This window comes from aff. Roholtiella sp. LEGE 12411, from assembly GCF_015206995.1.
Taxonomy (GTDB): domain Bacteria; phylum Cyanobacteriota; class Cyanobacteriia; order Cyanobacteriales; family Nostocaceae; genus Komarekiella.
In genome coordinates this window covers 1-57,671 of record NZ_JADEXR010000001.1, presented here as the reverse complement: position 1 = coordinate 57,671, position 57,671 = coordinate 1, and the positions used below count along the sequence as shown (strand labels likewise).

At 39.7% G+C, this 57,671-nt stretch carries 42 protein-coding genes; 19 read left to right on the top strand and 23 right to left on the bottom strand.

Annotation, left to right across the window (positions count from 1 at the left end):
- Positions 1–538 precede the first annotated feature (538 nt).
- The 4 genes from IQ246_RS00210 (at position 539) to IQ246_RS00195 (ending at position 6,332) form a co-directional block, all read left to right on the top strand.
- On the top strand, positions 539–1,897 hold the full coding sequence (locus IQ246_RS00210; protein ID WP_193998980.1) for a cytochrome P450: 1,359 nt from the start codon (positions 539–541) through the stop codon (positions 1,895–1,897).
- 115 nt (positions 1,898–2,012) lie between these two features.
- A complete protein-coding gene (locus IQ246_RS00205; protein WP_193998978.1) occupies positions 2,013–2,750 on the top strand; it encodes a DUF2993 domain-containing protein in 738 nt (245 codons plus the stop codon).
- A gap of 95 nt (positions 2,751–2,845) precedes the next feature.
- Positions 2,846–4,570 (top strand): beta-carotene ketolase CrtO, encoded by a 1,725-nt coding sequence (gene crtO, locus IQ246_RS00200; protein WP_339379180.1) that lies wholly within the window; start codon positions 2,846–2,848, stop codon positions 4,568–4,570.
- A 658-nt stretch (positions 4,571–5,228) separates the two neighbouring features.
- The gene (locus tag IQ246_RS00195) at positions 5,229–6,332 is read left to right on the top strand and encodes a saccharopine dehydrogenase family protein (protein WP_193998974.1); all 1,104 of its coding nucleotides are present in this window, start codon (positions 5,229–5,231) and stop codon (positions 6,330–6,332) included.
- Between the two features lie 288 nt (positions 6,333–6,620).
- Here the strand turns inward: IQ246_RS00195 and IQ246_RS00190 are convergent, their stop codons facing one another.
- Positions 6,621–7,802, bottom strand: a complete 1,182-nt coding sequence (locus tag IQ246_RS00190) for an MFS transporter (protein ID WP_193998972.1) — start codon at positions 7,800–7,802, stop codon at positions 6,621–6,623.
- A gap of 163 nt (positions 7,803–7,965) precedes the next feature.
- Positions 7,966–10,497 (bottom strand): TonB-dependent siderophore receptor, encoded by a 2,532-nt coding sequence (locus IQ246_RS00185; protein ID WP_193998970.1) that lies wholly within the window; start codon positions 10,495–10,497, stop codon positions 7,966–7,968.
- 994 nt (positions 10,498–11,491) lie between these two features.
- Here IQ246_RS00185 and IQ246_RS00180 point away from each other — a divergent pair.
- The 7 genes from IQ246_RS00180 to IQ246_RS00150 all read left to right on the top strand — a co-directional run bounded on the left by IQ246_RS00180 (position 11,492) and on the right by IQ246_RS00150 (position 28,529).
- Positions 11,492–13,069 carry a long-chain-fatty-acid--CoA ligase gene (locus IQ246_RS00180; protein WP_193998968.1) on the top strand — a complete coding sequence of 526 codons (1,578 nt, stop codon included), beginning with the start codon at positions 11,492–11,494 and terminating at the stop codon, positions 13,067–13,069.
- A 92-nt stretch (positions 13,070–13,161) separates the two neighbouring features.
- Entirely contained in the window at positions 13,162–14,418 is a 1,257-nt protein-coding gene (locus tag IQ246_RS00175) for an MFS transporter (protein ID WP_193998966.1), read from the top strand.
- Positions 14,419–14,544: 126 nt separating this feature from the next.
- Positions 14,545–15,423 (top strand): TauD/TfdA family dioxygenase, encoded by an 879-nt coding sequence (locus IQ246_RS00170; protein WP_193998964.1) that lies wholly within the window; start codon positions 14,545–14,547, stop codon positions 15,421–15,423.
- A 90-nt stretch (positions 15,424–15,513) separates the two neighbouring features.
- Positions 15,514–16,071 carry an FcoT family thioesterase gene (locus IQ246_RS00165; protein WP_193998962.1) on the top strand — a complete coding sequence of 186 codons (558 nt, stop codon included), beginning with the start codon at positions 15,514–15,516 and terminating at the stop codon, positions 16,069–16,071.
- A 437-nt stretch (positions 16,072–16,508) separates the two neighbouring features.
- Positions 16,509–16,802 (top strand): acyl carrier protein, encoded by a 294-nt coding sequence (locus IQ246_RS00160; RefSeq protein ID WP_193998960.1) that lies wholly within the window; start codon positions 16,509–16,511, stop codon positions 16,800–16,802.
- Complete coding sequence (locus tag IQ246_RS00155) at positions 16,799–24,148, top strand: non-ribosomal peptide synthetase (protein ID WP_193998958.1); 7,350 nt, start codon at positions 16,799–16,801, stop codon at positions 24,146–24,148. Before IQ246_RS00160 ends, IQ246_RS00155 begins: the two co-directional genes overlap by 4 nt.
- A 223-nt stretch (positions 24,149–24,371) precedes the next feature.
- Positions 24,372–28,529 carry a non-ribosomal peptide synthetase gene (locus IQ246_RS00150; protein ID WP_193998956.1) on the top strand — a complete coding sequence of 1,386 codons (4,158 nt, stop codon included), beginning with the start codon at positions 24,372–24,374 and terminating at the stop codon, positions 28,527–28,529.
- Between the two features lie 89 nt (positions 28,530–28,618).
- Here IQ246_RS00150 and IQ246_RS00145 read toward each other — a convergent pair whose 3' ends face one another.
- Complete coding sequence (locus tag IQ246_RS00145; RefSeq protein WP_193999187.1) at positions 28,619–29,917, bottom strand: sodium:proton antiporter; 1,299 nt, start codon at positions 29,915–29,917, stop codon at positions 28,619–28,621.
- Positions 29,918–30,066: 149 nt separating this feature from the next.
- Between IQ246_RS00145 and IQ246_RS00140 the strand changes: the two genes are divergently transcribed.
- Positions 30,067–31,434 carry a cytochrome P450 gene (locus tag IQ246_RS00140; protein ID WP_193998954.1) on the top strand — a complete coding sequence of 456 codons (1,368 nt, stop codon included), beginning with the start codon at positions 30,067–30,069 and terminating at the stop codon, positions 31,432–31,434.
- 122 nt (positions 31,435–31,556) lie between these two features.
- Here IQ246_RS00140 and IQ246_RS00135 read toward each other — a convergent pair whose 3' ends face one another.
- Complete coding sequence (locus IQ246_RS00135) at positions 31,557–31,991, bottom strand: DUF3122 domain-containing protein (RefSeq protein WP_370588444.1); 435 nt, start codon at positions 31,989–31,991, stop codon at positions 31,557–31,559.
- 354 nt (positions 31,992–32,345) lie between these two features.
- Here IQ246_RS00135 and IQ246_RS00130 point away from each other — a divergent pair, with 354 nt between their 5' ends.
- The gene (locus IQ246_RS00130; protein WP_193998950.1) at positions 32,346–32,657 is read left to right on the top strand and encodes a threonine dehydratase; all 312 of its coding nucleotides are present in this window, start codon (positions 32,346–32,348) and stop codon (positions 32,655–32,657) included.
- A 36-nt stretch (positions 32,658–32,693) separates the two neighbouring features.
- On the opposite strand, the gene IQ246_RS00125 is transcribed toward IQ246_RS00130, so the two are convergent.
- From IQ246_RS00125 to IQ246_RS00115, 3 genes are all read right to left on the bottom strand, one after another.
- The gene (locus IQ246_RS00125) at positions 32,694–32,858 is read right to left on the bottom strand and encodes a hypothetical protein (protein ID WP_193998948.1); all 165 of its coding nucleotides are present in this window, start codon (positions 32,856–32,858) and stop codon (positions 32,694–32,696) included.
- 187 nt (positions 32,859–33,045) lie between these two features.
- Positions 33,046–33,672 (bottom strand): methylated-DNA--[protein]-cysteine S-methyltransferase, encoded by a 627-nt coding sequence (locus tag IQ246_RS00120; RefSeq protein ID WP_244141885.1) that lies wholly within the window; start codon positions 33,670–33,672, stop codon positions 33,046–33,048.
- A 40-nt stretch (positions 33,673–33,712) separates the two neighbouring features.
- Entirely contained in the window at positions 33,713–33,859 is a 147-nt protein-coding gene (locus IQ246_RS00115) for a hypothetical protein (protein ID WP_193998946.1), read from the bottom strand.
- A gap of 298 nt (positions 33,860–34,157) precedes the next feature.
- Between IQ246_RS00115 and IQ246_RS00110 the strand changes: the two genes are divergently transcribed.
- The 5 genes from IQ246_RS00110 (at position 34,158) to IQ246_RS00090 (ending at position 43,025) form a co-directional block, all read left to right on the top strand.
- On the top strand, positions 34,158–34,742 hold the full coding sequence (locus tag IQ246_RS00110; RefSeq protein WP_193998944.1) for a hypothetical protein: 585 nt from the start codon (positions 34,158–34,160) through the stop codon (positions 34,740–34,742).
- Positions 34,743–36,292: 1,550 nt separating this feature from the next.
- Positions 36,293–36,895, top strand: a complete 603-nt coding sequence (locus IQ246_RS00105; RefSeq protein WP_193998942.1) for a helix-turn-helix domain-containing protein — start codon at positions 36,293–36,295, stop codon at positions 36,893–36,895.
- Between the two features lie 21 nt (positions 36,896–36,916).
- Positions 36,917–40,021: a peptidase domain-containing ABC transporter gene (locus tag IQ246_RS00100; protein WP_193998940.1), complete on the top strand. Its 3,105-nt coding sequence runs from the start codon at positions 36,917–36,919 to the stop codon at positions 40,019–40,021.
- Between the two features lie 372 nt (positions 40,022–40,393).
- The gene (locus IQ246_RS00095; protein ID WP_193998938.1) at positions 40,394–41,953 is read left to right on the top strand and encodes an HlyD family efflux transporter periplasmic adaptor subunit; all 1,560 of its coding nucleotides are present in this window, start codon (positions 40,394–40,396) and stop codon (positions 41,951–41,953) included.
- A 289-nt stretch (positions 41,954–42,242) separates the two neighbouring features.
- On the top strand, positions 42,243–43,025 hold the full coding sequence (locus IQ246_RS00090) for a peptidylprolyl isomerase (protein ID WP_193999183.1): 783 nt from the start codon (positions 42,243–42,245) through the stop codon (positions 43,023–43,025).
- A gap of 264 nt (positions 43,026–43,289) precedes the next feature.
- On the opposite strand, the gene IQ246_RS00085 is transcribed toward IQ246_RS00090, so the two are convergent.
- The 16 genes from IQ246_RS00085 to IQ246_RS00010 all read right to left on the bottom strand — a co-directional run bounded on the left by IQ246_RS00085 (position 43,290) and on the right by IQ246_RS00010 (position 56,868).
- Positions 43,290–43,721, bottom strand: coding sequence for a hypothetical protein (locus IQ246_RS00085; protein WP_193998936.1), 432 nt, complete (start codon positions 43,719–43,721; stop codon positions 43,290–43,292).
- 141 nt (positions 43,722–43,862) lie between these two features.
- Positions 43,863–44,903, bottom strand: coding sequence for a WD40 repeat domain-containing protein (locus tag IQ246_RS00080; RefSeq protein WP_193998934.1), 1,041 nt, complete (start codon positions 44,901–44,903; stop codon positions 43,863–43,865).
- 104 nt (positions 44,904–45,007) lie between these two features.
- Positions 45,008–45,511: a ferric reductase-like transmembrane domain-containing protein gene (locus tag IQ246_RS00075; protein ID WP_193998932.1), complete on the bottom strand. Its 504-nt coding sequence runs from the start codon at positions 45,509–45,511 to the stop codon at positions 45,008–45,010.
- Positions 45,512–45,770: 259 nt separating this feature from the next.
- A complete protein-coding gene (locus tag IQ246_RS00070) occupies positions 45,771–45,932 on the bottom strand; it encodes a hypothetical protein (RefSeq protein WP_193998924.1) in 162 nt (53 codons plus the stop codon).
- 293 nt (positions 45,933–46,225) lie between these two features.
- A complete protein-coding gene (locus IQ246_RS00065; protein ID WP_193998922.1) occupies positions 46,226–46,930 on the bottom strand; it encodes an iron-containing redox enzyme family protein in 705 nt (234 codons plus the stop codon).
- A gap of 891 nt (positions 46,931–47,821) precedes the next feature.
- Positions 47,822–47,959, bottom strand: coding sequence for a hypothetical protein (locus IQ246_RS00060; RefSeq protein WP_193998920.1), 138 nt, complete (start codon positions 47,957–47,959; stop codon positions 47,822–47,824).
- A gap of 165 nt (positions 47,960–48,124) precedes the next feature.
- Positions 48,125–49,228 (bottom strand): T3SS effector HopA1 family protein, encoded by a 1,104-nt coding sequence (locus tag IQ246_RS00055; protein ID WP_193998918.1) that lies wholly within the window; start codon positions 49,226–49,228, stop codon positions 48,125–48,127.
- A gap of 103 nt (positions 49,229–49,331) precedes the next feature.
- A complete protein-coding gene (locus IQ246_RS00050) occupies positions 49,332–50,510 on the bottom strand; it encodes a phosphotransferase family protein (protein ID WP_193998916.1) in 1,179 nt (392 codons plus the stop codon).
- A gap of 192 nt (positions 50,511–50,702) precedes the next feature.
- Positions 50,703–50,909, bottom strand: coding sequence for a hypothetical protein (locus IQ246_RS00045; RefSeq protein WP_193998906.1), 207 nt, complete (start codon positions 50,907–50,909; stop codon positions 50,703–50,705).
- Positions 50,910–51,177: 268 nt separating this feature from the next.
- A complete protein-coding gene (locus IQ246_RS00040) occupies positions 51,178–51,414 on the bottom strand; it encodes a hypothetical protein (RefSeq protein WP_193998904.1) in 237 nt (78 codons plus the stop codon).
- A 168-nt stretch (positions 51,415–51,582) separates the two neighbouring features.
- The gene (locus IQ246_RS00035) at positions 51,583–51,804 is read right to left on the bottom strand and encodes a hypothetical protein (protein ID WP_193998902.1); all 222 of its coding nucleotides are present in this window, start codon (positions 51,802–51,804) and stop codon (positions 51,583–51,585) included.
- A 134-nt stretch (positions 51,805–51,938) separates the two neighbouring features.
- Positions 51,939–52,169 (bottom strand): hypothetical protein, encoded by a 231-nt coding sequence (locus tag IQ246_RS00030; RefSeq protein WP_193998900.1) that lies wholly within the window; start codon positions 52,167–52,169, stop codon positions 51,939–51,941.
- A 162-nt stretch (positions 52,170–52,331) separates the two neighbouring features.
- The gene (locus tag IQ246_RS00025; RefSeq protein ID WP_193998898.1) at positions 52,332–52,568 is read right to left on the bottom strand and encodes a hypothetical protein; all 237 of its coding nucleotides are present in this window, start codon (positions 52,566–52,568) and stop codon (positions 52,332–52,334) included.
- A 604-nt stretch (positions 52,569–53,172) separates the two neighbouring features.
- Positions 53,173–53,448 (bottom strand): hypothetical protein, encoded by a 276-nt coding sequence (locus tag IQ246_RS00020; RefSeq protein ID WP_193998896.1) that lies wholly within the window; start codon positions 53,446–53,448, stop codon positions 53,173–53,175.
- 274 nt (positions 53,449–53,722) lie between these two features.
- A complete protein-coding gene (locus IQ246_RS00015; RefSeq protein WP_244141884.1) occupies positions 53,723–55,240 on the bottom strand; it encodes a pitrilysin family protein in 1,518 nt (505 codons plus the stop codon).
- A gap of 38 nt (positions 55,241–55,278) precedes the next feature.
- Entirely contained in the window at positions 55,279–56,868 is a 1,590-nt protein-coding gene (locus IQ246_RS00010; protein WP_193998894.1) for a pitrilysin family protein, read from the bottom strand.
- Between the two features lie 159 nt (positions 56,869–57,027).
- Between IQ246_RS00010 and IQ246_RS00005 the strand changes: the two genes are divergently transcribed.
- On the top strand, positions 57,028–57,642 hold the full coding sequence (locus IQ246_RS00005; protein ID WP_193998892.1) for a TetR/AcrR family transcriptional regulator: 615 nt from the start codon (positions 57,028–57,030) through the stop codon (positions 57,640–57,642).
- Positions 57,643–57,671 lie beyond the last annotated feature (29 nt).

Genomic DNA, 57,671 nt, shown 5'->3' with positions numbered 1-57,671 from the left:
ATTACCCTGCGAATGATGATGCAAGCTGTGTTTAGGTTAGATGAAGGGCCACGCGCCGAAAAACTACAGCATTTTTTGGCTGATCTCCTGGAAAAGGGAAATTCTCGGTTGATTGTCGCTTTGCTTTATTTTGAGCAATGCTCACTCTAGGATTTATTCAGTCGCCCTCTTCATCGGTAAAATTATTTTCATAAATCACCTTAATAAGAGAATAGGAGCTAATGAAAGATATCTCCTTTGATAGAATACATTAGTACTACTAAGTTGCGATCGCCATGTGCCAGTTGCGTAAGTCCTGTTATTGTCTAATCATTTGAAAAGCGCCTAATAATACACAATGAGAGTGCAATATAAAATAACCAAAAGATAGAATTTCAGTCGATCCCTACTCAAAATGTTTTCGGGAAGCTTTGGGCAAAATCTCTCTGAAGATTAATGCAAAAGTTGATAAAAAAATTTATAAAATAAAATTTAATAGTAATTAATTTGATCACCTCCTATAAATAAAAACTTAAATCTTAAAAGTATTAAATTAATAATGACCATATCTAACGAGCTACGCACACCAGCATTACTACAAACGCTACAATTAATTACTCAACCTACAAAATTTCTAGAAAATTGTGCCGCCAAGTATGGGAATACTTTCACAGTGCGGGTAATGGGATTTAATTCACCGCCAGTAGTATTTTTTAGCCATCCTCAAGCAATTAGTGATTGTTTTGCCGTGCCTGCACAAAAGTTAGATTTTCAGAAGGCAACCCATGTATTTAAACCCTTATTTGGTGAAAATTCAATTGTCCTAAAACAAACGCGATCGCATTATCGTCAGCGTCAGTTATTGTTACCAGCTTTTCATGGCGATCGCATCAAATCTTATGGGCAATCAATTGGTCAAATTACTGAAAAAGCTACCAAAGATTGGACATTAGGTACAGCGGTTTCTATACATAAATTAATGTCCGATATCACTTTACAAATTATCTTGGCAGTAGTATTTGGTGTTAGTCCTGGTGTGCGTTACCAACAATTAAAAACACAGCTGAGTTCTTTGTTAGAAGACGTAACTAAGCCTTGGTATTCTAGCTTGTTTTTCTTCCCCATATTACAACAAGATTTCGGCGCATGGAGTCCTTGGGGAAGTTTCTTAAGAAGGCGACAGCAAATAGATAAACTTATCTATGCAGAAATTCATGAAAGACGTTGGCAAAATGATGCTGAACGTACAGATATTCTTAGTCTGCTGATGTCGGCGCGCGATGAGAATGGACAGCAGATGACAGATGAGGAATTACGCGATCAATTAGTTTCATTACTGCTGTTAGGCTATGAAACAACAGCAGGTGTATTAGCCTGGGTCTTTTATTTGATTCACTCCCACCCAGAAGTTCAAAATCAGCTAATGCAAGAATTAAACACTTTAGATAATCCAACAAATCCAGAAGCAATCACACAACTACCCTACCTCACTGCCGTCTGTCAAGAAACACTGCGAATTTACCCCATTGCTTTAATTTGCACACCGCGAATGGTAAGAGAAGCCGTAGAAATAATGGGTAATAAATTCACGTCAGGAACGATTTTAGTTCCGTGCATCTATTTAGCACATCGCCGAGCCGAAACTTACCCACAACCAGAACAGTTTAGACCAGAAAGGTTTCTAAATCAGAAATTTTCACCCTATGAATATTTACCTTTTGGGGGTGGTTATCGTGGTTGTATTGGCGCAGTATTTTCTATGTATGAAATGAAACTAGTCTTAGCTACAATCTTATCGCGGTTTCAACTCGCTCTTACTGATAATCGTCCAGTACATCCAATACGTCGTGGTATTACTATTGTCCCGCGTGGAGGTGTGCAAATGCTTGTTATTCAAAATGCAAAAATAAAAAGGTGAAATACTTTTTGTTGATTTCTTTTATCCTCCTATTTAGATATATCGTCTTATAGATACGCTTCTGAGATCCAGCATTTACAGTAAACAGTAATAGGATTTAGGAGATTATAAATTCATGCCTGACGAGCAACGATTAGAGGAGCAATTTCTATCGCAGGAAGCTGAAAGAGTGGTATCCAACCAACTGGATAAAGTAGAAGAAATTGACATAGATGTACAAACTGATTTGTTAAAAATATTCCAAGGACAGGCGGATGGAGTTTCGGTTAGTGGTCAAGGATTGATCATAAAAGAAGATATCCGCGTACAGGAAATTAAACTGCAAACAGATAGTATTGCCATCAATCCGTTAAGTGCCCTTTTTGGTCAAATAGAACTAAATCAACCAGTAAACACTACTGCTCGTGTTGTACTGATAGAGGCAGATATTAACCGTGCTCTAACCTCGGACTTGATTCGTAGCAAAGCCAAAAATTTGGAGTTGAAAGTAGATGGCGAAATTGTGGGTTTTTCTCTACAAGAAATTCAGATATTTTTACCTGGTAATGGCAAAATAGAATTCAGCGCAAAGGTGCTGTTAAAAGAAATGGGCAATACTCGCCCGTTAGGTTTTACGGGAATCATTCGCCCACGCACTCATTCACAGCCTTTAATGCTAGAGGGTTTTCACTGTACTCAAGGTGAGGGTATTTCAATAGAGCTAGGTGTGGCAATTATGCAGAAAATCAAAGAACTCGTAAACCTACCATCTTTAAAATGGGAAGATGTGGTATTTATGATCAAAGATTTAGAAGTAGAAAAAGGAATTTTGACACTTATGATAGAAACTCAAATGAAGCAAATACCTTCATAATCAACCGTCGTATATCCTTGGTGGTAGAAGCAATCCTAAATATTAATTTTTGTACCTAATGAGTGATGTAAACTTCTTAATAACTGCCTAACATTATAAAACTAGCGCATTCTAAAATAACAATTATGCAAGAGTATGACGTTGTAATTATTGGTGCAGGACACAATGGTCTAGTTTGTGCTGCTTATTTGCTCAAAGCAGGTTATAGCGTTCTGCTGCTGGAAAAGCGTTCTGTTCCAGGTGGTGCGGCGACAACTGAAGAATGTTTACCGCAAGAAGCTCCTGGATTTAAATTTAACTTGTGCGCTATTGATCATGAATTCATTCACTTAGGGCCAGTTGTTGAAGAACTAGAACTAGAAAAATACGGCTTGGAATATTTAGAATGTGATCCAGTTGTTTTCTGTCCTCATCCTGATGGCAAGTATTTTTTAGGTCACAAGTCGTTGGAAAAGACTTGTGCAGAAATCGCCCGTTATAATGAGCGCGATGCCAAAAAATATGCAGAATATACAGATTATTGGCAACGGGCATTAGGTGCAATGATTCCTATGTTTAATGCACCGCCAAAATCAGTTATAGATATTATTGGTAACTATGACATTACAAAACTGAAAGATTTATTTTCAGTAATTGGTTCTCCAAATAAAACCCTTGACTTTATTCGCAACATGTTAACCAGTGCTGAAGATTTGGTTAACGAGTGGTTTGATGAGGAATTTCTCAAAGCACCTTTGGCAAGACTTGCATCAGAACTTGGTGCGCCACCATCGCAAAAAACCCTGGCTATTGGTGCAATAATGATGGCAATGCGTCATAACCCTGGTATGGCTCGACCTCGTGGCGGTACTGGCGCACTGGTGCAAGCTTTGGTGAATTTAGTTAAAAGTAAAGGTGGGGTTATTTTAACAGACCAGCACGTTGACAAAATCCTGATTGACGATAAAAAAGCAGTTGGTGTACGGGTGGCTGGTGGTAAAGAATATCGTGCTAAACATGGGGTGATTTCTAATATTGACGCCCAGCGGTTGTTTTTACAAATGACTGATAAGAGCGATATCGATGCAGTCGCTCCAGAGTTAAGGGAAAGATTAGAACGTCGCATCGTTAATAATAACGAAACTATCCTCAAGATAGATTTAGCTTTAGATGAACCGCTGCGCTTTCCATATCACGCGCACAAAGATGAATATCTCATTGGCTCTATCTTAATTGCAGATTCCGTGAGTCACGTAGAACAGGCTCATAGTAAATGTACCTTGGGAGAGATTCCCGATTCTGACCCCTCGATGTATGTGGTGATGCCTAGCGCCCTTGATCCCACATTAGCACCGCCAGGTAAGCACACTCTGTGGATTGAGTTTTTCGCCCCCTATCAAATTGCAGGTGCAGAGGGTACTGGTTTAAAAGGTACTGGATGGACAGATGAGTTAAAAAACAAAGTTGCAGACAGAGTGATTGATAAGTTGGCAACCTATGCACCCAATGTCAAAGATGCGACTATTGCGCGTCGTGTGGAAAGTCCTGCGGAATTGGGAGAAAGGTTAGGTGCGTACAAAGGCAATTACTATCACATTGACATGACACTAGATCAAATGGTGTTTTTCCGTCCCTTGCCAGAAATAGCAAACTACAAAACCCCAATTGATAACCTGTTTTTAACTGGTGCAGGGACGCATCCGGGTGGTTCTATCTCTGGAATGCCAGGGCGCAACTGTGCTCGTGTGTTTTTGCAGGCTAAGCATCCAATTAGCCAGACTTTGAAGGATGCAAGGGATTCTATAAAGTCAACGGTAGAGTCAGTGTTTGGCATTAGTTGAGCAAGATATAGTAATCCGATTTGATTCGTGAACTGACTTGTAGAAACAGGAAATGGGGGATAGGGGATAGGGAATGGGAAAAAAGGGAGTTAGAGGTGTACGCAGTTCTTTCAAAAATCAAATAGGAATCCTATATATGCGTAAATGCGTACATTAGTTGGATGTTGGAGATAATATCTCGGAGTTCCAAATTTTAAGCTAAAAGTTTCGAGTTCAGAGCTAAAAATTTCAAGTTCTGAACTCGAAGTTGTGAGTTTTGCTCTTGAAGTTCCAAGTTTTGAGCTATAAATTCCAAGTTTTGAGCTATAAATTTCGAGTTCCAAACTCAAAGTTGTGAGTTTTGCTCTTGGAGTTCCGAGTTTTGAGAGCGATCGCTAGGTGATCGATGAAAGTTGAGGAGTAAGAAACTTCCAAGAAATAAATTATCCTAATAAATGTAGACGCGGAGCAGCTTGCCGTAGGCTACCACAGAGAGACAGAGGACACAGAGGAATGAGAGTTTGAGAGCTTTTTGGCGTTAAGTGGTTGAGTATTTTTTATTTAGAAGTCCCTAATTTATCAAGTCCTCCTTTCTGAGTAGGGAAAGTCATACTTGTAATAGGTGACAGACTGAACCGAAAACTGATGAAATGATAGTGGTGTTTCCTATGCCGGTGTAATGACACGCGTTTTAATTTTAGGAGGACGGGGGCGGATTGGTAGCAGTGTTGCCGAGGATTTAGCCACCCACACGCAGGCACAGATTACAATCACTGGGCGTTCCCCAGAGACAGGAAAGGCCGTTAACTTGACTTCGGCAGGGCAAGTACAGTTTTTGATGTTGGATTTAGCAGAAGTTGATAAGCTAAAAGAGGCGATCGCAAACTCTGATTTAGTTATTCACTGTGCTGGCCCATTTCACTACCGAGATACTAATGTTCTCGAAATCTGTATTGCCCAAGGCGTTAACTATGTAGATGTCAGCGATCATCGTTCCTATACCAGTAAGGCTTTGAATTACAAAGAACAAGCGGCTGCTGCTGGTGTAACGGCGATAATTAACACTGGGATTTTTCCCGGTATTTCTAATAGCATGGTACGTCAGGGTATCGAGCAATTTGATGAAGCAGAAAAGATTCATCTAAGTTATTTAGTTTCTGGTTCTGGTGGTGCTGGTGTCACGGTGATGCGAACAACTTTTCTGGGGTTGCAGCATCCTTTTGATGCTTGGATAGATGGTAAATGGCAAGAAATACAGCCTTATAGTGAACGTGAAGCTGTTAACTTTCTACCTCCTTATGGACGCACGGGAGTTTACTGGTTTGATATGCCAGAAACTTTCACATTACCCCACGCTTTCCCATCAGTTCAAACTGTAATTACTAAGTTTGGCTCGGTTCCCGATTTTTACAATCACATGACTTGGATCACTGCTCATGTGTTTCCCAAGTGGCTAATGCAAAAGCGTAGTACTATTGAATTTCTGTCCCATGTTAGTCATTTGATGACTGATGTTACCAATAACTTTACTGGTATTGGGGTAGCAGTTCGTTCAGAAGTGACAGGACAAAAAAATGGTAAAACGGCCATATTCTGTTCAGATTTAGTACACGAAAATACGGCAATGGCTTCTGGTTGTGGCACAGGTAGTATTGCCCAATTACTGTTAGAAGGCAAAGTTAATAAACCAGGTGTTTTTGCTGTGGAAGAAGCACTACCAACAAGTTTATTTAAAAATACAATGCAAAGCCGAAAAATTAAGATTCATCACAGTTGGTTATAGCTAAAAATTAATATACCCTGCGGTAGAAGGAAGAACTGTACTTAAACATTTAGGATGCCTTTGAGCCTTGGATATTGAATCTATTTATACATTATCAAGGCTTATAAAATAAAATTAGGATGTTTTTCCATTTAGGAAAAACAAGCGATATTCACTTATTCCGAGAAACACGAGTTAAATTTGATTCCGAACAAAAATTTATTGGGGATCAAGCTTATATGGGAGAGTTAGGGTTTTTAACCAATCCGATGTAGCGAGAGAGCTGTATACCTTGTGAATGTGTTGCTTCTATGCCCGCAAGTTGGTTATTAGTAATACGCTCAATAAACTCAAGGCTGCACTAATGATAAACATAAACGTATATCCCGTAGAACTGGCGATCGCACCACTCAGAACTGAAGCAGCAATTCCGCCAAGGTATACTACTGATACTTGAAGTGTATAATCAGTGGCGGCTGTTGCTGGTTCGCATTTATCCATCATGGCACTTAGTAATGCAGTATATGCCATACTTTGGGCTGCATTGACTGTGATACTAACAGCATACAGCACAGGTAAACTACTGATACCAATTGCAGGTATGATATACAAAAGCGTCACCATGCTTGCAGCAAAACCAAATAGAGTTAAAGAACGTAATCTTCCCAAGTGGGTAATCAAAACTCCTGCAATCAAAGCACTAACAATCCGGGCGCTATAACTGACAATACCCAACATTAAGCCAATATCTGAGAGCGACAAGCCTCTATCAACAAAAAGTGGACGAAGCATTGTAGCTGACATCATTTCACATCCCATATATAGCAATATTACTAAAAGCCACGGTAATGCTTTGGGACGCGAGAGAAAGTTGATAAAAGGTTGAAAATAAGATTTAAAAAAGTTCGATTTCTGAGATTTATTACTAACTGGTTCTTTATACAATATTACTGGAATCAAAGTCAGTAAAATTACTACTGACATGATTATCAAGCTATACCGCCAGCCAATTCTATCTAGTAGAATCAGCACTCCACCCCCACCAATAATAGCGCCAAAAACATTTCCCCCAGCTTGAATAGCGTTTCCTAATCCTCTTTCTCGCGGTTCGAGTAAATTTACTGCTAACGCATCAGTTGCAATGTCTTGGCTGGAGGAGAATAAAAAAGCGAGAAACATACAAAAAACTAAGATATTGAAATTCTCTTGAATATCAATAAATGCACATCCAAATGTTACAAGTGCTAACAAAATTTGAAAACAGATAATCCAACCGCGATAATGTCCTAACTTTGGCAAACGGTAGCGGTCAATAAAAGGCGACCACAGAAATTTTAACGCTGAAGGAAGAATAAGAAAACTTAACAACCCGATAGCATCCAGCGACATATTTTGTTGTCGCATAAAAACAGGTACGGTTTGAATAAAAAAGGTGGTCGGAATGAATTGAGTAGTATAAAGTGCGGCGAGTAAAATTAATTTAGCAAGCATAGCAATATGCAAAGGATAAAAAATCAAAAATAGCGATAGGAAAGATAATTTTTCCCAAATTCCGTGGGTTTAAGTCCCCCAGTTCTATAACCAGTAAGTTTTGTGTTGGGGTTAAATCCCCATTACGAATTACGAATTATTTTCCATCGCTACAACAATTAAATTAGAAATTAACTTTAACTTGCACGCCATAGGTCACGGGATCGCCAAATCCTGCGGTTCCATCCGGTACTGGGAATAAGAATCCAGAGGTGATGTAGCGAGTATCAAACAAGTTATTTGCATATAAATAAATGCCATATTTCTCAGCTTCGTAACCGATGCGGGCATTAACTAAGGCATAAGGTTCTTGCTTAATTTGGTTCGCATCATCAAAATAAGTAATCCCATAACCACGCAATTCTGCACGAGCAAATAAGCCTCCCGGACTGCGATATTGAGCAGCTAAATTATAGGTAAATTGTGGGGAAAGGGGAACTTGATTATTGCTTAAGTTTACACCTGTATCGGAATTTAGGTAGTTTTTGTATATACTATCTACGTAACCAACTGATGCAGTTAAATCGAATCCTTTAGCTGGTTTTGCTTTCAGTTCAAATTCGACTCCAGTGGCTTTCAGGTCAACGTTGTTAACTCTACCAAAAAAACCAGTCTCATCATATTGCAAAACTTGATAGTTATTTACATCGTTGTGAAAGATTGATAGGTTAGCAATTAAACGATTATCCAGCCAAGAAGATTTCAAACCGACTTCATAACTCCAGGTTTTTTCTTCCCCAAATCGTAGTTCTGCTTCGCTATTGGCGCGGTAGTTCAATCCACCCGGTCTATAACCTTTGGCAATAGTTACGTATCCCATTAAATTAGGATTGAATTGATATTTCAAACCGAAGCGGGGAATCAATTCATTGTTGCTGACTTTTTCATTGTTAAATGCCGGACGCAGTGGAGTTAGCGTTCCGTCAGGGTTTACTGACTCATAAGTACTATCTGAAGATGCATCACTAGATTCGTAACGTAAACCAGCAAATACAGTTAATGGTTCTATAAGCTGATAATCTACTTGTCCAAATAACGCGTATGTTTGACGATAATCGTCTCCAGTACGTCTAAATCTTCCAAATCCAGGAAAGTCGGTTTGAGCATCATCAACGTTAAAATCACGAGATTCGTAGTAACCACCTAATAACCATTGAAAACGCTTTGCCGTTTCCGGAGATTGGAAACGTAATTCCTGCGTCAATAATGTGGAGTCAATACCATCAATAATTTGTACCGCTCCTGTGCTTCCCGGAACAACGTTTTCTTGACGGGTAAAACGACGTGCGGTGATAGATGTGGCTCGGAAACCCTCACCGTTGTAACCGATTTTTAAAGCTTGGGTATTTGTATCTAGCTTATTGTATCCTTCAGTTTGTAAATTAACCTGGAATGGGTCAGGAGGATTTAACTTGTTGTAGGTTGGATTACCATCATCTGTAAAGCTGTTATAGCTATTAAAAGATACTGTCCAGTCGGGTGTAGGTGTCCACAAAAGTTGCGCTCTTGCAGCTAGGCGCGATCGCTCGCCTATTTCATTACCTGTGGCTAGGTTCCTAATAAATCCATCCTGTCCTCTGTAGGCTCCCGCAATTCGCAGTGATAGTTTATCGTCAACCAAAGCATCGTTGAGAGAGAATTGGAATTGGCGGCTGTTATATCTACCGTAACTTGCACTAATTCGTGTTTCTGGTTCTGGCGTTGCTTGTCTAGAAATGATATTGACGACCCCACCAGAACTATTTCGGCCGTATAACGTACTTTGAGGGCCTCTTAGCACTTCTATTTGTTCTAGATCGAGTAAAGCCAAGTCTAGAAAGCCGTTATAGTCAATTGGAATATCATCAATGTAAAAGGCTACGCTATCCTGAGCAGTAAGGAAATTTTGATTGTTCAAACCCCGCAAACTGTAATTACTAAACTCTGTACCACCCGAAGATGTGGGAAGAAAGTTAAAGTTGGGCGTTTGATTGGCAATATCAATCAAAGAATTGATTTTACCATCTTCTATTTCCTGACGAGGTATTACCGTTACACTAATGGGTACATTCTGTGCATTTTCCGGTCGTTTTTGTGCGGTAACGACTAGTTCAATATCTGGTTCATTAGGTTTTTGGCTATCGGTTGATGGTTGAGTTTCAGATGTTGTTGGTGTCACCCCTAAAACTAAACCTTCATCACTGTCAAATAGTTCGACTTTTGGAGCTTGTGTTGTCCCCACTACAGTAACCTGGATACTATTTGCATCTTTATTTACCGCCAATACTTCCGTAATTCCCGCAACTGGCTTTTCTTGACGGAAGGTATTACCACTTGCTAAGCGCAGTTGTGTATTGGGAATATTTGCAATAAAGCTATTACCTTCTATTTTAGTTGTGGCTTGCAGCTTGTCAGATGCAGATGTTTCTAAAACAACTTCCAACCCACTAGCCGTCTGATTCAACTTTATCCCTGTTACTAGAATAGTAGACTGCTCTTGTTGAGCTAGCCACTCCTTAACACTTGTGTGAGGAAGCTTAATATCTGAAAGTTGGAGAATTAGATGATCTTCTTTTGTTACAGCTAAAGCTTGTTGATTTATAAATATGGTAAGTATGATATTTAGTCCTAAATTTCCTAATACATACAGTAGATACCGTAGATGCAGTTTCCTCATTTAATCCTCACACCAAAAAGAAATCTCAAATTGTCAACAAAAAGTAATAAAAATAAAGCTATTAGTAGCAAATCAACTAAAGCGTCTATGTGCTAAATTGTTTGGCTTTGTGGTAAAGGTGTCAAATGACAAACCGTCAAACTTCTAAATCGCGTTCTAGCTTAAAAATTACTTAATTGATTAATTATTCTTATAACCAAAATCAGTTGATTGATGTACTTTCAAAACTCTTAATAAACAAGCATTTGAGATTAGTTTGACTTGTTGTCAAATACCAAAATAATTCTATAGTAAAATAAAAATATATAAAATTAATTATCAATAAATACGCCAATAATAAGTAGTAGCATCTAATACTATAGTTTGTTTTGCACGCATCAAATATTGAAAACAGATTATAAACAACGCACTAATCTCTAAAACTTTTGCTGGACAAGGATATTGATGAAAAAATAAGCTAAATTTTAAACCACCTAAACCCTTGCTAATAAGGGATTATTCTACTTTAGATGCCTTGGACTTGATACTTAGTGAGAGTATATTTTAAAACTTGTAATTAATTTAAATAAAAAATTAAAATAATCAAAGCTAATATATAGTATTTTATACTCCTGATGATAAGCAGATATTGGCTTGACAATACCTAAAACCTGTATTAGATTAAGCGTATAAGATTTTAAAAATGAAATAAAAGCGCTAAAATTATTAGACAGTTTTAGTGTTCTAGTTTGGTAATTTTAGTAGAGAAATAGATAGAAAATAGTTGATATTATGCACAGTAAAGTAGCTTTAAAGTTAAGAGTGTGTATAAAATAATTAATTCAGTAAAATGAAGTTGAAAGCGCAGATTTCATTGTAATCGATTTGCGAAACTTAGTTGAGTATCTGATACAAAAAAGAAAATTATTTTTACTTTATACTGCTGTTAATAGTAAATTCACATAGCTTGTTAAGACTGCACAAAACAACTTGAGCAATTTTTTGAGAAATGTCGATGATGTATAACAGTGAAATAACAACGTTGGCAGATTTACCGCGTGTGCAAGCACGTCAAATTCCAGACGCTAGGGCATTGATATTCAAGGATAAGTCACTTACCTATATACAATTAGATCAAAGAAGTAATCAGGTCGCAAATTCACTATTAGCCCAAGGAATTAAACCAGGTGCGCGAGTAGCATTTTTAGCTAAAGATTCACTTAAAACTTATGAAATTTTATTTGCTTGTTGCAAAATAAAATTTGTTTTTGTACCGATTAATTGGCGTTTAGCTGCTGCTGAAATCAGTTATATCCTTAGGGATGCTAATGTTGAAATTCTTTTTGTTGGGGCGGAATTTTATCAGTTAGTAGAATCGATTAGAAATGAGATTGATGGTGTTAAAACCATTATTGCCTTAGAAGAAATTGACGGCAATTGCCTGAGTTACGATATTTGGTCTCAGGAACATAGTCATGATCCACCAAATGTTGCGGTTGAAGCCAATGATGTAGCTGTACAAATGTATACTAGTGGCACTACTGGAAGACCTAAAGGTGTCCAACTAGGACATTACAGTTTTTTTGCGATCGCCAAAGAATTTGCTCAACGAGGCGAAACCTGGATAAATTGGAACGAAACTGACAAAAGTTTGCTTACCTTATCTTTATTCCATATCGGGAGTCTCTGGTGGGCTATTCGTGGTTTAGCATCAGGAGCAGAAAATATTGTCTTAGAAAATTTTATCGGCGTTGAGGTTCTTGAAGCGATTGAAAAGTACCGCATCACCAAGACATTTATGGTTCCAGCAATGATTCAAGTTCTGTTGAACGAACCATTATGCCAAAAAACAGATTTTTCATCACTAGAATACATTATTTATGGGGGTTCCCCCATAGCTGAATCATCACTCAAAAGTGCGATCGCCACATTTGGTTGTAATTTTGTGCAGATATATGGAATGACGGAAACTGGCAATTGTGCTGTCTCTTTACCTGCACCAGCTCATACATCTACAAATAAAAACATACTTAAAGCTGCGGGTAAACCCTTTCCTGGTGTATCGGTAGCCATCATCAACAGTGAAGGGAAAGAACTATCTTGCGCTCAAGTGGGTGAAGTTTGTATCAAATCTCCTGCAAATATGATTGGTTATTGGAAATTACCTGAAGCTACAGCAAAAACCTTAATAGATGGCTGGATTCATACTGGTGATGCTGGTTATTTTGACGAAGAAGGTTACATTTACATTTGCGATCGCTTTAAAGACATGATTGTTTATGGTGGTGAAAATGTCTATCCAGCAGAAATTGAAAATATCTTATATGAACATCCAGCAATTAGGGAAGTAGCAGTCATTGGTGTTCCAGATGAAGATTTTGGAGAAGCAATCAAAGCGATCGTGGTTTTAAAAACAGGAATGAAAGCAACCGCACTAGATATTATTAATTTTGTTCGGGGTAAAATTGCTGATTTTAAGTTACCTAGAAGCGTTGAGTTTACTGAATCTTTGCCAAGAACGCCTAGTGGGAAATTGCAAAAGGCCAAGATTCGGGAGAAATATTGGCAAGGGTATGAACGTCGTGTGAATTAAAGGGAGCATCCCAAATGTTCGGGTTTATTTTTAAACGCAGAGTCACGCTGAGGTTTACGCACAGGAGCGCAAAGCAGAGGAAGAAATGACCAATGATCAATTCTAAAGTTCCTCTTTGGAAACCGCTAACTGTACGCAACTTCTTACTTCTGTACATTGGTGAGACTGTTTCGCTTCTAGGAGATCAATTTTATATCGTTGCATTGCCTTGGTTAACAATACAGTTAACTAACTCTGGTATCACGCTAGGTACTGTGTTAATGAGTGCAGCGATTCCCCGTGCTGTTTTGATGCTGTTTGGTGGTGTGGTGAGCGATCGCTTTTCACCACGATTAGTGATGTTGGTTTCCAATGCTTTACGTGGGTTACTAGTCGTTTTATTTGCAACCATCGTTGCGTTGAAAATGACTCAACTATGGCATATTTACTTTTTTGCTGCGAGCTTCGGCATATTTGATGGCTTTTTTATACCTGCATCTAAATCAATTATCCCCAGTCTGGTATCAAAAGAACAGTTAATAGCAAGTAATACTTTAAGCCAAGGAACTTCCCAACTGATTTTGCTGATTGGGCCGGCTTTAGCTGGTTTGCTCATTGCAACTGCTGGTATTGAGGTAGCATTTGTCATTGATGGGATAACTTTCGCTATCACAACTATCACGCTTTTGCTGATGAAGGGAACAACAGCAAAAGCAACAGTATTGCATGGGGAATTAAATCAAAATTCTGCTTCAACTAAAAAAACTATGAATTTGATTGCTGGTATGCGTGAGGGATTTTACTACGCATGGGACAATCAGCCTCTGAGAATCTTTTTGCTGGTAATGGTAATCCTAAATTTTCTATTTATTGGGCCATTACAAGTTGGGATGACTTCACTAGCTCATAGTCGCTTCCCAGGTGGTGTAGTAGCTTTAGGAATATTGCAATCAGCTTGGGGTGGTGGTGGGTTAATTGGGACACTCACACCTCAATTTGTCAAAAATCTTCCCAACATCGGAGTTTTATTGTTAACTATTGCGAGTGTTCAAGGCTTTGGTTTATTTTTACTTGGCTTTATTGGCAATATAGCACTAGCTAGTATAACAATTGCAGTGCTGGGATTTTGCAGTTGTATTTTCACTGTGGTAGGAATTACTTGGATTCAGAAACAAACTCAACCTGAAATGTTAGGAAGAGTTATGAGTTTAGGAATGTTTTCTGCTTTTGGTGTTGCTCCTGTTTCCTTTGCTTTAGCTGGTTTCTTAGTTAATTTAAATCTGACAATTATGTTTACTGTTGCGGGTAGCATCATGCTAATTACAAGTCTTTCTTTGGCAGCAAATCCATCAGTACGTAAGATTAGTTAACTATGCTACCAACAACATATTATTTTAAGTTCGTAGTGAGGACTTCAGTCCTCAAGAAAGGACTAAAGTCCTTACTACGAACTTAATTTCAATAATTTTACGTTACTTGTAGCGAGTGAGAAAAATATGAAAGTTCAATATCAAGACAATCAGCGAATGGGAGTCGTCGTTTATGATTTTAATCATAAAATTGCTTCAGATCAAAATATTGAGGATCTTAAGCAACTGATATATGAATACAAAATTGTGGTAATCAAGGATCAAGATTTATCACCTCATGAATATTGCGGTTTTGGGTATCGTCTTGGGGAGGTAGAAAAATACTATCAGCCGATGTATCACCATCCAGAAAGGGAAGATATTTTTGTTTCCTCCAATGTTTCTGAGAATGGTCAGCAAGTTGGAGTTCCGAAGACTGGGAAATTTTGGCACGCCGATTATGCGTTTATGCCGAGGCCATTTGCATTTTCAATGGTATATCCTCAGATCCTTCCTACTAAGGAGCGTGGCACTTACTTTATTAATATGTCCAAAGTATATCAAAGTTTACCAGATGACCTGAAATCCGTTGCCAATGAGTCGAGTTGTTATCACAGTGTCAGACGTTTTTTTAAAATTCGTCCTGAAGATGTTTATCGTCCGATTTCGGAAATATTAGACGAAATTGAACGAGTCACTCCTCCCGCAAAGCATCCAACGACCTTTATTCATCCCATTACAGGAGAAACCGTCCTCTACATTACCGAGGGGTTTACTTATCGCATAGATGATTCAGAGGGAAAACCGCAAGATATAAATGTTCTCCAAAGGTTGTTGACTCATTCCGGTCAGTTAGACAAAAGTTTTAAATATCCATTAATCGAACACCATGAATTTGAATTAGGAGATGTGCGGATTTGGGATAATCGCTCTCTAGTTCATTGCGCTCACTATGCTGCAAATTCGGAACCAGCGGTCACATTTCGATTGACCTTACACGATAGCTATCCATTTTATCAGTTATAGAGCAATTGTATTCTCACTGTGTTTAAAACATCTCAACAAAAAGTAAAAAATCATTTGCCTTATTCAGTCATTTAATCAGGACAAAATATCATGTTGAAGTTTCAGGATTCAAGCCAAAAAAGCGTCAACCAAAATAGTATCCACATCAATAATGATGATATCTTATTGGCACAAGTACTCAAGCCTTATAAAGCTCATTGTCAGTATCTTAAATCTGCTGAAATAACTAAAGAGGGCGATCCTCAGCATGGGGGACGTGTAATCGGACGATGTGAATTCTCGATTCCAGAATCATGTTATATCGATGATACTGGTCATTTTAATTCAGTGGAGTTCAATATTTGCTACAACCAAATGATGTATTATGTCATAGCTAAATCCGTGAAAGAAAGACTGATGGCATCATTTCAGTCGTGGACTATGGCAGATTATTGGAATAAACAGCTACCGGATGTCTATATTGTGAATTTTGAAAGTTCCTTTCGACGTGCTATGCGGTCTTCTAAATTTTGGGGTGAGATTGAGTTTACTAATATTCGGATCAAATCTGGGATGATGTATATAGTTACTAAATGTCGTTATTGGGATGAGCAAGATGGTAATTGCAGTGGTAATGTGAAATTAGTTATTGTAAATTCTCCGGTATAGGTTAACTCGAATTAATCTATTTTGTGCCTTTGATGATAATGGTGGTTGGTCTGAAGATGAAGTTACGATCGCCACATTGAATATAGCACAATACACTTGGGTTAAGCATTTCATCTTTCTCTTCTCTCTGTGTTATCTGCGCCTCTGTGGTTTGTAAAAAAAAGAGTTTCAGCCCTTTTGTGAACTGTATTGAATATTGCAGTCCTAAATGAATCGTGAAAAATATAGATAAGGAAACGAACCGCAATCGCGTAGCGTCTCCCCCTGGGAGAAGGACGCATTCGCGCAGCGTCTCGTTAGAGAAGGACGCAAAGGTAAGAAAGAAGAAAGAAGAAAGAAGAAAGAGATATGTTATTTTCACAAATGATTTAGGATTGCTATAGCAAATAGAATCACGATATTAATACCATTTTCTCAAACATTTCTGCTTAAATAGTATGTCTACAATAGCCTTTTTTACAACTTATATTCAAGACGAAATAGCTAAAGTAATTGGGATCAACACATCTCAATTAGATGTTAAAATGTCTTTAAATTATTTAGGGCTTGATTCATTAATTGCTGTCAAGCTCAGAAATAAGTTTAGAAAAGACTTGGAAGTAGATATTCCAGCAGTAAAATTTCTAGAGGATACTAATGTTGTAAGTTTAGCAATATTAGTCAATGATTTAAGTGAAAATGCTGAATCAAAAATAGAAAATGATGATGAGTGGTTGGAGGGAGAATTATGAATTTAGTTGAGTTTCTCACACAACTCTCGCAACAGAATATAGAATTGTGGGTTGAAGATAGTAAACTGCGTTATCGTGGTCGTAAAGAAGTATTAACTTCCACAGTTTTAAATCAAATTAAGCAGCATAAAACAGAAATTATCGATTTGCTGCGCCAAGGTTTTCACACCTCTAAATCCTATCCCCTGACTCACGGTCAGCAAGGTCTATGGTTTTTGTATAAACTTGCACCCACTAGTGCAGCTTATAATGTGGCTTTTACCGCTCGTATCTGCTCCCATTTAAATATTGCGGCTTTACAACAAGCGTTTCAGAAGTTAGTAAATCGTCATCCTACTCTCCGCACAACATTTGCACAAAAAGATGGCGAACCTTTTCAACAGGTTCATGAATACCAAGAAGTTGATTTTGAAAATATTGACGCTTCATCTGGGAATGAAGATGAGTTGACAAGCCAAGTCATAGCAGCATATCAGCGTCCCTTTAATTTGGAAAAGGGTAATTTATTGCGGGTAAACTTATTTACTTGTTCTGAAGATAATTATGTAATATTACTAACAATACATCACATTGTTATTGATGGTTTTTCCCTGGGAATCATTCTTGATGAGTTGCGATCGCTCTACGAAGCGGAAAATACAGGTAGAGTCATATCTTTACCTGCTATTAAGTACCAATATCAAGACTTTGTACAGTGGCAGAGAAATACTTTAGCAAGTTCTGTGGGCGATGAACTATGGAATTACTGGCGCGAACAATTAGCGGGTGAGTTACCCATCTTAAAATTACCAACAGATCGATCGCGACCACCAATTCAAAGCTATCGGGGAGCTTCCCATACTTTTGAGTTGAATCAAGAGTTGACTTCTCAGCTACGAGAAATGGCGAAAGCTCAAGGAGCAACCCTTTATATGACTTTGTTAACCGCCTTTCAAGTGTTGCTTTACCGCTTGTCAGGTCAGGAAGATATAATTGTGGGTGCGCCTATTGAGGGGAGAAGTCAGCCGGAATTTGCCGAAACTGTGGGCTTTTTCGTGAATATGCTGGCTTTGCGGGTAAATCTGGCTGGTAATCCCACATTTTCTGAGCTTTTAACTCAAGTCCGCCAAACTGTATTGGATGCGATCGCTCATCAAGATTATCCCTCTACTTTACTAATTGAGCGATCGCAACTCAACCGCGATCCAAGTCTTCCTGGTCTTTTTCGCGTTTCCTTTAATTTGTTTAAGGTAAGTGAAATTGCGAAAGATTATGAATTATCTGTATCTAATCAAACTAAAATTAGAGAAGATTGGGGTGGGTTAACTCTCGAACCTTTTGTGATTCCCCAGCAGGAAGGACAGAATGATTTAGTTTTCGATATGATCGAGACGACTGAATCATTAATTGGTATCTTCAGATACAACACCGATTTATTTGATGCTACGACAATTACCAGGATAGCGAGTCATTTTCAAACTTTACTCCCAGGGATTATTGCTAATCCCCAAGAGCAAATTGCTTCCTTACCTCTGCTAACGGAAGCTGAAGCAAATAATTTGTTGTGGAAGTGGAACAACAACCAAGTTGATTATCCCCAAAATCGAGTCATTCATCAGTTGTTTGAGAACTGTGTGAACCAGCAACCAAACGCTGTTGCGGTGGTATTTCCAAATGTAAAGACGTTTAATGAAACGTCTTTACAATTAACCTATCAACAATTAAACAGCAAAGCGAATCAACTAGCACGCTACCTGCGTTCCTTGGGAATAGGTAAAAATCAGCTGGTGGGAATTTGTGTGGAACGTTCCCTAGAAATGATTATTGCATTATTGGGAGTTCTGAAAGCAGGTGGAGCTTATCTACCTTTAGATCCTGCGTATCCCGAAGAACGTTTGAATTTTATGCTGCGTGATTCCCAAGTATCGATATTGCTGACTCAACAAAGATTAGTAGCGAGTTTAGCAATAGAGGATTTAGCTGTAGTTTGTTTAGATCGAGATTGGGAAGATATTTCTCAGGAAAGTGAAGAGAATTTAGTAAATAATACTGCATCTCAAGATTTAGCCTACGTGATTTACACATCAGGTTCTACAGGTAAATCTAAAGGAGTAGCGATCGCTCATCGCAGTTTAGTAAATGCGTTTCATGGTTGGGAAAAAGCTTATCAACTCCAGTCTTTGACTAGTCATTTGCAAATGGCGAGTTTTGCTTTTGATGTGTTTTCAGGGGATGTCATTCGCGCTCTTTGTAGTGGTGCTAAGTTGGTTTTATGTCCGCGTGAGTGGCTATTAGAACCGGACAAGCTGTATAAACTGATGTTGGTGGAGAAAATTGATAGCGCGGAGTTTGTTCCAGCTCTGTTGAGAAACTTGGTTGAGTATTTGCAAAGAACTCAGCAAAATCTCCACTTTATGAAATTGTTGGTAGTCGGTTCAGATAGCTTGTATATCCAAGAATATCAAGAATTTCAGCGTTTTTGTGGCGAGCAGACACGTTTGATTAATTCCTATGGGGTAACGGAAGCGTGTATTGATAGCACCTATTTTGAGTTGGGGATTGGGAAATTAGGAAGTGGGTTGGTTCCTATTGGTCGTCCATTTGCGAACACGCAAGTTTATATTTTAGATCAATATTTACAATTAGTTCCCATTGGGGTTGCGGGTGAATTATATATTGGTGGTGTGGGTGTAGCTCAAGGTTATTTAAATCGTCCTGATTTAACCAAAGAGAAATTTATCTCCTATTCTCCCCAAAACCCGATTTTGTACAAAACGGGAGATTTAGCGCGTTATCTTCCTGATGGTAATATTGAATTACTCGGTCGAATTGACGATCAAGTGAAGATTCGGGGTTTCCGAATTGAACTAGGGGAAATTGAAGCTGTTTTGAGTAGTCATCCCCAAGTACAAGCAGCAGTGGTGATGGTTCGAGAACTGCAAACCGACAATAAATCTATAGTTGCATATATTGTTTCTGGACAGCAATCATTAACAACTAGTGAATTGCGTAACTTTCTCAAACAGAAGTTACCTGATTATATGATTCCAAGTGCGATCGCCATTCTGGAAACTTTACCTTTAACACCCAACGGGAAAGTAGATCGGCGTGCTTTACCAATTCCAGATATAGAACAGAATCGAGAAATAGACTTTGTTCCACCGCGCACAGCAACGGAAGAAGCGATCGCTAATATTATCGCTGCTGTTTTGGGACTCAAACAAGTAGGGATTCACGATAACTTTTTTGAATTGGGGGGACATTCCCTACTTGCGACTCAAGTTATTGCTCGATTACAGCAAACCTTAAATATTGAGTTACCGTTACGCTCTTTGTTAGCATCTCCCACCGTGGCTGGATTGAGTGAAGCACTGACATCTTTTACAAAGACAGAATCTTCAGTTGATTTACCAACAATTGTCCCAGATCCACAACAGCGCGATCAACCTTTTCCCCTCACCGACATTCAACAAGCTTATTGGTTAGGACGAAATGAAGCTTTTGAATTGGGGAATATTGCTGCTCATGGTTATTTAGAACTAGATTGCGATCGCCTAGATTTAACAAGGTTGAATCTAGCTTGGCAAAAACTCATTTTGCGTCACGATATGCTCCGCGCTGTTATTTTACCAGATGGTCAACAGCAAATTCTGACAACAGTACCGGCTTATGAAATAGAAGTTTTAGATTTGCAAGATTTAGAGGTGATGCGCGAGCAGATGTCCCATGAAGTCTTACCTGCGGAGCAATGGCCTTTATTTAGGATTCGAGCTACACCCATAGATGAACAGCGTACCAGACTCCACCTCAGTTTTGATGCTTTGATTGCTGATGCTTGGAGTGTGTTTATGCTGATGCGGGAGTGGTTACATCTATATAATAATTATGAGTTTGTATTACCACCCTTAGAACTTTCCTTCCGCGATTATGTGCTTGGGGAATCAACTTTAAAAAATACACCCCAATATCAACGTTCTCAAGAATATTGGTTTAACCGACTAGATACCTTACCACCAGCACCAGAATTACCCCTAGCGAAAAATCCGAATTCCATTACCAATCCTCGGTTTCAACGTCGCAGTTCTCAACTGTCTCCAGAACAATGGCGCAAATTACAAAATCGCGCTCAACAATTTAACTTAACTCCTTCTGGAGTTTTACTGGCTGCTTTTGCAGAAATCCTCAGTCAATGGAGCAGAAATCCTAAGTTTACGATTAATCTCACACTGTTTAAACGTTTACCTTTACATCCCCAAGTCAATGAGATTATGGGAGACTTTACCTCTTTGACACTTTTAGAAGTCGATCGCTCAGTTCCTCAAAGCTTTAGCAACCACGCTCAACAATTACAGCAACAACTGTGGCAAGATTTAGATCACGGTTATATCAGTGGTTTGCAGGTACAGCGAGAACTTAGCCGTCAACGTCAAAGTTACCAATTTATGCCAGTGATATTTACTAGTACACTAGGTTTAGAATCACTTGGTCAGGATACATCAATATTAAGTCAGTTAGGCGAACTCGTTTACAGTATCAGTCAAACTCCGCAAGTTTGGTTAGATAATCAACTCAGAGAGCAAAACGGAACTTTAATATTTAACTGGGATGCGGTGGAAGAACTTTTCCCCCCAGGTTTACTGGATGAGATGTTTGCTGCTTACTGCGATTTGCTCCAGCGACTAATTACCTCAGATACAATTTGGAGCAAGATTCAGCGAGAATTACAACAACCTATAATTGCAAATTATCCCACCGCACCCATTTCTGAAGAAACTTTGCACAGTCTGTTTATCAAGCAAGTGCAAATCCAAGCTGATTCTCCAGCAGTCATCACCCCAGAGCGTACCCTAACTTATCAGGAATTATACCAACGCGCTCTGCAATTGGCATCTCAACTGCGAGAATTGGGAGCAACCAGCAACAATGCGATCGCCGTTGTCATGGAAAAAGGTTGGGAGCAAATTGTTGCTGTACTAGGAATTTTAATCGCTGGCGCGGCTTATCTCCCCATCGATCCTGAATTACCAGCAGAGCGACAATGGTATTTACTCACCCAAGGACAAGTTAAATTAATTGTCACTCAACCTCATCTTCACCTATCTTTGCCATCAGGTGTTCAACAAGTATGTGTGGAAAGTCAACTCAGAGGAGATGGGAAAGATATCAAACTAGTCCAGACTCCCGATGATTTAGCTTACATCATCTACACTTCCGGTTCTACAGGTTTACCCAAAGGGGTAGCGATCGCTCATCGGGGTGCGGTAAATACCATTTTGGATATCAATCGACGCTTTGGAATTAAATCAGGCGATCGCATCTTAGCTTTATCAGCATTAAACTTCGACCTCTCAGTTTACGACATCTTCGGTATGTTAGCGGCGGGAGGAACAATAGTTATTCCCTCAGCAGATAAAACCAAAGATCCCGCACACTGGTTAGAGTTAATAGTATCTCAGCAAATTACCCTGTGGAACTCAGTTCCAGCTTTGATGCAAATGTTGGTAGAATATCTTACCAACCAACCACAACAACCTTCATCTCTACGTTTAGCTTTGTTGAGTGGAGATTGGCTACCTCTAAATTTACCAAATCAAATCCAAACATTGTGGTCAAATATCCAAGTCGTGAGTTTGGGAGGAGCAACAGAAGCTTCTATTTGGTCAATTTATTATCCAATTACCCAAGTCGATCCTAACTGGAAAAGTATTCCCTACGGCAAACCACTCGATAATCAACAAGTATATGTATTAAATCACAATTTGCAGCAAACTCCTGTTTGGGTGACGGGACAACTATATATTGGCGGAGTCGGTTTAGCAAAAGGTTACTGGAAAGACGAAGAAAAGACAAACGCTAGCTTTATTACTCATCCAGTTACCAAAGAAAAATTATATAAAACAGGCGACTTGGGACGTTATTTACCCAATGGGAATATAGAATTTTTAGGTAGAGAAGATTTTCAAGTCAAAATCAACGGTTATCGCATTGAACTTGGTGAAATTGAAGCCATATTAAAACAGCATCCCACTGTTAAAGAAGCAGTAGTTATAACAGTGGAAAAAACACAACAATTAGTTGCTTATATTGTCAGCGATGCTGCGAAACAGCCGCTACGCGAACGCCACATTACACCAACTCCCAATTTAGGAGAAGCTTACCAACCATCTCAACAAGCAGGAGTATTAAGCGATCCTGGAGAACGCATCGAATTTAAACTCCAGCAACCAGGAATCCGCAAATCGGAATCATCGCCAATTACTATTCACTTACCCAAATCTGAACTTGAGCAAACAGCTTATCTCCAACGCCAAAGTTACAGACAATTTCTACCGCAACAGATATCCCTAAAGCAATTTAGCAAATTTCTCAACTGTCTCCAGCAAATACAACTGGGTGATTATCCCCTCCCCAAATATCGCTATCCTTCTGCTGGGAGTCTCTACCCCGTACAAACTTACTTATTCATCAAACCCAACAGCATTGAAACCCTTCCAGCAGGAATATATTATTATCATCCCAGCGACCACAATTTAATCTTACTCCACAGCAGCAACGAAATAGATAGTAGTGTTTACCTTGAGAATCAAGCACTTTTTGAACAATCCGCTTTTGCGATATATTTGATTGGAAAACTAAGTGCGATCGCACCGATGTATGGAGAACTCGCTAGAGACTTCTGTCTTTTGGAAGCAGGACACATCGGACAATTACTCATGAACAGCGCACCAACCCAAGAAATTGGTCTTTGTCCCCTTGGTTATTTAGAATTTCCCCAAATTCAAGATTTATTTAAATTAGAAGCAAATCAAGTTCTCCTTTATAGCTTTGTTGGTGGAAAAATAGATCCAACAGATTCTCAGCAATGGTCATTAGTTAAAAATCCTCAAACTGCCAAATCAAATTCTACCCAATTCCGAGAATATCTACAGCAACAACTTCCACAATACATGATACCTGCTGAATATATTCTCATTGACACCTTACCCCTAACCCCCAACGGAAAAATAGATCGCAAAGCTTTACCAATTCCCAATATCGCAACAGCCAAATCAGCAACTTTAGTCCCTCCGCAAACCGAAACCGAAAAAACAATCGCCGAATTTGTCCAACAACTGCTGCAAATTGAAGCTGTGGGAATACAGAATAATTTCTTTGAATTAGGAATAGATTCGCTCAAACTCGTGCAGTTGAAGAATCACTTACAAACTCAACTCCAAGTCAACATTCCCATGCGTCAATTATTAGTGGAAACAACAAATGTTCAAGAACTAGCATTAGCCATTGATGAGCAATTAATTATCGCTAAAATCACACAAAAACCCTTACCCACAGAACAAGACGACGACAAAGAAAGAATCCAAATCTGACTATATTATCCGTGTTCATCCAATACCATACTACTCGGATAAGACAAATCGATTAACGTTTAAACCCTGTAGAGACGTAGCATTGCTACGTCTACGTCTAGACGTAGCATTGCTACGTCTCTACATACCAAAATTCTGACGAAAAATCTTATCCCTTGCATTATTGCGTGTTCATTCGTGTTCGTTAATAAAAAATAATTCTCACCAACAACCAAAGCAAACAATGAACAAAAACCAACTTTTAATCGAACTCGAAAAACGAGGAATCAAACTCTGGTTAGAAAATGACCTATTAAACATCGAAGCACCAAAAGGAACATTAACACCAGAACTACGCGATTCCCTCAAAGAACATAAACCAGAAATTATTAAACTCCTAAATCTCAGCAATACAAAAACAACCTCCTTACCAATCATCAAACCAAATCCTCAGCAACGTCACCAACCATTTACACTCACAGACATCCAACAAGCACATTGGTTAGGACGCAATCAAGTATTTGAATTAAGCCATGTCAGCAACCATGTTTACATAGAATTTGAAACTAATAAATTAGACATATCCCGCCTGACAGCAGCTTGGCAAAAACTCATTGAACGTCATGATATGCTACGAGCGATCGTATTACCCACAGGAGAGCAACAAATCTTAGATAAAGTTCCCGATTATCAAATTACCATCTTAGATTTACAAGAATCAGAAACCTCAAAAATCGAAACTGAATTAATAGCAATCCGCGAAAAATTATCTCAACAAAACTTACCTTCACACCAATGGCCTTGGTTTGATATTCGAGCTACTTATTTAAATCAACAACAAATTCGGCTGCATCTAAGCATGGATTTATTACTGATAGATGCTGCGAGTATTCGGATTTTATTTCACGAATGGAATCAACTTTATCACAATCTCGAATTATCATTACTACCATTAGAACTATCATTTCGAGATTACGTCATCGCCAAAAATTCTCTCCAAGACTCAGAATTAGTCAAGCGATCGCAAACCTATTGGTTCAATCGTCTAGAGACTTTACCACCAGCACCGGAACTACCCCTAGCTTGTTTTCCTAGTGAATTAAAAGAGTATACATTCAAACGCTATGCTGGAAAACTAGAACCCCATATATGGCAAAAATTAAAACAGCGAGGTCAAAAAGCTGGTTTAACTCCTTCTATCATCTTGCTAACCGCTTTTGCAGAAATTTTAACTTTGTGGAGTAAAAATCCTCACTTCACTCTCAATTTAACTGTCCTGGAACGTCTACCCCTTCATCCTCAGATCAATCAAATTATTGGAGATTTTACCAATACAAATCTCTTAGCAATAGACAATTCATCTCCAAATACATTTACAAATCTAGCTCTAAAAATACAACAACAATTACTCCAAGATTTAGACCATATTTATATTAGTGGAGTAGAAGTATTGCGGAAATTGCTCAATCAAAAGCAAACAGAATTGACCGCAGCTATGCCTATAGTATTTAGTAGTGTGTTAGGTTTGGGTAATTTTTCTCAGACAGATTTAGAATATAACTTTTTAGGAGAGGTGGTGTATGGTATTAGCCAAACCCCGCAAGTTTCCTTAGAACATCAAGTTGCAGAACACAATGGAAGCTTAATTTTTAACTGGGATGCAGTAGAAGCACTTTTCCCTATGGGGATGTTGGATGAAATGTTTACAGTTTACTGCAATTTGCTGGAGCGTTTAGCCCAGGAAGATGAATTGTGGACAGTACCCATAGAATTATTACCAGCAGCCCAAATTCATCATCCTCATACACCAATCCCGCAAACAGCTTTACTCCACACTTTGTTTTTTAAACAAGTATCTCAACGTCCACAACAACAAGCCATCATTAGCAGCGATCGCATTCTCACCTATCAAGAGTTAAGCGATCGCGTCACTGAATTAGCACGACAACTAGGCGATCGCTCTCAGGTGGCGATCGCTATCATTATGGAAAAAGGTTGGAAACAGATTGTCGCCGCTTTAGCTATCCTTGCTGCTGGTGGGATCTATGTCCCCATCGATCCAAGATTACCAAAGGAACGTATATGGTATTGTTTACAACAGGCACAAGTCAAACTGGTACTGACTGAAACTTGCCTTGTTCATAGTCTGGAATATCCAGAGAACATCTCAATTTTGTGTATACATTCATTACAAATTTCACCGTCTCACCAGCCATTGCAGCAAATCCCAAAACCCACAGACTTAGCCTATATCATCTACACCTCTGGTTCTACAGGAACACCCAAAGGTGTGATGATTACTCATGAAAGTGCAGTCAACACGATTTTAGACATTAACGAACGCTTTCGGATCGATTCAGGCGATCGCATCTTAGCTATTTCTGCTCTCAGCTTTGACCTCTCAGTTTACGACATCTTCGGCATCTTAGCAGCAGGAGGAACAATAGTCATTCCTGATGCTGCAAACAGTAAAGATCCATCTCATTGGAGTGAATTAATTACCAAACACCAAATCACAATTTGGAACTCAGTTCCCGCTTTCATGCAGATGTTAATTGAGTATAACTTCACTAATGCCCAAGTTGTATTTAATACTATTAGGTTAATTTTATTGAGTGGTGATTGGATACCCCTAAATTTACCCACTCAGATAGAAGCATTATCTCCACAAGCCGAAATCATTAGTTTAGGAGGAGCAACGGAAGCCGCCATCTGGTCAATTTATTATCCAATTACCCAAGTTGATCCTAACTGGAAAAGTATTCCCTACGGCAAACCACTTAAAAATCAATATATTTATGTTTTAAATACATCTCTCAAAAAATGTCCTGTTTGGGTGACAGGAGAATTATATATTGGCGGTATCGGATTAGCAAAAGGTTATTGGCAAGACGAAGAAAAGACAAAGGCTAGTTTCATTACTCATCCAGTTACCAAAGAAAAATTATATAAAACAGGCGACTTGGGACGCTATTTACCTGACGGCAATATTGAATTTTTAGGAAGAGAAGATTTTCAAGTCAAAATCAATGGTTATCGCATTGAACTCGGTGAAATTGAAGCCACATTAAAACAGCATCCCACCGTTAAAGAAGTTGTAGTTACAAAAGTCAAAGAGATACAACAATTAGTAGCTTACATTGTTTCACAACCAGAGTCAAACATCACCACTCAAGAAATACGTTCTTTTCTCCAAACCAAATTACCAGCATACATGATTCCCTCTACTTTTGTGTTGTTAGCATCTTTCTCGCTCACAGCAAATGGTAAAGTGGATCGTCAGGCGCTACCTATTCCTGAAGGTACGCAACCAGAATTAACACAAACTTTTACCCCGCCTCGTAACCAAGTAGAAGAACTATTAATTACAAATTGGATGGAATTATTTCAACTTCAGCAAATCAGCATTTATGACAACTTCTTTGCATTAGGTGGACACTCATTTTTAGCACTACAATTAATCTCAAAAATCAATCATAAATTTCACACAAATATACCTCTCAGTACACTTTTTCACTATCCAACGGTAGCCGAATTAGGAAATTTTCTTATCCAAAATCATCACGCTTCCCCAACACCTATATCTTTAGTCCCCATTCAACCACAGGGAACTCAACCACCATTATTCTGTATTCATCCCACAGGGGGACAAGTAATGGTGTATCAACATCTTGCCACCTGTTTAGGAACAGATCAACCTGTATACGCTCTCCAGTCTGGCGCTCTCAACAACTCACTGGATGAGCATAATAGCATTGAAAATATGGCTGTGGAATACGCCAAAATCATTCGCCAACATCAACCTCATGGTGCTTATCATCTCATGGGTTGGTCTATGGGTGGAGTCATTGCTGTTAGTGTTACCAAAGAATTAGAACACCAAGGATGTAAAGTTGATTTTCTTGGACTTGTAGATGCGTTCTTATTTCCAGATAGTACACCAACTTTTACACCCGATCCTTTATATGAATTAGCATTAGTATTTGGTGGTACTTTTGTTGATGCTTTGATGACGCTAGATACTGTTCAACAACAGCAACTACGAGAGCAACTCATAAGTTTAACTTCTGTTGAACGTCTGCAATTAATCATGAATTGGGGACAATCACAAAATTTACTTTCAAAAGAATTATCAGAAGTATCAATTGAAATATTGCAAAAACAGCTAGAACTAACCGAAATTCACCAAAAACTCTTAAAAAACTATCAACCACCTCAAATCCAAGCTCAAATCTCCATCTGGTGGGCTGCACAACAACTCACACCTAAATTACCTCATACCAACTGGAGTCAATATACTATCAACGCAACTCACACACAAATCTTAGATGGCAACCATTTTAGCATCATGCTTCCCCCCTGCAATACAACACTCGCCCAGCAATTACAAGAGTACATTTAATTACATACCAGGCTTGTTTATTGAGATTGGTTCAATTTCTGTTTGTTTCTGCTTATGACGTTGTTCCGCTTAGAGGATGTTTCTTGGTTTTAATCAAATTCATCAATCGTAGCAGGAGGATTAGCATTAGTTTTGCTGGCAATATTGCGCTCATACCACTTCATTAATGGAGTTGCACTAACTCCATGAACAAGCACAGAAACGACAATAGTGCTATAAGTAATCCAGGCGATTTGTTCCGCAGCTTCCCCTTTTAAGCCATTGCCAAAGGCATAAGCAAGATAATATAAAGAGCCTACACCACGAATACCGAACCATCCAAATAACCAGCGAGCTCCTGAATGTAACTTTCGGCGAGGGAACTTTAAATTACGCATCCCAATTGTGCTAATCCAGGCTCCTAATGGTCGGATTACCAAGAATAACAAAATTATTACCAACAGAGATTGAGCACCATAATTGAGCATCGGCTGGAATAATAATATTGATCCCAGTAACAAAATTGTTCCGACTTCTAGCAGTTTTTCAATTCGCTCGATAAATTCTAATTGAGCTAATGGCTTTTCAGGGTTTTGATAACTGCGTTGTATAACTAGCCCAGCAACAAAGACTGCCAAAAATCCGTAGCCATTAACTATTTCTGTTATGGAATAAGTTAGTAAAATCGTGCTAAGAGCGACAAAATCTTCCATCAATTCATCAGCTGGACGGCGTTTCTGGATTTTTTTATCAATCCAAACGACTCCTTTAGCAACAACAATTCCCATCACAATACCAGCAGCGATCGCCCAAATTAAATCAACCAAAATCCAGTCTTTCAGCCAGTTGTTCCAGTTGTTATCTTTTAATGCATAAATGCCGAAATAAACAAAAGGAAAAGCTAAAGCATCATTTAATCCACCTTCAGAAGTTAAACCAAACCGTAACTCGTCTTGGTCGTTGGTATCAGTTAGTTGAACTTCGGAAGCTAGTACTGGATCAGTTGGCGCGAGAATTGCTCCTAATAAAATAGCTTCTCCCCACTCCATACCTAAAAATAATTTACCCACAACAGCCAACGCAAAGATTGAAATTGGCATTAACAATCCAATGAGTCGCGTTGTGATATTCCAATCCTTCCACCTGAGTGGACGAACGATTTTTAAACCACAACCAAATACAGAAACAATCACTACAAATTCTGTTAAACGCTGTAGCAATTCGGCGTTAAATACATCATCTCGACGTAATTGAATCAACCCAAAACCATAAGGGCCTAACACAATACCAACCACTAGGTAGATAATAGCGAAAGAAAGAGGTAATCGGGAAATCCAGCCTGACCCTAATGTCACCATCAACAAAAGTGTACCAATAACCAAAAGGTCAATGATATAAATATCTACCATAGCGACACGCATTAAAAAAAGCTTGCTTTGCAATTTTAGTTGCGATCGCTTTGTATCAAAATCATCTAAAGGTAGATTTAAAAAAATATTTCACGTTTATTTATAACTCTGTTAAGTTAGTGAAAATAGCAATCATTGGAGTGCTGATCATGAAACTTCCAGATAGTCCACAAAATCCCAAGTTTATCCAGTTGCTTCAGTGGATTTTCAACCCTTTGGAACTACTGGAAACGTCTGCAAGAGCGCATGGCGACTGTTTTATGTTATGGCTGACTAGCAATAAGCCAATGGTATTGTTTAGTAATCCTCAAGCTATTCAGGAGATTTTTACAGCTCAACTAGAGCAGTTAGATGCTAGAGGGTCAAGCCAAATTTTACAACCTTTGTTGGGAGAGAATTCGTTGATATTGTTGTCTGGCGCATCTCACCAACGTCAGCGACGGTTGTTGACGCCGCCTTTTCATGGCGAACGAATGAAAGCCTACGGCCAAGTTATTGCTGATATCACCAATCAAGTCATTAACAGTTGGAAAATTGGGGAGCCTTTTTCTGTTCGTGACTCTATGCAAGAAATCTCTCTCAAAGTGATTTTACAAGCTGTATTTGGTCTACATGAAGGAGAACGTTTTGCACAGTTGCAAGAACTTTTAAGTTCCGTGCTTGATTTATCTGGTTCTCCCTTGCGTGCTTCCATAACGTTTTTTCCCGCACTACAAGTAGATTGGGGTACGTGGAGTCCTTGGGGAAAATTTTTGCGTCAAATGCAACAAATAGACCAACTCATTTACACCGAAATCCAAGAACGCAGAGATCATCCTAATCCATCTCGGAGTGATATTCTTTCGTTGATGATGTCAGCACACGATGAAAATGGTGAGCCGATGACGGATGTGGAGTTGCGCGATGAATTGATGACTTTGTTAGTCGCCGGTCACGAAACTACGGCTTCAGGCATGACATGGGCTTTATACTGGATTCACCGTCTGCCAGAAGTACGGGAAAAGCTACTAGCTGAGTTAGATAATGTTAGTGAGAATCCAGATTGGAATGAAGTTTCTCGCTTGCCCTATCTAACAGCGGTATGCCAAGAGACACTACGCATTTACCCAATCATAATGCTTGGCATACCTCGCATTGTCAAGTCACCAATAAAAATCATGGGCGATGAATTTCAACCAGGGACATTGCTATCACCTTGTATATATTTAACTCATCATCGCCCAGATTTATATCCAGAGCCGAAGCAGTTTAAGCCAGAGCGCTTTTTAGAACGCCAATATTCACAGTATGAATATTTACCTTTTGGTGGTGGTAATCGTCGCTGTATTGGTATGGCGTTTGCCATGTTTGAAATGAAACTGGTATTGGCGACAGTGTTGTCACAGATGGATTTGGGATTAATTGATAATTATTCAGTGAAGCCTACACGTCGTGGCATAACTTTAGCGCCTTCAGGCGGTAAGTGGTTAGTTGCAACTAGTCAACGGCAAAAGGTGAAAATATCTGTGGAGGTGTAATTAATATTTTAGAGGCAATCTCTGGTAACTTAATTATATCGAATTCTCTTTTATTAAACCTCAGAGTGGATACTATTTATAGATTAGCGCATAGATTGACAGTTCTCAAATAGCCCATTTTGTCAATCTATTTCTGTCACTAACCATTGCCACTCAGTTACTACAGTGTTGGGTATATTCAGAACCAATGGCTGTCTAAAAGAAACTGGCACATAAAGTTTAAGCGCATCAGTTGTTGTCAATTTAGGTAAGACATCAGTTAATTTATATTCGCCCACATTCGGCGCGGGTGCAGTTAAAGCGTATGCATCCGATGCACTCAGCAAGTTTCTTTCTGCTGTCTCAATGAGCAATGGTTGAGGGTGAGCAATTTCAACTACACCAGGAAAAGCAACCAAGCGCAACCGTAAGTCTTTGACTGGACTATTGTAATTTTGTTTGAACAGCAGAACTTGCCAAGCATATCCTTTTTCATCTTTGATAGATACTTGCGAGTGATAACGCAATACATCTGGAAAATCATGGTGTTGACGCAGCAGTGCGTGTGCTTCCTCCACACTCCATCCACCTACAGTCAATGCTAGAAGGACTACTAGAGCGCAACGCCAGAAATATTGTTGAAATTTTCGTTTCTTGCAACACATAATCAGGACTTACGCAAGTGTCATATTTTTAACGCCAGAGGTTGTCCAGAGTCAAAGGTCAAAAGTCCAAAAAACCTTGATTCTTGAACGCCACTTGCTTTAAGTCAAAAGAGCCGCAAGGGCGCAGTGGCTCCCCTTGACCCTTGACCCTTGACTCTTATACCAGAAGCCTTGTGTGCCAGTTGCGTAAGTCCTAAGAATATTGGAAGTACTGCATATTATCATGGAATTAGGTCATCCAGATAAAAGGTAATTGTAGAGGTCGCTATGCTTCGTATAACTCAAATTCTTCGCAATTCTTTCATTCGAGTGGAAGGCTTTTTCTCGGTTATTTTGAACATTTTTTCTAATTTTGCTAGAAATTTCTTTGGCTTCTTTGCTAAAGTATTCGGATTCACAAAACCTGGTTATTTTTTGGAATCTGATGAGGCACAGGGTATAAAGCAAACTTCGGCTAAACAGTTGAGCGAAAAGGCTCAGTATACTACTCCTACAACTGCGACAACTAACCGGCGTCGTTCTAATGCCAAAATTGAAGATTACTACATTAATATGGCTCGTGATGTGAAAAAGAACTAAAAACAGCCATTCACAAAGTAGTACAATCGTTTGCTTCTAATTAGTATCTAATTTGCCATCGCGGGCTGTAACTTCAAATAATAATCCCACTTCATCATCATAACTTTGAGCAGGTGAAATAATTTGACACGTCAAATTATGATGTAATATTACCATTGATTGGGGTACACCAAGACCAATGGCAGCAACAGAGAAAGTCATTGAGCAAGTGTATCGATGTACGATGGGCTAAGCCCCGCCGAGGCGATCGCAGTTAAGAAAAAAACCTCTGGAGTCCCCAGAGGTTATGGTTCCTGATTTAGTTTCCACTTGTGACTACAATTTGTCTTCAGTCATTTCCTGATGATTAAGGAGATTATTTTTGTCATTACCAGGCAAAAAATATATTTTATGTCCGTGCTTCCCGTTCGATAAGAGTGCGTTTGCGTTCGACGCCCCATCGATAGCCCGACAATGCCCCGTCATGACGCACAACCCGATGGCAAGGGATCGCCACTGCTAAGGCGTTTGCACCGCAGGCCTGGGCGATCGCCCGCACTGATTTTGGCAAACCGATGCACTTGGCGATGTCAGTATAGCTCACCGTCGAGCCGACTGGAATCTTCTGCAAAGCTTGCCACACGCGCTGCTGGAAAGCAGTACCCCGGACATCAAGAGGCAAGTCCAGCCCCAATGCCGGCGCTTCGACAAAGCCCACAACTTTCGAGACAATCTGCTCAAACTCGGTGTCCCCGCCGATTAAATTAGCCTGTGGGAATCGGTCTTGCAAATCGCGTGTCAGTACCTCTGGATTGTCACCCAGAAGAATGGCACAAATCCCGCGATCGCTTTTGGCAACGAGAATCGATCCCAAAGAGCATTCGCCGACAGCGGAGTGTATATCTGGATGAGCGCCATCGGCGCGATAGTTTGAAGGTGTCATACCCAATACCCTATCTGATGTTTCGTAGAACTGTCCGTTGGAGTTGTATTCGGCGGTTTTCTGGACAGATATAGTCCAATTTAGCTCAAACAAAAAGAAGCCTCTCACTCACCGAAAGGGAGTGTGCCGTCGTTTAGATGCCAGTACCGCCAGTGCCAGTGATTATGTCGCTGCCAGCAAGGGTGTTAGCGATGCCTGTATTAATTATTTGCTCAGTCCCTGACCGGGGGGCAATGTCAGCCTTGTTGGTAAACGTTAGACTTGAAAGTTCTATTTCCATAAGAAAACCTCGGAATTATACAGAGAAAGGAAACAAGGGCGTATCCAGTCCTTGGGAAAGGGCAAACGTACTAATCCTGAAACGACGATATTAGCCATTGAACAGGACTGGACGCCTCAAATATGTTTTTTCGCTGAGCACAGCATATAAGCAATACTTACTAAATATTAATATTGTATATTAAAATTAAATGTTTTTGTACATCAAAAAAGCGTTTAATAACTTGATAGATAAAGGTTTATCTAAATCAATCAAGCAGACTGAACTGTTTACAGATCAACATTTAGAGGCGTATTTCATGCAAATCCAGAATTTGTTTCCCCATGCTGTCGGAGCCGCATTCATCGCTTTAGTCACAGTGAATATGCCTTTAGCTCGTGCTGAACCAATTGCGATCAGCAATCCTAGTTTTGAATCTCCTACTCTTTCTCCAGGTTCGTTCAATATTGCAGACATAACGGGATGGTCAGTGATTAATACTGGCAATCCCGGAGTATTCAGACCTTCTTCCATATCATTTGATTCGGCATTTGACGGAGTTCAAACACTCTATAGCAATGGTGGCACTGTATTTCAAACAATTCCAACTGCACTAGCTCCTAACACGGTATACACCTTGGGTGTATCCGTGGGGCGAAGACGAGATTTTATAACCTTTCCAGGGTTTACTGTTGAGTTACGTGCTGGTGGGACTGTCCTAGCTTCTGCCAATCAGAATAATATCCGGCTTCCAGATCCAGGCAAATTTGAGAGGTTAACCCTTACCTACGTGAGTCCCCGCACCGTTTCTCCAGGACAACTTCTAGAAATACGTTTCAAATCAAATGGTGCACAGACTAACTTCGACTTCGTTACATTAGATACGCGATCTTTTTCCCCTTAAATAAAAAACTCCATCCCCTTGTGGGTGTAGTTTCTGGACATGGAGAATGGGGAAGAGTTACCAATGCCCAATGCCCCAAGTCGGCGGGCGGCTATCCCTCTACAGACACCTAGGGATGGAGTTTACCGCCGACTTTCTATAAAGTCGAGCTAAAGATAGATACGGATATAGAAAATACGTCAGATGTTTACAAAGCCATAGCTTTACTACTATGGATAGATGTAAATTAGCTAAATATTCACAAGACATGTTGTGTTTTTTAACAAATAATAATAGTTAAAAAATAAGGTTAGTATTCTGTTATTTGATATAACAAAATTTTTCAACCTAGCAATTATTGTGTTAACAGTTAATTGAATAACTAAGCAATTACTTTTAAGTCCGGATTAATTCATTTGTTTTTGATAAAGTCATTATTAAAATTCAATGAAGATTTTTACTTTTTAGGAAAATATATTGTCTAGATGTAGGAAAATTTTTAGATAACAGTGGATTAAGATAAAGGGTGAGAGACTGTCACTTGTTCGTTGAACTTCTCTTCTTAGAGAATTTCAGATTTATCACTCTGGTGCTGATGAAAATATAGTTAATGTTAGGCTACTGTCAAAATTAGATTTGCTGTACTCATACCTGACCTTCGCTGCTTCTAGGTTCCAGCTTTTGGAACAGGTTTGAACCTCTTTCTAGTAATTAGATTTTAACCTGCCTAAATACTGGGATGTTGACCTATGAACCTGTATTATAGAGTTCAGTAAAATCTTCAAAATAAGAGTCACTATCAGGCTATATATTATTTTCCTGCTATCGTTAACCAGGTATAAATAGTCTCAAATAATACTACTATTTATGCACCAGACTTGGTACAAAGTCCATTAGATTTATCAAAGAAGGCAGGAGGCAGAGGGCAGGAGGCAGGAGGAAAACTGCCCTCAGCAAGACTGCCGCGACCAGAGGGAGCAAGGGTTTAAGACCCCCTCCAAATTTTCGATTTGGTGGCTCTTTTTCAGGAGGGGTTTGAATCCTATAAGTGAAAAAAAACCTTCTGCCTCCTGCCTCCTGCCTCCTGCCTCCTTCAACAGATTAACCAGTGAGTAGTTCACTGATGCTAAGTGTTTTACCAGTGACTGCTGATTATTTAGGGACATAATAGCTATGTTTTATGCATATTTTGTTAGAGCTTGCTGCTGTTTGCGAACTAGATACTCTCGCAATTTAGAAGTGCAGTTTTTAACAAAACTTTTGCTGGATGGACAAAATAAAAAATCGCATGATGTCCTTTAGACTTTTTGATTACCTCTGTGTTCTAGACGAAGCCAATTAACGTCGGATATTGAGGGATCACAATGTGAACTAACACGGGAGTACTTCTTACTGTTTTAAAAGTTTAAGAGGTTAAAAACTAGTGTTAGTTGCACATCACGTAAATCCTGATTAACGTCCTAGCACTAATAAATTTTGCAACTGTGAATCCTGATATTTCAGAATTTAAAAAACAGTTGCAATGGACACATTTGCCCACATTTTGCAATTGACGGCAACTGGTAAAAATTATGACAGAATATTCCAGTCAAGATCAAGCCTTTGAAAGCTATGATACGCAAGAAAGCAAGTTTTTAACGCCTTTTCAGCGAAAAGCATTGTTGAAGAACTTGCAAGCCAATTTGCAGCCAGAATATCGCCGGCGGATTGAAATTATGTTGCTGGCGGATATGGGTAAATCTCAAACCCAAATTTGTGAAATCATCGGTTGTTCCCAAGAGATGGCGCGATACTGGATTGGTATAGCAGAAGCGGGTCTGGCGCACAAATGGAATGAGCGGCCCATCGGTAGACCAAAAACTGTAAATAATGAATATATTGAACGGCTGAAAGAATTGGTCAGCCATAGTCCGCGTGAATATGGCTATGCATTTGGTTACTGGACAGCTCAATGGTTAAGCAAACATTTAGCAAACGAATTTGGCATTGAAATTAGCGATCGCCATGTTAATCGCTTGCTCAAGCAAATGGGACTTTCCACCAAGCGCAAAAACACTAACCAGCAAGAAACTGATCAACAGAATAAGGATGCTGGTATTACAATCGGCGACTTGCAATCTAACTCCGAACCTAGTTTGCATTGGTCATTCAATCTGATTCAGACCAATAACTAATACAGTTTTGGAGGTAAGAAAATGCCATCAGCGTTTTCCCAGCAACAGTTAGCTGAACAACTCACCCAAACCTTGGGTGAGTCGCTGTCAGACGAGGAACTTGACAGGTGTCTCAGAGCGCTGGAAATCGTCGAACCAGCAGTGGCAAGGCAGTTTTGGCAAGCAGCTACAGCCGAGCCAGGAATTTATATCATCCTTACAGGTAAAGTTAGACTACTGGATAGCTCTAATAACTTAATCACCACCCTCTTACCTGGAGCATCATTTGGCGAGCTGACTTTATTTCCACAAGAGGAATTTAGTCCTTATGTTGCTAGAGCTTCGGCAAACTTAAAGCTTTGTCATGTTAACCAAGAAGCGCTGCAAGGGGTAATTCGCACATCCCAGAGCATCCGCGATCGCCTTTTAGCACGCGCAGAACTTTGGGATTTGCTGCTGTTTTGTTCCCAACACTCTCTGATTCCACGTAACACATCTGTAGAAGAGATTTTCAAAGCACTATCCCTATTTGAGCGACACACTTTAGAGAGTGGTTCCCTAAATGCCAAACTTACCAAAGATACTAAGCTTTGGCTGCTGCGTCTCGGAGAAATATCACATTCTGACGGGCAAAGATTGACACCAGGAAACATCTATGTAAACCCAAAACAAGGAACTTTACAGGTAACACAACCAGCGATCGCTTACAGTTTGAGGAATGCTAATTGGCAGACAGCACAACAACACTGGCCGCAATTAGCAGAGCTGATAGACTTTCAGGAACGGCGGTTAGAGACTGGGGACTGGGGACACTCCGACAAGCTCGGTGCATCGCTGGGGACTGGGGAAGAGAAAGGCGCTTCCCAATACTCAACACCCAATACCCAATACCCAATTCCACAGCCAGATCCCGATCCAACACCAAAGCAAAAGATCCAACGAGCCTACTTTCCCAGCCCAACGGTGACAGCGAGGCATTGGTGGGGACGCCTAACCAAACGGTATCCCTTCTTTGAACAACAAAGTTCCTCAGACTGTGGAGCCGCGTGTTTGGTGATGATTTGTCGCTATTGGGGTAAGCGCTCTAGTATCAACCGCCTGCGGGATATCGCCAATATCAATCGCAGCGGGGCATCAATGCGGGGTTTAACAGCAGCCGCAGAAACTATTGGCTTTACTACCCGTCCTGTGAAAGCCAGCCTTGATAAATTAGCACAACAATCCTTACCAGCGATCGCTCACTGGGAAGGTAAGCACTACATAGTTGTCTATGAAATCGGTAAAAAGCAGGTGATTGTTGGCGATCCCGCCATTGGTCAACGTACCCTTACTCACAGTGAATTCAAAACTGGTTGGACTGGTTATGCGTTGCTATTGCAACCCACAGCCATGCTCAAAGAAAACCAGGAAGCGATCACACCATTCTGGCAGTTTTTTGATTTAGTCAAACCTCACTCACAAGTGCTGCTAGAAGTGTTTATGGCTTCGGTGTTGATTCAGGTGTTTGGACTGGTTACACCTCTATTTACCCAGTTGCTATTAGATCGTGTGGTTGTACAAGGTAGCACCTTGACTTTAAACGCTGTAGGTTTAGGATTGCTGATTTTTGGGTTGTTCCGCGTCGCCATCAACGGACTACGGCAATATCTGCTGGATCACACAGCTAACCGCATTAGCGTCGCGCTGTTGGTAGGTTTTATCAAACATACCTTCCGCTTACCTCTAGCCTTCTTTGAGTCGCGTTACGTCGGCGATATTGTCTCTCGCGTTCAAGAAAATCAGAAAATTCAGCGCTTTTTAACTGGAGAAGCACTGTCAATCATTTTGGATTTGCTGACAGTGTTTATCTATGTGGGGCTGATGTTTTGGTACAGTTGGCAGATGGCATTGTTCAGCTTAGCGATCGTGCCGCCTTTTGTGCTTTTAGCATTAGTCGCCACACCTTTCTTGCGCCGCATCAGCCGCGAAGTTTTTAGTGCCGCAGCCGCAGAGAACAGTTATCTGATTCAATCCCTCACGGGAATTCGCTCAATTCGCTCTATGGCAATTGAGCAGACAGTACGTTGGCATTGGGAAGAACTGCTGAATAATGTCATTAAAAAAACCTTTAGCGGACAGATAATTAGTAACCAACTGCAAGTCTTTAGTTCCGGGATCGAAACGCTAGTAACTACAGGATTACTTTGGTTTGGGGCATGGTTGGTAATTCAAAACCAACTGACAATTGGACAATTAGTTGCATTCAATATGTTGTTAGGCAACGTAATTCGTCCTTTCCAAAGGCTTGTAGTGTTGTGGAATCAATTGCAGGAAGTGATTATTTCCACAGAGCGGATTAATGACGTTTTGGAAGCTGAACCTGAAGAAGATTTACAATATCAACCCCGCCAGTCTTTACTAAATTTAAGGGGTCAAGTTCACTTTGATAATGTGACTTTTCGCTATCACCCAGAAAGTGATATTAACGTGTTAGAAAATCTTAGTTTTGAAATCAAAGCTGAGCAAACAGTAGCAGTTGTGGGGCGTAGTGGTTCTGGTAAAACCACCTTATCCAAATTGATTTTGGGTCTATATCCGCCGACAGACGGAAAAGTGTTGATTGATGGTCAAGATGTGACTAATATTTCCTTGCGATCGCTGCGTTCTCAAATTGGTGTTGTAGACCAAGATACCTTTTTGTTTGGCGGTACGATTCGTGAAAACATTAGCATTGCTCACCCAGAAGCCACTCTAGAAGAGGTTATTGAAGCGGCGCGTTTAGCAGGAGCAGATGACTTTATTAAACAAATGCCAATGGGTTACGAAACCCAAATTGGTGAAGGTGGGGGTATGTTATCTGGTGGACAACGCCAACGGCTGGCGATCGCTCGTGCTTTGCTAGGAAATGCCTCATTCTTAGTTTTAGATGAAGCAACCAGTCATCTAGACGCCGAATCTGAGCGAATTATTCAGAACAACCTCAAAAAAATTCTCCAAGGACGCACAAGCCTGATCATTGCTCATCGCCTCTCCACAGTGCGTCATGCTGACTTGATTTTGGTTTTAGATCGCGGTGTATTAGTCGAAAGTGGTACTCACGATGAATTAATCACCAAAAGAGGTCATTACTTCTATCTCAACCAACAACAACTGGCTCAAACAGCTTAAGACCCCTCCACTTCGTTTCGGGAAGTCAAGAGTCAAAAGTCCAAAGTCAAAATATTGACCCTTGACCCTTGACTCTTGACTCTTGACCCTTGACTCTTGACCCTTAACCCTTGACCCTTGACCCTTGACTCTTGACCCTTTGTGTCGCCTCGTTCCCAGCCTCCAGGCTGGGAATGTATTCCGAGAGGGCTGCTGCCTCTGCTCAAGCCACTGGAGGCGGAGCCTCCGAAAATGGTTTCCTAGCCTCCAGGCTAGGAACCAGTTAGGGCAAAGCTTAGAGCTTTTCTTAGTGCCATTCACTCTTGACCCTTGACTCTTGACTCTTGACTCTTGACCCTTGACCCTTATTGAATCTGGAGTTTTAAATCACTTATGCCACATATATCTCACAATTCATCATACGCGCCCCCCACACCAAAGCAGGATGAGTATCTCCTGTTTGAGGACGCGACGAGTACCGTTGTTCATCCCCGGACACAGAAAACAACTCAGAGCAATGATTGGTTTTATGGCACAGAGGAACTGCTAGATGCTTTGCCAAAAGCCTGGACGCGCTCCATGTTGTATTTACTGATTAGCTTTGCTGCGATCGTCTTACCTTGGTCGATGCTTTCCAAAGTTGATGAGACAGGAAATGCTAGAGGACGTATGGAACCCAATGGAGCAACCCAAAGATTGGATAGTCCAGTTACTGGTAGTGTTACTACTGTTAATGTCAAACCAGGCACAACTGTCAAAGCAGGACAGGTTTTAGTTGAACTGGAATCTGATGTTCTGCGCTCAGAACTGCAACAGACGCAAGCAAAGCTGGAAGGATTAATAAATCGGCGATCGCAACTAGATCTACTCAAAAACCAAATTATCCTGACTATTAACATTCAAGAGCAACAAAATCAATCCCAACAATTGGAAAAAATCGCTCAAGTTAATCAAGCACAGCAAAACCTAGATGCGAGAAAGAGTGCTTATCTCTTACAAAGAATGGAAAAACAGGCTTTAGTGGAACAGGCTAGGCAGAATATCAATTCCACCCAAATTGCTCAAAAGTTAGCTAACAGTCGTTTGAGCAGAGATGCAGCAGAAGTCAAACGCTATCGTGATCTTTTGAAGCAAGGTGCAATTGCCCAAACCAAAGTTGTGGAACTAGAAAAGACAGCAGAAGAAAGCCTGAGTTCGTTGGAAGAAGCCAAAGGCAATATCAAACAAGCTCAGTTGCGCCTACAAGAGCAGTTCGGCAATTATCAGGCGATTATGAGTCAAGCCCAGTCAGAGATTGAGCAAGCCAAACTGCGCCTACAAGAGCAACAAAGCAGCTATCAGAGCGTGGTTCAATCAGGTAAACTGGCGGTGCTCAAAAATCAGGAGCAACTCAAAGATGTGCAATCACAAATTACATCTCTACAATCGGAAGTTGCTCAAACCGGAAGTCAGATTGCATCTATTAAGTACCAGTTACACCAACGAGTAGTGCGATCGCCTATTGATGGTACAGTTTTTGAGTTACCCATTCAAAAACCTGGGTCTGTAGTCGAACCAGGACAGATGCTTGCCCAAATTGCGCCTACCAATACTCCTTTGATCCTCAAGGCACAAATGCCCAGCGAACAAAGTGGTTTCTTGAAGGTGGGAATGCCAGTTAAAATCAAGTTTGATGCTTATCCATTCCAAGATTATGGAATTGTGGAAGGGCGCGTTAGTTGGATTTCACCTAACTCGAAAGTTCAAACTAATAACCAAGGCAGCCAAAGCAACATAGAAACTTATGAGTTGGATATTACTCTAGATAATCCTAATATCCAAATTGCCAACAGACCCATCCCCTTAGCAGCTGGTCAAACAGCAACCGCAGAGGTCATTATCCGCCAGCGTCGGGTTATTGACTTTATCTTAGATCCGTTTAAGAAGCTGCAAAAAGGTGGTTTAGAACTTTAATCATTAGTTATTAATTAATTAGCTAATGACCTACGCTGAGAATACAGTTATTTTTACCATCGACAATGGTCAGTAGTAAACAAAACTGACCATTGATGACTGATGTTCATTAAAAATAAAAGTCTTTAACTTAAAAAACATCTATATTTGTTGCTAGATAAAGTATTAACGCTACTATTAAGTAAAGACGATAGTTTGCATTTACTAAAGACAAAATATATACATTTATGTCGTCTATAAACAGCTTGCATCACCGATAAAACAGGTTGATAAACGGAGGAATTAGATGATGTCTCAAGTATTAACTGTTTCTCCTGAGGATATTTTTTACCACATCAAAATCTCGTGTCAAATACCTAGTATATTGGAAGCGATCGCCACTCGCAAACTTATTACCGATGAAGCTGAAAAAGCAGGAATTAAAATTGAAACAGAAGAACTGCAACAAGCAGCAGACAACCTACGTTTAGCTAATCAACTTATGAAAGCAGAAGATACATGGACATGGTTAGAAAAATATCATCTTTCTCTGGATGACTTTGAAGCAATAGCCCAAACTAACCTCCTATCTGCCAAGCTAGCAAATCATTTATTTGCAGACAAAGTTGAACCATTTTTTTATGCACATCAACTCGATTATATCGGAGCAGTAACTTATGAAGTAATATTGGATGATGAAGATTTAGCTCTAGAACTGTTTTATGCTTTACAAGAAGGCGAAATAAGTTTCCAAGAAATCGCCCGCCAGTACATCCAAGATCTAGAAACTCGTCGTGCTGGAGGATATAAAGGAATCCGTCTTCGGAGTGAATTTAGACCAGAGTTTGCAGCAGCGATTTTTTCTGCTAGTCCTCCACAGATTCTCAAGCCAATCACTACGTTAAAAGGAGTACATATAATTGCCGTTGAGGAAATCATTAAACCTCAATTAGATGAGTCGCTACGTCTTAAAATTATGGGAGATTTATTTACTAATTGGTTAAAGCGACAAATCACTGAGATCGAAATAGTAGCAAAGCTGACTGGGGATGTTAATTCTCAATCATCTAAAGTGATGCATAATCAGGCTTAAGACCATAGGAGGTGGGCATTAAAATGCTCACCCTACAGTTTACACTCTCGTGTTCCAACTCTTAATCGACTCCCACGAGTATACGCCTTATCTATATATAAATTTTGTATTTTCTATTTAATAATTCGATATTTATTCTGTTAAACACAAGTTGTATGTTTATAAAACACATCTTACAGCAATTTTCATGTATTTGAACCACATCTGTTGTTGTATGGGCAATTAATGAATTGCCCATACTTGCTGAAAATAGCTGTAAGCAGATCATTTTTGAAAATATCGATATGTGCCTACCAGAGGAATTGCAAAAAATATGAGAAATATAGTATTGAAGACAGCATTTTGCCAAAACCCTGCTGATATAGACAACGAACTGTCCAGCATGAACCACACGAGTACTGATACTGTCATGGCGTACCATGCTTCACGTTGGCCGCGATAAAATGGCCCTACAAGAATGAAGAGCAAAGTAACACTCCAACCGACCATTACAGCACCAAGTATGCCATACAAAAATTTAATATAAGAATATGCGATTTCACCAAATGTAGTGTGTGCTTGGGAGGATGAAAACAACATCGCGTTAAAGAACAACTGCATGAAATCTGGTAAGATAAGCAAGCTAATGCTAAATATAGTTACCCCACAGGTAACAATGACTAACCAATACCACCATAAACGAAACCATAAATTCATTAGAAACTCCAAGTTGAAATTGGGCTAGGAACTTTAGTCACAACCAATGAACGAATTACTCAAGCGTATGTCCTTTTAAAATCTCTTTAATTTTTATTAGGAAATAAGATGCGTTTGCCCTGATCTCTTCACCCTCTTCTTTTAGCGAAGGTATTGACTCTTTATAGTCCATAGTTTGATAGTTTGATCACCACTACCACTAGCTAGAGTCTGCCCATCTGGACTGAAAGCAACAGACCACACAGGGTTGGTGTGGCCCACAAAGTTACCTATGAGTTGACCAGTAGCTAAATGCCACAGCTTGATTGTTCTGTCATTACTACCACTGGCTAAAGTTTGACCGTTCGGACTGAAAGCAACAGACCACACGGCTCCAGAATGCCCCGCCAGTGTCTGTAACACTTTGCGATCGCTCAGATGCCAAAGCTTGATTGTTTGATCACCACTGCCACTAGCTAGGGTCTGTCCATCTGGACTGAAGGCAACAGACCACACGGCTTGAGAATGCCCCATTATTGTGTGCAGGAGCTTAGGATTGCGAGTATCTAACTGCCAAATCCTTATGGAGCCATCTGTACTACCACTGGCTAAGGTCTGATTATCGTGACTAAAAGCAATAGACCTCACCCAGTCTGCATCCTGGAGCGTAAACAGCTCTTTGCCTGTGTCCAGATTCCAGAGCTTAATGGTCCTGTCGGCACTACCACTGGCAAGTAATTTACCGTTGGCACTTATAGCAATAGCCCCTACATCGTCCTTATGTCCATCAAGAGTACTTATTAGAGTATTCGTCTCCAGATTCCATAGCTTAATCCGGTTATCCCAGCTACCACTAGCAAGGATACGGCCATCAACAGTGATGGCGAGGGATGTCACCGCATCAGTATGACGTTTGAGGGTGTGCAGTAATTTGCCAGTATGCAGATTCCAAATCTTAATCGTGCCATCATAGCTGCCATTGACTAGAGTTTTGCCATCTGGACTAATGGCGATCGCATAAATCCAGCCTGAATGGTCTTTGAGAGTGCGATCGGGTTGAATAATTGGGACAGATAAAGATTTAACAGCAGGTGTAAACATCTTGAATGGCGACTGTAATCTAGACAAGCTGATACCCACAGAGGCTGTAGTACTAATTACCAAGGCTGTTATAAGTTTCTTATAAATTGGTTTTGACAGCATTAAGGAACTTCCAATTACACAATATTTTTGACAAACAGTGACATGATTTAGTGATTTTAGTTGGCAACTTTGCTGGAGTTAGCTTCGGTTCAGATATTTGTTGCTTACCTGTCTTCAATCCTAAGCCTGATCAAAAATAAAGCAATAATTCCCATAATAGTTACAATACTAATAGGAGTTAAATACGTCCAATGACCAGACATTTTGTCCAAGATATGCCAAACCAAAAAAAACATAGCTAAGTAAGTTAGCTTATGTAGTTTTTTCCAGTTATTCTTCAGCGTTTTTACACTCAAATTGTTAGAAGTTACAGCCAGAAGTGTAAAAATCATCAAAGTGGTTATTCCTTGGATATAAATTTCAAATGTCTTTAGGTCAAAAAAATCAAAGTTTCTCTTTTGGATCATCATTAATCCGTGATCTAAAGCTAAAAAGAAAGAGATAAGACCGATACTGCGGCGGTGTTTCAGTAGTAATTTAGGAATACCAGTCTCTTTAGTTTTGGGAAAAACAATTCTCAGAATTGTGGGGAGTAATGTTATAGAATAGCTAACTAATGCCATCAATCCGAGAACATTAGCTAAAGACGGTTCATCGATTGTGAACATGATTAATTTATGTTAGTTGTCTAAAGATAATTTACGCGTTAGGTACTTTTAGTAAAAAACTATAGCAATCTGACTTAAAACATGAGAGAATGCGGAGATTAAAAGTACCTATTTCTAAGCTTTGTAGCTATTTTTTCTCTCATAAATGATTGATATTGCTATAGTAATCTTCTCTATACTTGAATAAGTGGAAATCTAACTTATCGGAACTAGTATTTTTAATTGCGACATTCTCAAATAAGTTAGACCTGCCACTACCTTATGAATCTCCATCCAATGTGAAGTCAAGCACAATTTCAAAGCCACTACCAGCATCTGTAGCAGAGATTTGTTTGTTACCGGATTGAGATTGATCGAGGTGGATCAAATTCAGATTATTAATTGGACTCTCTCTATCTTGAGATGAAGACGATTCAACCATCCATCTGAGTAACGCTCCTGTCAATCTCTTAATTCTTAGAGCGATCGCACTCAATATTCTGCGCCGTAATGGTTATCCTTTCATCACAAAAACTCAAAGATTTCTATCTAATGATATTGACAAACTTTTTTTTCTTGTGGAATGAAACAGCCCTGCTGTTTTAAGGAACTTTGGGGGTTTAAGTCCCCTGCCTCTATAGGCAGCGCGTTTTGTGTCGGGGTTTAAATCCACGTCACAAAACGTAATTGCGAATTGCGAATTGCGAATTGGTTTAAGAGGGGGTAAGTGAATAATTAAGCTTGCTTAACTAAGGCAGAGTTGTAAATGTTGTTCCAGAAAATATCCCAGCTTTGTTTAGCCTTATGATAACCAGCAGCTAGGTCATTTATACGGGTTGGAACAGCATCAACCATTTCATTAATAGCTTGTCTAACCATTTGATTATGGATAATATCAGCCTCACCTACATGGATATCCCAAAAAGTCCAATCAATATTGGAATCATTCATTTTAATATAAGAATTATTGAGCATATTCTTGTGCATAGCTGTTAAATAAACTTGACATAGGCACTCTCCACCCATACCACGTAATCCTATAGCATATGCTGTCGATCTATCTTTTGTCAGTTGCATTAGCTCTTTAAGGAGATTTACGTTGTTAGTATCTGCTGAAATTTCAAGTCTATCTTCATTAACACCCAGGCTGATGAGAAAATTATCCCATATTTTTAGGTGGGCAGCTTCGGCATTACCACTACCTAACTCTTCAGATAAAATTTCAGCAATTAAACTTTTAAACTTTCCTGGAGGAGTTTTGGAAATCAAAATTCCCAAAGTATCAGGGTAACTCTCAGTAAAATAGCGATATTGTAAGCAGATCTCTTGCAACACTTCGAGTGGTACATTTTGTAAATATTCTAGTTTTTCATCAACCATATATTCAGCTTCCAATCGAGCCTGATCTGTCATCAACCAAAATTGTTCACGTGTAATCATAAAGCCTCCTAATAGTAGACAAATGCTTATTTTTTAACACCTTAGCCAAACAAAGAAGTAGCCTAGTTTTTGCCGAAATAGCCCAACACAAGACCATGCTTGATGATTAGGCAAAACGTCAAACCCTAGTTCAGACGTATACGCAGTCAACAAAGGAAGCAAGGGTTTGAGTAAAGTGTTGAATCAAAAATTCAGCAGCACCTATTTGGGTGAGGTTGGAATCCCTACCCAAATTCATCCTTCTTCCTTCGGTTTCAATAGAGAATAAGACTGGGAAATACGGAGAATTTTGTAATGAGTAATGTGTGATTCATCATTGTCGTAACACTGAACATTTGGATTTTTTAGATGCTTAATCGCGCAAATAAAAATTTTGACTCGAAATTCGGTAATAGTTTGCTTTTTTACAAGGAAACTATGCGTTTTTCAGCCGTGATTAAATGTTTATCACTATTTTCAGGTCGTGTAAACATCTTTACCCAATCTTGAGGATGCTGCTTTATATAAAATCTTATACATGATGTGATAAACATCATACTAACTTTATTCTCTGTCTGAAGATATTTAGTTCGCTTATTAAAAATTAGGTATCTTATGAAATTTCGTTTGCTTATTGATGAAAAAGCATTACTTTGTTGTTAAAAACGCAATTTCTTTTTGTGATAGTGATAATTGTGTTGTAAAAGGTTCTGCTGAAGAATACATAAGATTATTTTATATATAAACTGCATATATCTCTGCATTAGCAAATATCAAGTTTATATAGGCTTTATATAAGGGTGTGAGTATCAACGGATGCTGTTGGCGAAATATTTCTTAACATTGCCGACAAAGAAAGCGCGATGTCTGGAAGATATTAAATTTTGCCTTAGAAATAGCTTTTTGGGTGATTTAGAGCCTGTCAACCAAAAGTTTTAGCTCTGCAATCATTCTATCTAAGGCATTTTGCGCTATTTTATAATCAGAAGCCTGCCGCCCCAACTTTAATTCAAATAAAATGCGATCGCTTCCAGCGGGCGGGTACGCCATCGCCTATCGCATCAAAATCCATAATGTCATAAATAAAAGTAACGGTGGAGCGTTCCTTCTGTAGGGAATTTTCTTTTTTAAGATCTCAAGAGAACTAAGTTATTAATTTTGGATCAAGTCGAGCTTAGGTAGAGTCAGAAGACAGAAGCCTCCTAACTCACCATTTTATAAATTTAAACAAGTGTAGATATCATCTGAGTTGGCATTGAGATAAGGACGCTGCAATTCAATGTCCCGTAAATAAAAATGTTGTATGATCAATGCCATCCGACCGGCTGGTGTATTATTGCCTTGCTGCCAAGCATCAAGCAAACCATTGGCAACAACTTGACAGCGGTTTGTACCAAAACTTTCTTGATCGCCAAATTTTTGATTTGGTTCTTCTGCGATCGCCAATCCAGGTGCTAGTAACTTAGTAAACAGAGGTACTAGCTCATCAAAATGGGATTGGTGTTCTGCATACACCATTTCTAATACTTGGTGAACAATTTTATAGTTGCTTTTGCCAAAGTACAGCACAGCTGAATCATAACGATCATAATCCGAAGGGTTGTATAGCACTTTAAATGAGAAAGAAATCCCCAGAGCGTTAAGTTGGGTTGTCAAACTGTGCATAACTGCAACTGCGCCTTCTGGAGTTAAGTTGAAGTAAACGCGCACAATATTTTGATGATTTGGGGTAGCAGCGGCGTTAGCTACTGCCATATAGAATCCGTTTTGTACAATATTCTTAGGCATTTTGATCGCCACCGACTTCCCGACAGTGACAGCTTGATCTTGTGGTTGCAAATGGAGTTGACGCTCAATATGCAGCGTCAAACCATTCTTTTGTACCATCAAAGTGTCATCTGTTACTTCTTCGACTACTAGCCAATCATGGCTAAAGTAACCTTCACTCCTGTTGCTTTCGTGCAGGCGATCGTAAAATGCTAAATCTACGCCTAACAAGGTATTATTTTCGAGATTTTGGTTTAGTGCTAAATTCGTTACCTCTGCATTAGAGCCGAGGCTACGTTTCAAAGAGCCGTTGTAATAAATACCGTAAAGAAAACTACGCAGTTGCAGACTTAAATACTTATTCTGGAGATCCAAAGGCAATTGCTGAAAGCGAGAAACTGCTGACTCTGGCAATTCCAAAGGTTGGTAGTCTGGGTGTTTAATAGAATAGTGAGACTCAATTTGAACCTGATGAACAATATCTTCCAGTGATGTCTGCAACGACTCTGGAACATCTTGCAGTTGACTTTCCAATGAATCTAATAGTTGCATATATATTTTTGCCTGTGAGTTTGGGGAGAGTCAGGGAGGGGGAAAGGAAAAAGAGGAAAGGCTGAAATTTACCCCTTAACCTTTTCCCAGTCCACATCTGTTTCTAAACGGAGGCTAAGCTTGTGGGAACAAGATACCGGACTTCCATACCGAAAATCGTAGGAATTGATGCTTCTGGACGACACAGCAAACTCTTAGCAACTTGAAGCATACAAACACCCACATTCCCAAAGGTTTTTTCGTGCTGGAGTTGTGCTTGAATGGCTCTAATTAAGGCTAAGCCACAAAATTGCATGACTCGCTGTAAGAAATCAGGACGACGCTCTAAGATTTCGGGGAAGTGAGCTAAATAAGCAGTAGCCAGTGCTGCAATTGAAGGTTGCAGGAGTTGTAAAGGGGTTGTAGCTAAGCGTAAAGATTCTTCGATCGCGATCGTGTTACTAGTAACTAAGCTGTATAGCCAGATTTGCAGGTAGCTGGCTACCAGTGTTCCTAAATCATTGGCTGGATCTCCCCAAGCACCGCGTTCCCAGTCAATCAATCGAATGATGCTGTCAGTTGTAGGCGATTCTTGAAAAACTGCGTCTTCCCAATCTAAAGATAAAAGAATGTTGTTCAGCTTCAGATCATTATGGGTTAGACAACAAGGGGTGAAAGCATTGCTCAAATCTGCGATCGCTTTTCCAAGGCTATCATAACGTTGATAAAGCGCAAAGAATTTTAAACCATAACTAGGAACCATACCAAACACCGCCGGAGTGATTCTATCTAAACCACGAGCTAGATTAGGAGTTTGTTGACTTGTATCCTCAGCATTTTGGATAAACTCTCGATAGTCTGAATGATCAATAGTTAGGCGATGAATTGACGCCAGAGTAGTTCCAATTACCGTTGCGATCTCACTAGGAAAGTAATTTTCCTTGATGTAAAAATCTGTCAGATCACGATAGTTGCTTAAATAATTGAAAACAAGGATTGAATATGTGGCGTCAAAATGCAGCGCTTCCGAAAAACATGAGTAAATTGGGCTCAGTTTGGGAAATTTTTGTAAAAACTCATGAACTTGCCATTCCTTAAAAAACTCACCAGCCGTTTTACCTTCTCTGTTATAACGCTCTTGCTTAACGAGGAGTTTCCGATCCTCCGCTAAGCTGAGTAACAAGTTAAAGTTTTTAGCAGGTTTTGGCTCAATGTTGTTCAAAAGCTGATCTTCTTGAGTACACAAACCTTGGGAAATGAGGTAGTCTAAAACATTTTGAGAACTCAATACAAATGGTGGCATACTCTTAGATAATTTTCAACGTTAACAACTAAAAATCCTTGCTTAGTTAAAAGTTCATTTTGGTAGATAGAGAAACTATATATCCACCATAAAGATGTCCAAAAAGCAATCATAAGTAACCTTTTATCGCTCATTGTCTCAGGTTGTGATGAAATCATCACTAAAAGATAATTAATGTTGTTGTGGCATGAATTATTTAGCGTTGAATGACTTTGCAATCCATACAATAGTGTTGATAGCAAAGATTGCGATCGCAGCTTCAAATATTTTCATGCCAAGGTTAAAAGTCTGAGCAAAAGCGTATTCTTCACCACCATATATAGAATCCACATCATTTACATTGATCAGGAAGATTTCTGAATCAGTGATATGCAGTTCAGAAATTGTGATATTTGCCATTTACTTCATCTCTCAAGCAATAATCAAACAATTACTCAATGTAATTCAGATAAAGCTGTAAATTAGTAAATTGGACTCAGCAATTAGCTAGATATTAGTCAAATACAATGTGGGCAAGGTTAATATTGATTAACCATTTTGCTAGGTATATAACCTGATTGATTGAAAATCAAGCCCATACATAGAAACCGAATTTATTTGGTTCACGTATTGGGAATTGATTTTCTACCAAGAGAGCGAGATAGCTCAGTATTGAACTACAAAGCTATTAGTAATTAGAACTGTCGTGAGAGCTAAATGACTTGGCTAAGTGGACAATCTGATTAATAGCATAAGTAATGACATATCCTTCAATTAGCTTTGTGTATCCCGAATAGTTACTGAAACCAGAATCATAACTACCAGAGATAGAATCTAAATCGCTCATATCATTGAGAAAACTTTCAGAATCTTGAAACAATTGAGAACCAGTGTTACGCAGTTCTGAAAAAACTATAGTTGCCATAATGTACTCCTAAAGTACTTGTTGCAAATTATTTATTGAAATCTTAGCTTTATAGCTTCTCCTGAGTATTTGGTAATTGATAAATCTCAGATTTACCTCAGATATTGAGATTGCTTTTACCTTTTATCTCAGGAGAGCCAGATAGCTCAGTAGTAAACTACAAAGCTATTAGTCATGAGAACTAAAGGACTTAGCTAAGTAGGTAACATGACCGATGGAATATACCATCACATATCCCTCAATTATCTTTTCAAATCCATCAAAATTACTAACGCTAGAATAACCACCAGAGATTGCATCTACATCGCTAAGGTCATTGAGAAAACTTTCGGAATCTTGAAACAGTTGTGAACCAGCATTGCGTAGTTCAGAAAGAGTGATAGTTGCCATGATTAACTCCTAAAATACTTGTTGCGAATCATCTGTAAATTGCTTAGTTTGGTTACTTATCCTGGGTGTTTAGTCATTTAGAAATCTCAGATTTATCACAGAGATTACTTTTCTCTTAAACCCCAGGAGAGCTATTAGTAACCGCTATTAGAACTGAATGACTTAGCTAGGTAGGTGACATGACCGATCGCATAGATATTGACATATCCTTCAATCAGCTTGTCAAATCCGTGAAAGTCGCTGAAGCCAGAATCATAACCACCAGAGATTGCATCTACATCGCTAAGGTCATTGAGAAAACTTTCGGAATCTTGGAACAGTTGTGAACCAGCATTGCGTAGTTCAGAAAGAGTGATAGTTGCCATGATTTTCTCCTAAAGTACTTGTTGCGAATCATTTGTAAATTGCTTAGTTTGGTTAATTCTCCTGGGTATTTGGTAATCAATAAATCTCAGATTAATTACAGAGATTAAATTTACTTTTGATCCCAGGAGAACTATCTAGCTTTGTATCTTACTACTAAGCTATTAGTAATCAGAGTAACCGCTATTAGAACTGAATGATTTAGCTAAGTAGGTAACATGACCGATAGCATATACATTGACATAACCTTCGATTAGTTTGTCAAATCCCCAAAAGTCACTGAACTTATCATAACCACCGGAGATTGCATCTACATCGCTAAGGTCATTGAGAAAACTTTCGGAATCTTGAAACAGTTGTGAACCAGCATTGCGTAGTTCAGAAAGAGTGATAGTTGCCATGATTTTCTCCTAAAGTACTTGTTTTCAATTGAGTAGTTTTTGTGGGCAGTTAAGCTGTGGTTCGCTTAACCGTTAATGCCATTTTTATTCAGAATAATTAGCAAAGTCAAGGCTATAAACCTGGCAAAAAAGACATAAATAAATGTCTTTAGTCTTTATAAAATATATGTTTAAAGCTGAGAAATTATTTTTTAATTGATAGTAATGTGAATTGTCAATATGGGAGCATCCTGTTGTAGCGCATGGAAAACTCATACCAATTTGAAAAGAGAATGCGACAGATAGACCATGTAGAGACGTTGCATTGCAACGTCTCTACTACTAAAATATTTGTTGCAATCATTAATTGAATCGGTATCACTATAAGGACATGACAGCAGAGCATTAGCATGAGCTAACAACAAGATTCCCGACTTCATTAAAAAATCGAGAATCTGATATTTTCGATTGTCCCAAATTAAATAAAATTGCTCCAAAAGCTTTATACAAGCATTAATTAGTTAGTATTTTTAATAAGAAACCGTGCGTTCTAACATTAATTAGATTTAAAACGCACGATAATCAGAAGAAAATTTAATTTAAAACAGTCTGCTGACTCATGCATCTATTCTTCTACTTCTATACTCTGAAGTGTTTGATTGAGTTGTGACGACAGCCGATCAAGAACATCATTCATATCATCTATCGTGGCTGTTAAGACACTTGTGTCGATTGTGACCGTATTTCCAGTTGTTCCAGTCACTCCAGTTGCTCCAGTTGTTCCTCTTCTTCTTCTTCTTCTTAAACCACCCTCCACAGACTTCATTTCCCAAGGTTCTAATTCAGTGAGCAGATTCTCATTACTACTAGTATCCAAATTTGAGATTATTATCTTCGCCATTTTTCCCTCCCGAAATACGGTGATATTCAATAAAACACTCTGGGATCAGATTAAGCTACCAATCCAAAATCCCTCTCTACTATTTTGTAATGTAATCTGATATATTCAAGGTTTTTAGGCTGATTTCAAAGACATAAGAAAAGGAGTTTCGTCTTTTAAATGATCAGTTTATAGATGATATTGGTATTTTGGTCGTTCTATACAAGTAGAGACGTAATATATTGCGTCTCTACTTGTCATTTGATCGGAGTTTGCTATGGACGAGCAACCTCAATTAATTCTTCAGCTGTGGTTGTGAAGTGGGAATAGTCACATCTATGGGTGTCACCTGTGTTGCTAGCTGCGTCAAAGGTGGTTGAATGGTGGTTTGATTCCCCACCACCAAAGTCACGATATTTTCTGGCTTGAGGTATTGCTTTGCTACCCGCTGTACATCAGCCGCTGTGGTAGCGGCTACGGCTTTTTGATAGCGAAACAGGAAATCAGATGGATAACCGTAATATTCGTATCGCATCAACCTTAACAAGGTTTGGCTGGGATCTTGAAAGTTGAAAACAAAGGAGTTAAGCGTAGACTCTTTGGCAAAAGCCAGTTCTTTTGTTGTCACTCTTTGCGCTTGGATACGCTTGATTTCAGCTTGCAAGGATTTGACAAACTGCACGGTAGCATCAGAGCGGGTTTGTCCACCAGCAATAAACATGCCAGGGTAATCGTAGCGAGGACTCCAGAAGCCGTATACTGAGTAAGCTAAACCTTGACGCGATCGCAATTCATTAAACAAGCGTCCGCCAAAGCCATTTAATACCCCATTCAACACATCCAGCGCCGCATAATCTGGATTGTCGAATCGTCCGCCTAAATGCCCAACAAGAATACTACTTTGCGTCAGTTGCGGCTGATTCACAAAAAACACTCCGCCCTTATTAGCTGGCGACACCTCTGGTAACTGGGGTTTAACAAGTTTGGGGTTACGCTTCCAGTCGCCCAATTTAGCTTGAATAAGCGATCGCATTTTTTTAGCATCAAAATCCCCCACAATTCCCAAAATCATATTATTTGGGTGGAAATATTGCTGATAGAAGTTGACCAAATCCTGGCGAGAAACCTTATCCAGCGTCACATACTCCATCGTGCGGGCATAAGGGCTTTCTTTGCCATAAATTAATTTCTGAAATTCCCGACTAGCGATTTCATCTGGATCGTCATTGCGACGAGCAATACTACCCCTGGCTTGTGTTTTAGCTAAATCTAGCTTTTCCTGAGCAAACACTGGTTCTCGCAGTACCTCAGCAAACAGCCCGAATACCATTTCTAAATCTTCACTGAGTGCTTGAAAACTGGCATTACCACTAGCTTCGCCAATGTTAGTTTCCACCGCAGCCGCTCGTTGTTCCAATATCTCGTTTAGCTGATCAGGTGAATGCTTCTTAGTTCCTCCAGTCCTCATCACCTCACCTGTAAAGTCAGCCAAACCAACTTTCTCTAATGGTTCCACGCGGCTTCCTGTACGTATCAATGCTGTACCATTCACCAAAGGCAGCTCATGATCCTCCATCAAATACACAACCAAGCCGTTTTGCAAAACAAACCCTTCATACTTGGGTAACTTAATCTCAGCTAGCGGTGCAAGCTGCAATTCCGTATAATGCTTTGCCTCCGCCGTCGCCGCCAGAGAAAAGTTAAAAGTAAAAAGTAAAAAAGCAAAAGCAATAACTAAGGCAGATAACAGCCTCTTACTCTTTTGAATTTTAAATCCCATCTGCCTTTTACCCTTCACCTTGTACCTCTGCATATTTCTCTTCCTTTGCTTTCTTTGCGGTTCGTTTTTCATCACTGTTTCGACAACAACTTGCCAATCGTGCGATTCTCCGGTGTAAACGCCGCCTTTGCTACCCGCTGAACATCAGCCGTCGTCACCGCCGCAATTTGATCCAACTGCTTAAACAAATTTCGCCAAGAACCAGTTTTCACCTCATATTCCAACAATTGCTGAGCCATCCCCATATTGGAACTGAGAGTACGTAACAATGTCGCCCTTGCTTGAGTTTTCACGCGCTGCAATTCAATTGCTGTTACAGGCTGAGTTTTTAAAGAGTCAATTTCCTTTCGTAAAGCTACCGCCAACTCATCAACTGTATGTCCAGGAGCCGTGAGAGCATAGAAAAATATCAAATTCGGATACTTATCCCCCGGAAATCCACTGAAACCTTGAGCATTTAAAGCCAAGCGTTGCTGTTCTACCAAAGATTTATACAACCGCGACGTCCGCCCATCACTTAATAAACTGCCAATGATTTCATAAACCGCATTATCTGGGTGAGTAATTGCCGGACGGTGATAGCCTTCTAAATACCACGGTTGAGAAGGTAACTGCAAAGTAACTTCCCGCGTTTGTGACTGCTTCGGTTCTACCGGGATTTGCTCAACAGCTTTTGGTTTTGCTTGATAGCGTCCAAAGTAAGTTTGCGCTAGTTTTTTCACCTCAACCGGGTTGACATCTCCAACAATGGCGATCGTTAAATTGCTTGGTACGTAGTAGGTTGCAAAAAACTTCTCTACATCTTCCAGTGTGAGGTTGCGGATATCTTCGTCATAACCAATTACCGGACGCCTGTAGGGATGGACTTTGTAAGCAGTATCGATAAACTTCTCCACCATCAGCCCAATGGGCGAATTCTCTACCCGCATCCGTCGTTCTTCTAAAATCACATCTTTTTCTTTATAGAACTCGCGAAATACAGGTTCTAGAAATCGCTCTGACTCCAGCGACATCCACAGTTCCAACTTATTGGCAGGAAAACTGTAAAAATAACGGGTGGCTTCGGTAGAAGTGTTAGCATTTAAACCTACGCCTCCAGCTTGTTCCACAATTTGCCCCAGTTCGTTTTGCTTGACTAGCTTGGCTGCTTGTGATTCTACTTGTTTAAACTCAGCTTGTAATCGGGCAATTTCATCTTTTTTACCATCGGCTTTCGCTGTTTTAATTTGGGTATCCAACTGCTCCAAACGATCTAAAAGCGGTTTCTCTGCTTTGTAATCTTTTGTACCAATGCGTGTCGTGCCTTTGAAAGCTAAATGCTCAAGAAAGTGTGCCACACCTGTTTTTCCATCTGGCTCATCCACACCACCTACGTCTGCATAGGTAAGAAAGGAAACCACTGGGGCTTGATGCCGTTCTAAGACAATGAACTTTAAACCATTGTCGAGACGGAATTCTGTCAACTGCTTGATTACTCGATCTAGGTAAGGTTGTATTGAAGTTTGAGGAGGTGCTGTTTGAGTATCAGCCAGAGCGATTTCTGGTAGCAATCCCCACCAAAGCATGATCACAGACAACAAGGTGACAAACAGCCTACGTAATGTTAGGGATACTTGATTTGACCAATACAACATTGGTCGAAAACAATTGGACTGGTTCATAAGCAAGAAATCAAAGTAAAGTTACACTACCTGAAAATAAACTATCTACCAAAGATGACGTTAATCTTGTATTAAGCTTTATGCGTTTATGCGCTTTTTGTACTTAACGTTAGACAATAATGCTACAAAACGTGTTCCGGAGATTTCACCATAACTGCTATGCGAGTTTTTAATTCTCCCCCGCCTTCAGAGGCACAAACGCGCACCCGCATTCTACAGGCAGCACAGCGTTTGTTTGCCTCCAAAGGATTTGATGGCACTACTACCCGTGACTTAGCACAAGCAGCAAGTGTAGCCGAAGGTACGCTATTTCGTCATTTTCCTAATAAAAAAGCGATTTTGGTGGAAGTAGCCACTAGTGGGTGGGTAGAGATTCTCACAGACTTGTTGACCGAATTGAGTGAAATGGGCAGCTATAAGGCTGTAGCTCAAGTGATGCGCCGCCGGATGTGGAATTTCCAGAAAAATGCCGATCTGATGCGGGTTTGTTTTATGGAAGTGCAGTTTCACCCAGATTTACGCGATCGCATTCAATTAGAAGTCATCACCAAAATGACTGATGTGGCCGAAGCATTCTTTCAAACAGCTATGGATAAAGGCATTTATCGCCAAATGGATGCCAATCTTGTTGCTAAAGTTTTTTTGGGAATGTTTGCGATCGCAGGTTTTTCCAACAACACCCTCATGGAACCTGACGCCTCACCCCAAGAAATGCAACAAATGGCAGAAGGACTTGCTGATATCTTTCTCAATGGTGTATTGGTTAAGGATTAGGGATGGGGGATGGGGCATGGGGCATGGGG

Bases quoted from the DNA above. Each gene is read 5' to 3' on its own strand.
- IQ246_RS00080 (WP_193998934.1), bottom strand. From the start codon at position 44,903: ATGCTGTCAAAACCAATTTATAAGAAACTTATAACAGCCTTGGTAATT.
- IQ246_RS00055 (WP_193998918.1), bottom strand. From the start codon at position 49,228: ATGCAACTATTAGATTCATTGGAAAGTCAACTGCAAGATGTTCCAGAG.
- IQ246_RS00150 (WP_193998956.1), top strand. From the start codon at position 24,372: ATGAACAAAAACCAACTTTTAATCGAACTCGAAAAACGAGGAATCAAA.
- IQ246_RS00130 (WP_193998950.1), top strand. From the start codon at position 32,346: ATGCTTCGTATAACTCAAATTCTTCGCAATTCTTTCATTCGAGTGGAA.
- IQ246_RS00025 (WP_193998898.1), bottom strand. From the start codon at position 52,568: ATGGCAACTATCACTCTTTCTGAACTACGCAATGCTGGTTCACAACTG.
- IQ246_RS00100 (WP_193998940.1), top strand. From the start codon at position 36,917: ATGCCATCAGCGTTTTCCCAGCAACAGTTAGCTGAACAACTCACCCAA.
- IQ246_RS00045 (WP_193998906.1), bottom strand. From the start codon at position 50,909: ATGGCAAATATCACAATTTCTGAACTGCATATCACTGATTCAGAAATC.
- IQ246_RS00085 (WP_193998936.1), bottom strand. From the start codon at position 43,721: ATGAATTTATGGTTTCGTTTATGGTGGTATTGGTTAGTCATTGTTACC.
- IQ246_RS00115 (WP_193998946.1), bottom strand. From the start codon at position 33,859: ATGGAAATAGAACTTTCAAGTCTAACGTTTACCAACAAGGCTGACATT.
- IQ246_RS00005 (WP_193998892.1), top strand. From the start codon at position 57,028: ATGCGAGTTTTTAATTCTCCCCCGCCTTCAGAGGCACAAACGCGCACC.
- IQ246_RS00195 (WP_193998974.1), top strand. From the start codon at position 5,229: ATGACACGCGTTTTAATTTTAGGAGGACGGGGGCGGATTGGTAGCAGT.
- IQ246_RS00095 (WP_193998938.1), top strand. From the start codon at position 40,394: ATGCCACATATATCTCACAATTCATCATACGCGCCCCCCACACCAAAG.
- IQ246_RS00165 (WP_193998962.1), top strand. From the start codon at position 15,514: ATGTTGAAGTTTCAGGATTCAAGCCAAAAAAGCGTCAACCAAAATAGT.
- IQ246_RS00015 (WP_244141884.1), bottom strand. From the start codon at position 55,240: ATGCAGAGGTACAAGGTGAAGGGTAAAAGGCAGATGGGATTTAAAATT.
- IQ246_RS00105 (WP_193998942.1), top strand. From the start codon at position 36,293: ATGACAGAATATTCCAGTCAAGATCAAGCCTTTGAAAGCTATGATACG.
- IQ246_RS00050 (WP_193998916.1), bottom strand. From the start codon at position 50,510: ATGCCACCATTTGTATTGAGTTCTCAAAATGTTTTAGACTACCTCATT.
- IQ246_RS00125 (WP_193998948.1), bottom strand. From the start codon at position 32,858: ATGACTTTCTCTGTTGCTGCCATTGGTCTTGGTGTACCCCAATCAATG.
- IQ246_RS00065 (WP_193998922.1), bottom strand. From the start codon at position 46,930: ATGATTACACGTGAACAATTTTGGTTGATGACAGATCAGGCTCGATTG.
- IQ246_RS00190 (WP_193998972.1), bottom strand. From the start codon at position 7,802: ATGCTTGCTAAATTAATTTTACTCGCCGCACTTTATACTACTCAATTC.
- IQ246_RS00170 (WP_193998964.1), top strand. From the start codon at position 14,545: ATGAAAGTTCAATATCAAGACAATCAGCGAATGGGAGTCGTCGTTTAT.
- IQ246_RS00035 (WP_193998902.1), bottom strand. From the start codon at position 51,804: ATGGCAACTATCACTCTTTCTGAACTACGCAATGCTGGTTCACAACTG.
- IQ246_RS00060 (WP_193998920.1), bottom strand. From the start codon at position 47,959: ATGGCGTACCCGCCCGCTGGAAGCGATCGCATTTTATTTGAATTAAAG.
- IQ246_RS00010 (WP_193998894.1), bottom strand. From the start codon at position 56,868: ATGAACCAGTCCAATTGTTTTCGACCAATGTTGTATTGGTCAAATCAA.
- IQ246_RS00030 (WP_193998900.1), bottom strand. From the start codon at position 52,169: ATGGCAACTATCACTCTTTCTGAACTACGCAATGCTGGTTCACAACTG.
- IQ246_RS00040 (WP_193998904.1), bottom strand. From the start codon at position 51,414: ATGGCAACTATAGTTTTTTCAGAACTGCGTAACACTGGTTCTCAATTG.
- IQ246_RS00070 (WP_193998924.1), bottom strand. From the start codon at position 45,932: ATGGTTGAATCGTCTTCATCTCAAGATAGAGAGAGTCCAATTAATAAT.
- IQ246_RS00210 (WP_193998980.1), top strand. From the start codon at position 539: ATGACCATATCTAACGAGCTACGCACACCAGCATTACTACAAACGCTA.
- IQ246_RS00175 (WP_193998966.1), top strand. From the start codon at position 13,162: ATGATCAATTCTAAAGTTCCTCTTTGGAAACCGCTAACTGTACGCAAC.
- IQ246_RS00140 (WP_193998954.1), top strand. From the start codon at position 30,067: ATGAAACTTCCAGATAGTCCACAAAATCCCAAGTTTATCCAGTTGCTT.
- IQ246_RS00180 (WP_193998968.1), top strand. From the start codon at position 11,492: ATGATGTATAACAGTGAAATAACAACGTTGGCAGATTTACCGCGTGTG.
- IQ246_RS00185 (WP_193998970.1), bottom strand. From the start codon at position 10,497: ATGAGGAAACTGCATCTACGGTATCTACTGTATGTATTAGGAAATTTA.
- IQ246_RS00110 (WP_193998944.1), top strand. From the start codon at position 34,158: ATGCAAATCCAGAATTTGTTTCCCCATGCTGTCGGAGCCGCATTCATC.
- IQ246_RS00205 (WP_193998978.1), top strand. From the start codon at position 2,013: ATGCCTGACGAGCAACGATTAGAGGAGCAATTTCTATCGCAGGAAGCT.
- IQ246_RS00155 (WP_193998958.1), top strand. From the start codon at position 16,799: ATGAATTTAGTTGAGTTTCTCACACAACTCTCGCAACAGAATATAGAA.
- IQ246_RS00145 (WP_193999187.1), bottom strand. From the start codon at position 29,917: ATGGTAGATATTTATATCATTGACCTTTTGGTTATTGGTACACTTTTG.
- IQ246_RS00090 (WP_193999183.1), top strand. From the start codon at position 42,243: ATGTCTCAAGTATTAACTGTTTCTCCTGAGGATATTTTTTACCACATC.
- IQ246_RS00160 (WP_193998960.1), top strand. From the start codon at position 16,509: ATGTCTACAATAGCCTTTTTTACAACTTATATTCAAGACGAAATAGCT.
- IQ246_RS00075 (WP_193998932.1), bottom strand. From the start codon at position 45,511: ATGTTCACAATCGATGAACCGTCTTTAGCTAATGTTCTCGGATTGATG.
- IQ246_RS00020 (WP_193998896.1), bottom strand. From the start codon at position 53,448: ATGGCGAAGATAATAATCTCAAATTTGGATACTAGTAGTAATGAGAAT.